This is a genomic window from Vibrio sp. S/42/10, assembly GCF_029890535.1.
Taxonomy (GTDB): Bacteria; Pseudomonadota; Gammaproteobacteria; order Enterobacterales; family Vibrionaceae; genus Vibrio; species Vibrio cyclitrophicus.
Window position 1 is genome coordinate 1 of sequence record NZ_JAKMZC010000024.1, and the last position, 57,671, is coordinate 57,671.

A 57,671-nucleotide genomic window follows, 5' to 3' on the forward strand; every position below is an offset into this window, starting at 1 on the left:
GAGTGGGCTTTTTATTACCTATTTATAATATTTATAGTTAAGACTCTAGTTATATATGAAATTTTATTTGATGTATGGTAAATAAATTATAATGATTAGGTGGTAATTATTTTCCATGATTATCACTCAAATACTGCTTGGTTTTCTCGTTCTTCCTTTTTCTTGAATTGTTTGATAATTGTTTTTTGTTTTTAATAAACAATAAGTTACTGCTTTTTTATATTTCTGATTATGAAAAATCTCTTTTAGATTAATGGGTTGGATAATTTCATGTAAGCGAGTTGTTTCATAATACTTGTGAGGTAGGTCATATTTTTAGCGATAAGATTAAAATAATTAAATTTTGTAATAATACGTTTTGACTTTGACCTGTAGTGTTTAATTAAAGAGAAAGAAATTTTAATTATCGAATAGAAAATTATCTTATTAACTTCATTGTTATTTAATTGCTTTTAAGGGATGGAACTATTAATGAAAAAGCTTGCTTTAATTACAGGGTCAAAGGGCGGCATCGGCTCAGAAATTTCCTCTAAATTAGTTGTAGACGGATATCGTGTGATCGCGACATATTTTACAGGAAATCATCAATGTGCATTGGATTGGTTTAATGAAAAGCAATTTACTGAAGAACAAGTGAGATTGTTTGAATTAGATGTGACCAACACTGCTGAATGTGCGTTGAGCTTAAGCAAGTTGTTAGAAGAAGAAGGCACAGTCGATGTATTGGTCAACAATGCGGGTATTACACGTGACAGTGTCTTTAAGAAGATGGATGCCGATGCTTGGAAAGACGTGATTGAGACTAATCTCAACAGCCTTTTTAATGTGACTCAACCTCTGTTTGCACCTATGTGCGAAAAGGGCAATTGTCGAGTGATTAATATTTCATCAGTGAATGGCCTGAAAGGGCAATTTGGACAAACCAATTACTCTGCAGCGAAAGCTGGAATGATTGGTTTCTCTAAAGCTTTGGCTGCGGAAGGTGCTCGTAGTGGAGTAACAGTAAACGTGATTGCCCCAGGTTATACAGCAACCCCGATGGTTGAACAAATGAAGCCAGAAGTGCTTGATTCAATTAAAAACCAAATCCCAATGAGACGCCTAGCGATGCCTACTGAAATCGCAGATGCAGTCGGTTTTTTAGCCAGTGAATCTGGTGCGTACATTACAGGTGAAACACTGTCTGTGAATGGCGGCTTGTACATGCACTAATGGATGAACTGAGGAGATGAAATGATGGAAAAAGTATTCATTGTTGCAGCAAAGCGTACACCCATAGGCTCGTTCACAGGGGCGCTAAAAAACGTATCTGCGGGTGAGTTGGCCGGGGTGGTGATTAAAGGTGCACTTGAGGCGACGGACCTTCCGTTAGATGCGATTGATGAAGTGATAGTTGGTAACGTGATTTCGGCAGGTCAAGGTATGGGGGTTGCGCGCCAGGCTTCCATCTATGCAGGGCTTCCCGAAGAAACACCAGCATATGGCGTCAACATGATCTGCGGCAGTGGTATGAAATCTGTAATGGATGCGGCGGCGCACATTAGGGCGCAAGACGCAGAGATTGTTGTTGCTGCAGGTGTTGAAGTGATGTCTCAAATTCCTTTTGTTGTGCCAGCTAGCATTCGTAACGGGCATAAAATGGGTGATATCTCGGTGAAAGATCTGTTGGTTGGCGATGGCCTAACCGACGCGTTTAATCACTACCATATGGGCATGACGGCTGAAAACATCGCCAATACTTTGAACATTTCACGCCTTGCTCAAGATAACTACGCATTAGAAAGCCAACAGAAAGCAGTATCAGCAATAGAAGCGGGAAAATTTGATCAGCAAATCGTGCCTGTAGGAGTCAAACAACGCAGACAAACCGTCACCTTTGATACTGACGAGTACCCCAAGTCAGATGCAACATTTGAAGGTTTGCAAAAGCTGCGCCCAGCTTTTGACCGTGAAGGAACGGTAACCGCAGGTAATGCATCAGGCATTAATGATGGTGCGAGTGCGATTATCTTAGCGTCTGAATCTGCAGTCGCGAAATATGGCCTGACACCACTAGTAGAACTAGGCAGCTACGCACAATCTGGATTAGACCCAAAAATCATGGGATTAGGTCCGGTTGAAGCTGTTTCAAAAGCGCTAGACAAAGCGGATTTGACGCTCGAAGAAGTCGACCTTTTTGAATTAAATGAAGCTTTTGCTGCACAAGCTCTTGGTGTGATGTATCAGCTTTCAGAGCAACACGATTTACCGCTAGAAGCCTTCAAACCTAAGGTGAATGTCAATGGTGGCGCAATCGCGCTTGGTCACCCTCTAGGGGCATCTGGGAATCGAATTATTGTTTCACTTATCCATGAGATGCTTGCTCGAAAGACAACTTATGGCATTGCTTCACTCTGTGTAGGTGGAGGAATGGGAACCGCTGTTTTGCTTAAAGGTATTGAAGGTTAGAACCTGATATATCAATGGCAAGCTTAGCAATTTAACGAGGTTATTTTTCAAACATCGTAGCATAGCCAACGATGAGCCTTTATTGAAATGAGATACGCAAAAATTCATTAAACTATGTATTCATCAGGAGTTACTTATGTACACGGATATTTTTAAAACAATTACAGACCAAACTGAAAAGCAGTTCGAACCGTACTTGAAATTCAATAAGTTGGTGGCAAAGAACGTTCAAACAATGACTGAACTTCAAATGAATGCGTTGCAGACTTATACCGATATGGGTCTTGCACAACTGAAAGCAGTTAGTGAAATCAAAGATGTAAATAGCCTCACCGCTTTTAACGGCCAGCAACTAACGGCACTTACTCAATTGTCTCAACAAATGATGAGCGATAGCTCAAAACTGCAAGCTGCAGCAAAAGAGTTCAAAGAAGATGTTGAAACACTAACAACAGATAACTTGAAAACAGTTACGCCAGCATAAAACCAGTCGCCATCGAGCTACTACAGATTGGTCTGTACAGCACGGTGGCGATTTTCCGATTATTGGAGTCATGTTATGTTTCAACACTTCTTTTCGGACTACCTTGTTAAGCTTCAACAAACGAACCAGCAATGGTGGGAAAATTTTGAACAAAACAAGGAAGTCGCGCAATCTCCTCTGAATAAAGCGATGCAAGAACTGAATTTTGAAGATGCATCGAAAATTTTTGAGCAAGCCGCTAACCAACCCGCCGCTCTACTTCAGCTTCAAGCTCAATGGTGGGAGCAGCAGTTAAAAATATGGCAAAATACTGCGTTGATGGGCAACACCGAAAGTGTCATCACCGAAGACCGTGGTGACAAACGTTTTATCGATGAGGCATGGAAAAACGATCCGTTTTACAGCTTTATCAAACAGTCGTATTTACTATTCAGCAAGAGCTATATTGACACCATCAATTCTATTGAAGGCATTGATGAGAAAACCAAAGAGCGTGTGGCTTTCTTTTCGCGTCAGGCAATCAATGCATTGTCGCCAAGCAACTTTATCGCGACTAACCCAGAGTTAATGAAACTGACGCTTGAGCGAAATGGTCAGAATCTTCTCGATGGATTAGAACAGTTGCAAGCCGATGTCGAAGCGAGTGCTGATATACTTAAGATTCGTATGACCAACAATAATGCCTTCCGAGTGGGGGTTGATGTTGCGAATACAGAGGGCGATGTCGTCTTCCAAAACGAACTTTTTGAGCTAATTCAGTATTATCCGAAGACACCACAGGTGAATGCGACACCTTTATTGATCGTTCCTCCTTTTATTAATAAGTACTATATTCTCGACCTTCGTGAAAAGAATTCGATGGTACGTTGGTTGCTTGAGCAAGGGCATAGCGTATTCATGATGTCTTGGCGCAACCCGGGTGAAGCACAAAAAGACCAGAAATTTGGCGATTATGTAACAGAAGGTGTTGTTAAAGCCGTTACTGCGATTGAAGACATCACGGGCAAAGAGCATATTAACGCAGCTGGCTACTGCATTGGTGGTACGGTGCTGGCTTCGACTGTTGCTTACTACGCTGCCAAGCGAATGAAGAAGCGCATCAAAACGGCAACTTTCTTTACGACTTTATTAGATTTCTCTCAACCGGGTGAGGTTGGGGCGTACATCAATGAAACGATAATCAACGCGGTTGAGAAGCAGAATGATGCAAAAGGGTACATGGATGGCCGCTCGTTGAGCGTGACATTCAGTCTGCTTCGAGAAAACAGCTTGTACTGGAATTACTACATCGATAATTACCTCAAAGGTAGCAGCCCGATGGAATTTGACTTGTTGTATTGGAACAGTGATAGCACTAACGTGGCTGCGAAATGTCATAACTTCTTGCTGCGAGATCTCTACCTTGAAAACAAACTGGTTCAGGATAAAGGCGTCAAAGTGGGTGGAGTTTGGATTGATCTGAATAAGATCAAAATACCAAGCTACTTCATCTCGGCCAAAGAAGACCATATTGCTTTGTGGCAGGGCACTTATCGCGGAGCATTGAACACTGGTGGCAACAAAACCTTTGTTCTGGGTGAGTCTGGTCATATCGCTGGCATTGTTAACCATCCAGACAAAAAGAAATACGGCTACTGGCTGAACGACAATCTTGATGATTCTGCGGATGAATGGCTGAACAATGCAAATCACAACGAAGGTTCGTGGTGGACACACTGGGATCTGTGGCTACAGGGCTTTGAAACTGACGAAAAAATCGAACCTTTCAAGCAAGGCTCAGAACTTCACCCGGTGATAGGCAAAGCACCAGGCAACTATGTAAAACAGGTTCTGCCGATTGTCGATAAAGAGAAGGTTGATAAAGAGACCGCAGAGAAAGAAGCGCCAGAAAAAGAAGCTTAGGGTGTTAAGTCACATTCAATAATAAAGACATTCAACGTCAGATAATAAAAAAGCCACTGAAATAATCAGTGGCTTTTCGTATCAACTCATATCAGAAATAACTGGAAGGAGTTGATGTAATCTCAATTTCTAATCGATTTCTTTGTCTTTACCCATAGATAAAATCCAAAGAGATACGGCTGCAACACCTGCAAAGCCACCAAGAATGATAACTGGCATAGCACTGTAACCTAGGATATGCCAAATTACGCTCTCTAAAGTACTCATTCAATCGCTCCTTATTGCCAGCCTTCAACGCCGTGCATGTCTGGTAGTTTATGTGCGATACCTTTGTGACAGTCTACACATGTTTTTTCGCCAGAAGCTAGCGCAGTCGAGTGTTGTTTGGCACTACGAGGGCTCTGTTCTGAGAAATCCATGTAATCAAACTGGTGACAATTACGACACTCAAGTGAATCGTTCTTTTTCAATCGAGCCCACTCGCGTTCAGCTAGATGAGCACGACGCTCTTTGAACTTCTCTTCAGTGTTGATGGTTTTCGCAATAAAGTGTGCATACAATTCTTTAGATGCTTGAACTTTACGAACAATTTTATCTGTCCACTCGTGAGGTACGTGACAATCTGAACAGATAGCACGAACACCCGAGCGGTTGGAGTAGTGGATCGTTTCTTGGATCTCAGCAACAATTGGTGCGTGACAACCAGAACAGAACTCTTCCGTGTTCGTTGCCTCCATACCGGTGTTGAATGCACCCCAGAATAAAAGACCACCCGAGAAACCCAAGAATAAAACAACGCCTACCGCTGCTTTACTTGGCGTCGCCAGTCTTTTCCAAAACGCTTTAAGTAATTTTATCATGTATAGCCTCTCTTACCGTCCGGCTACGATTAACGCAGTGAATCTACAGGTTTGAACTCGTTCTCTACCAATGGTTTAGCATTAGCTTGAGGTACGTGACACTGTAGACAGAAGTAACGACGAGGTGATACGTCTGCAAGTACCGCATCTTCACGGTTCATGTAGTGAGTTACACTTACTTTAGTCGCACCCATTTCTTTTGCGTTTTTCCAGCTGTGGCAAGAAAGACACTTGTTCGCGTTCAGAGAAACTTCATAGCTACGAATAGTATGAGGTACTAGAGGTGGTTGGTATACGTAGTCGCTCTCTAACACTTGGTCACGAGGGAACTTTTTGAAGTCATCCGCTGCGCGAGTTGCTTCAAGTTCACTTGCGCCACGTAGAGACTCTACGCCACCAATGCCGCCTGGATTATCAAGCTCAGCTTGAGCTGCACCAGCTAGCAAAAGACCAGCTGATAGTAGGGCAGTAATCAGTTTTTTCATGGTTAATTTCTCCGCCTAAAGGCTAATTCTTTGAGTGGACTACTTCCTTCAAAAAGTGATGAAAAAAGTAGTCGCAATATTAAATACGTTAGATCTTGTATCTAGGTTCCGAAAGCAATTGGCGCTTAAGAAACCTTAGTGATCTTAACTGGACACTTCTTGTAATCCGTCTGTTTAGACAGAGGATCCGTTGCATCCAAGATCAACTTGTTGATCAGAATTCTTGCATCAAAGAATGGTACGAAAACCAAGCCTTGTGGTGGACGGTTACGACCACGAGTTTCAACACGAACGCGTACTTCGCCACGTTTGTTTTCGATAAGAACTTCATCACCACGGCGCAGGCCACGAGCTTTTGCATCAGCAGGGTGGATGTAACAAAGCGCATCCGGTACTGCTTTGTAAAGTTCTGGTACACGACGAGTCATAGTACCTGTATGCCAGTGCTCTAGAACACGACCTGTACATAGCCACATGTCGTATTCATCGTTTGGTACTTCAGGTGGTGCTTCGTATGGTGCGTTGATGATCAGTGCTTTACCATCTGGCTTACCGTAGAAGTCCCAATCAGAACCTTTCTTCGCGTATGGATCTGAACCTTCTTTAAAGCGCCATAGTGTTTCTTTACCGTCAACAACAGGCCAACGTAGACCTCGAACTTGATGGTAGCGATCGTATGGTGCTAAATCGTGACCGTGACCTCGACCAAAGGCAGCATATTCTTCGAATAGACCTTTTTGAACATAGAAACCTTGAGCTTGTGCGTCGTCGTTAAGCTCTTGAGCTTCAGACAATGGGAACGCATCAACGTTGCCGTTTTTGTAAAGCACGTCATACATCGTTTTACCACGGTGCTCAGGTGCTTTAGCTAGAAGCTCTTCGCCCCAAACTTCTTCGACAGTGAAGCGTTTTGAGAATTCCATGATTTGCCATAGATCAGACTTAGCTTCACCTACGGTTTTAACTTGTTGGTACCATGCTTGTGTACGACGCTCTGCGTTACCGTAAGCACCTTCTTTTTCGATCCACATCGCTGTAGGAAGAATAAGGTCAGCCGCTTGAGCTGTTGCTGTCGGGTATGGGTCAGAACATACAATGAAGTTGTCTGGGTTGCGGTAACCTGGCAGACGCTCAGTGTTGATGTTTGGACCCGCTTGCATGTTGTTGTTACACATTACCCAGTACGCGTTGATCTTACCGTCTTTAAGCATACGGTCTTGAACAACAGCGTGAGCACCTGGTTTCGGTGGGATAGTACCTTCTGGAAGTTTCCAGATGTCTTCTGCAATCTTACGGTGTTTAGGGTTAGCAACCACCATATCTGCGGGCAGACGGTGAGAGAACGTACCAACTTCACGAGCTGTACCACACGCAGATGGTTGGCCAGTAAGTGAGAATGGGCTGTTACCTGGAGTAGAAATCTTACCTGTAAGAAGGTGGATGTTGTACACAAGGCTGTTCATCCAAACGCCGCGAGTATGTTGGTTCATACCCATAGTCCAAAGTGACATTACTTTGATGTTTGGATCGGCATATTGCTTAGCCAGCTTGATCAGATCTTCTTGAGAGACGCCTGACATTTCAGAGGCTTTTTCAACTGTGTATTCAGCAACAGAAGCTTTGTACTCTTCGAAAGTGATTGCAGTCATGGCGCCTGAGTTAGGGTTTGCTGCTGCTTTCTGTAGAGGATCGTCATCACGAAGGCCGTAACCGATGTCTGTTGTTGCTTGCTTGAAGTTCGTGTGCTTATTTACGAAATCCCAATTTACTGCATCGTTTTGAATGATGTAGTTTGCGATAAAGTTAGCAATCGCAAGATCTGATTGAGGTTCGAAGATGTAACCTGTGTCTGCAAGCTCGAAAGAACGGTGGTAGTAAGTAGACAGTACGTTTACTTTAACGTGTGGGTGGCTTAGACGGCGGTCTGTAATACGAGTCCATAGTACTGGGTGCATTTCTGCCATGTTTGAACCCCACAGTACAAATGCGTCTGCGTGTTCAAAGTCATCATAACAACCCATTGGCTCATCAATACCGAAAGTACGCATGAATGCACCAACCGCTGAAGCCATACAGTGACGAGCGTTTGGATCGATGTTGTTTGAACGGAAACCCGCTTTCATCATCTTAACGGCTGCGTAGCCTTCCATTACTGTCCATTGACCTGAACCGAACATACCAACACCCGTAGGGCCGTTCTTTTTCAGAGAAGCTTTCCATTTCTCAGCCATTACGTCGAACGCTTTGTCCCAAGATACTGGTGTGAAATCACCATCCTTATGGAATTCACCGTCTTTCATACGTAGAAGAGGAGTTTCAAGACGATCTTTACCGTACATAATTTTTGAAAGGAAGTAGCCTTTAATACAGTTAAGGCCTTTGTTTACAGGTGCTTCTGGGTCGCCTTGAGTTGCGACTACTTTGCCGTTTTGAGTACCTACTAGTACTGAACAGCCTGTACCACAAAAACGACAAGGCGCTTTATCCCACGTGATTTTTGTTTGATCAGAGCTAGCAATCAGATTGGTTGCTGTTGCTGGTAGTGTTACACCTGCAACGGCTGCCGCTGATGCAGCTGCGTTTGCTTTCACAAACGCGCGTCTTGTCATTTTCATACTTCACCCTCAAGTTGAGAATTATTGCTTCCAGTTTCTAAATCCGTTTCGTCGAGTTCAGTTTCGATTTGGTGGTAAACCAAAGCTGTCCCTAAAACGTTCTTAATGTTATTTATTGCTTCGATGGTATCCGTTACAAAACCTTGGTTTTCGGTTTCTAGGACCACGATGATCTTGCCTTCAGGGCTGTCTCCGAAAATCTCGGCGTTGTCAAATTGTTCGATTTCAGCTTTGATCTCGTTTAGGTGCTCTGGGCTCACATGCACGACTAAACTTGATATATGCACTTCATTTAGTGCCATAAATTGCTCTCGTTATTTTTGTTTTATGCATTACTCACAAGGATAGCTGAAGTAGGGCAAACTGCTACGCAAGCTCCACAACCGTTACACTCATTTAACTCGATTTTTGGTAGAGCAACACTGCCTGCTCTAAGTTGAAATTGAATGGCCATAGGTTCACACATGTCACCACAGCTTCGGCATTCAACATTTTGTTGGGCTAAGCATTTATCAGAGATATTTGCTTTAGCCAGCCAAGGCGTCTCTTCCTTGGGCTTGAAAATGGGTTCAGGACAAACGTCAGCACACTGATAACAAAACGTGCATTCGTCTTTAGAAAAGTCGACAGTAGGAAAACCACCGTCGCCAACAATGATGATGTGACTCTCGCAACTTTCGATGCATTTACCACAACGTGTACAATCATCTGCGAAGCTTTCTAGGCTTTTTATCCAAGGCAAACGAATCTGGCTTGAATCTACTTTTCGCCTAGAAAATAGGCGGCGTTTCGATAGGTCTACCACTGATTGCCTGCTAATGTTGCTAAGATGTTGTAATTGTAGATCATTGTTTTGTTAATATCTTGTCATTTATCCTCACAAGTAGTGTAGTTTTAGAAATATTTGTATAAATACCCCTTAAGGGCTAAATGGGATCCTATATTGTCTTAGATCAATAAATTACGAAGCGTTTGGTCACATATTGAATGGAGCTCTGTTTTTTGATGTGTGACAATAGGTTTCCGCTAGCCACTAATCTTTACCTAGGACATTGCTTTTGCTTATTAAACCGGTTTCATCTGTAACAAGTACAATAGCGAAATCTCTGCTATTTATATTGCTTCTTTCGGTTGCTACTACAGGTTTTGCAATCTTCACATTGGCGTCTAGTCTCAACGATGCAGAAGCAGTCAACGTGGCAGGCTCTATGCGTATGCAGAGCTACCGTTTAGCGCATGATATTCAAATAGAATCAGTTGATTACGATTCTCACATTCATGAATTTGAAAAATCTTTGTATTCGCCTTCAATGGCTGAATTGGTTAGCTGGGATGTACCAACAGACATAACGGAAGACTATTATTTAATTATTGGTCGTTGGCATGAGCTTAAGCGGGTATTGAATAGTGAAGACAGAAAACATTATTTAGTTTTAGTTGAAAATTTTGTTGCCGAAATTGATGGCTTTGTTTACAAGTTACAAGAGTACTCAGAATACAAATTGATAAAATTGGCGTGGGCTGGGGGAATCGGTCTAGGTGGCATTCTGGTCATATCTCTTTTTGTTGTTCATTTTGTTCGTAAACAAGTTGTTAAACCTTTACACGCGTTGGTTCGAGCAAGTCAGAGAATCAAAAACCGAGACTTTGAGGTTCAGTTAAACATTACGAGTAACAACGAACTGGGTATTTTGACCAAAACCTTTAACTCTATGGCCAAGGATTTAGGTGCTCTTTATCGAAATCTTGAGGATGTTGTTGACGCGAAAACAATAGAACTGCAAAACGCTAACCAATCGTTGCAGGCGCTTTATAATTCTTCACAAGAGTTGACCGTTACGCGTATCGCCCCAGAAAATTTTAGAGCGATTTTGCAGCACCTAGTTAGCCTTGAGGGCATTGAATCATTGAGGCTAGAGATTGTTGATAATTCAGGTCGCTCATTGGTCATGGACGAGGGATATGACTCGACTCAAGACTATGAAAAGTTCGAAATGAAGCTTGATGATAACGAACTTATTCTCGGTTATCTCTATTGCTCGTATCATCATGGGCATTCTACTAAGGCATTGATTGAGAGCTTTATTCAACTGTTATCGAGAGCTATCTATTATAATCGAGCTCAAAAGAAAGCTGAGCAACTGATTATTATGGAAGAACGGGCGACGATCGCTCGTGAGCTACACGATTCCTTGGCTCAATCATTATCGTATTTAAAGATCCAAGTGACGCTATTGAAGCGTGTTATTGGTAAACTACCCGAACAAAAGCACCGCGAGCAGTCTGAACAAATAGCGTCAGAGATCGGTAATGGTATTGCAGGTGCTTATACTCAATTAAGAGAGTTGCTCACTACGTTCAGGTTAACGATAAAAGAGGGTAACTTTGGAGATGCTTTGAGTACCATGCTTGAACAACTCAGTGAAAGAACGGATGCGAAGATTAACCTAAACAATAATCTTTCATCCATTGAACTTGATGCTCATAGTCAGGTTCATTTGCTTCAGTTGATTCGTGAAGCAACAATAAACGCCATAAAACACGCCAATGCTGACTTGATAGATGTATGCTGTATCGATGAGGACGGTGAAGTGTTAGTCGTGATTAAAGATAATGGAGACGGCTTTGACTCAAGTAGTTCCAAAATGAACCACTATGGGATGAGCATTATGCAGGAGCGTGCGGCAAGACTGAATGGCGACTTATCGATTGAAGCAGCTCAAGGTGAAGGCTGTACAGTCATATTGAAATATAAAAGTTTGAAGGAAGTTAAAGTTGACGATTTGTAAAGTAATGCTGGTTGATGATCATCCATTGATGCGCAGAGGTATAAGCCAATTACTGAGCTTTGAAGACGAATTCGAAGTGATTGCAGAAGCGAGCAACGGCACTGAAGCAGTTGCTCTTGCTCATGAAGAAGAACCTGATTTGATCCTTCTTGATCTTAATATGAAGGGCATGTCAGGGTTAGATACCTTGAAAGCACTTCGTACTGATGGCTCTAGCGCTAACATTGTCATTCTAACAGTATCAGATAGCCCCGCAGACATCGAAGCTATCGTAAAAGCGGGCGCTGATGGTTACTTATTGAAAGACACTGAACCAGATGAACTCATTGAATTGCTTAAGCAAGCGCATAGTGGTGATAAAGCCTACAGCAGTGTTGTATCTCGCTACTTAAATGATGCTGAGAGCCGTAACGACATCTTCGACCAACTAACTGAGCGTGAAATGCAGATCCTTCAAGAAGTTGCGAAAGGTTATCGTAACAAGCAGATCGCAGACCATCTGTTTATTTCTGAATCGACAGTTAAGGTACATATGAAGAGCCTTCTTAAAAAGCTGCAAGTGCCTTCTCGTACTGCCGCGACGGTTCTGTATCTAGAACGTTATGGTGAAATGAAGTAGGGCTTATTCTTTTGAAGTAAAACTATTTCAAGCCGTATTGTTTATTTCAAATGTAGGATCAAATAACATGAGCTTATTACGATAATCTCTCACGATACTTCGAATGATATTGAACTGTGACATTAAAAAAGGCGCTGAACTTACTAAGTTCAGCGCCTTTTTATTAGGGCATTTTATATCCAAATAATCATGTCTGTTTTACTGACAATTAAGCTGCCATTGGTACTAGAACAAGCGTACCGAAGATCACCGTGATAAGACCACAGATTACTGGTACTGAAGTACGTTTAACGACTTCAAACGGGCTGATTTTACCCATGCCAGAAGTCGCTACAATTACACCCGAAACAGGAGAAATTGTACGGCCTAAGTTAGACGCTTGAAGCATTGGGATGATTAGGAACGCAGGGTTCAAGCCCATTTTCGCAGCAAGTGACGGAGCCAGTTCTACGAATGCATAGAATGGCGCGTTACCAGAACCTGTCGCGATAGCAGCAGCAACTGTTAGACCAGTCAGGATAAGCATTAATGCGATACCGCCAGCGCCAGCTGATTCAGCAAGGCCGATTAGGTTATCAATTGCACCGATAGACATTAGGCCCTGAGCAAATACACCCGCCGCAACCAACAGCATTACTACGCCTTTAAATGCTTCGGCCATACCTTGGTAGCAAGAATCTAGGTCTTCTAGTGTTTTTTCGCCGTCAAACTTCTTCACAACGTAATCGATAACAGCGCCCACGAAAATTGAACCTACTACGATGGTGTAGATATCAAGTGAAAGGCCCGGAATGGTACGACCGTTGAATAGAAATACTCCAAAAATAGGTAAGAATGGAAGAGCAGCATAAAAAGCCGGCGCATTCGTTTCAATTTCTGAAACGTCTACTTTTTCCATTGGCGTGTTTTCTTTCTTATCTAGGTACTTGTTCCAGAAGAAAGCGGCACCAGCCATCACAATGATTGCACATATTGAAACAGGCAGTACCGTTTGAACAGCAAACACATCAAGAGACATACCTGATTTTTCTGCTGCGATAACCACATCACCCGACGTTGGTGAAAGAATGATTGCTGCAGGTGATGCACAAACCGCCACCGCTGCTGGACGAGAAATACCCATTGCCGTCATCATTGGGAATAGGGTCGCCATCAATAGCACGCCAAGGCCTGTTGCAGAACTTACTGCTAGAGACATTAGACACGCTACGATGTAAGCCGCAACAAGAAGTACGTATGGAGATTTGATAGCAGCAAGCGGTTTAGAGAATTGTTTTACTACCACATTGTTTGCGCCGATATGCGTCATGTAAGAAGCAAAGCCACAAAGAAGCATGATTTGCATGCCTAGGCCGCCTCCACGGTACTGAAGCATGTACTTAACGAATTCTAGTGAGTCGGTAACCATGTTACCTGTTGAAGCGACCTTAGCGGGTAAGACTGTGTGACCTATAAGGCCAGTAATAAGAAGTAGGGCAAGGCCAGCTGTCAGTAATACACCTGCCGCTTTATAGCCTTTCACAATAAAGTAACCAACAGCGATAGTAATCACTAATCCGATCAAGAGCTCTAACATAGAAATCTCCACAAAGTTTAAAAAAATATAAGAAAGTGTTTCAGAATATGACAATGAATGTACAGAAAACTGCACTGTGGCACGAGGCATAGTTGAGGTTGATATGATCTAAGACAAACATTTTCTTTGATGTTAATTGTGGTTGTAAATCGTGATTAACTACTGTTGTTTAGATGTTAATAAACAAATTTTGTAGCTCGTTAGAATATAACTTGGATCACCTTTGGTTATTCTAGTTGCATATGTAGGCGTTGTTTTATAAATCGCGAGTGGTTTTTGTACTTTGGAAGGAAATGTGTAACGAAGTGGGTATTTATCGGAGTAAAGAGGTGAGAATCTTCGCTTTTAAGCTTACTTAGCTTTGAAGCTTATTTACGTTTAAAGATTACTTATGTTTAACGCTTACTTATTTCCCTTAAGTAAGCGCTAAAACACAAGCTGGCACTAAAATATAATTAGAATAGCGAGCGAGTTTAGTTCATATCAACGTCAGGAGTGTCATTTGAATACGTTGGCAGCTCAGAACAGACGACCTTCTTACAAAAATGAATCATCCCATAACGCGTCACCAGTAAAAACTCTTCTCTATTTAATGGAATGTAAGGCATGGCGTCAGAAGAAAGGGTAGACCCTTCACTTATCATCACCTTTTCGTAAAACGACAACTCGCGATTCGGGATGATTTGCTGGTGTTGGTTCTCATCCAGTGAGATGTCGTGTTGAGTGACAGAGTAAGATCCTGATGACGTAAAGCCGACTTGCTTAGTTGATACGTACAATAAGTCATAACTGTCATTCTTCTTAAACTCGATATTAATAGCAGACTGGTTATGAATCATATTATTGGATGGGTTAATAATCGATGCTGTATTTGCTAAATAATGCCCTTCAAGGTGTGACTTGGGAATAAAGGTAGAAACCCAGCCGACTAATACGCCAAGCAGTACCACAAAAATTGCTGTATTCGTTTTATTATTCACAAGTCACTCCTTTAAATCCGGCAGGGAAGCTCAGAGATTTTCCTGAATTATCGATGATGATGTTTCGTCCCTTATATTCATAAAGCGTCACGTTGAATAACTCATTAAAAGTGAATTCGTCGGATTCGATTTTACAAGAGATAAAATGCTGACCAACGAGATCTTCGCCTAGGCTGTTTCTATCTAAATAAGAAAACAAATAATGGGATAAACCCGCAGTCACTACAAATAATGCCACCAGTGCTAATAGACGGTTTGTATTTTTCGTAGCGGCCGCTGTCTTGGTTGTTGAGCTTTCTGTCGCTGTACTGTCTTCAGGTTGTTTCGTTTCTTGTTTTGGTTGAGATTGAATTTTACGCAGCGCGCGTTCTTTGTCTTGTGTCACTTGTCCTGCAAACCGGTATCCTTTACCGCGCTCAGTGACGATGATCATCCCGCTCTTATCTTCTAACGCTTTTCGGCAAATCGAGATGGTTTGCATTAGGCTACCATCTTCAACGTAGATACCTTTAGACACCCACACCTGTTCAATAAGAACTTGGCGAGTGATCACCTCATTGGGTCTCGAGATAAAAAACTTAAGTAGCTCTGATTCATTAGAGCCTATTGGGTAGGTACGGCCCGTCTTAAAGTGATGGATTTCACTCTCTTCTAAATTGACCTGTATATCATCATTGATAATAAATTCAGCAGACATCTGGGTTCTCATTGTAATAAGCGTTCTAACCTAAATATAACAAATCTCACAACAAACATAAACTTGCTAACTTCATCGTCTTTGATGTTTAAGTGTCTGAATTTATGTCGATTATTAACGTAATTAGATTTCCTTATATACCTTTTTGAGGTTGTTTCATGCGGTTTCAGGTGCTTGCCGTTAGTAGCTATTGGATCATTAACGGGTGACGCTGATTTAGTGGGTGTGGGTTAATTGCTCAAATTTCTTACGTAGTTTTATCAACGTGTCATTCCAACTCTGTGTTGCCTTGCTCTCTACGAATGAAAAGTCGAACTTACCTTCGACTCAATCGGCAACTCAAATAACGATAAATCGCATGACCACACCAGTTAAATGCGAAAGCTACGAAGGAGCTGTTTTGAAAGAATTCAATAAGCCATATATATGTGGACTAATTACGCTTGCCTTACTCGGCTGTCAGTCTGAAGACTCGACTCAAGAGGCCGTTTCGGTATTGGTTCCCTACAACATTAATGAACTACCAAAACCAAACGATGGGTATGGGTATGACGACGATGGAACAATATCCGGTGTCGGTGAACACGCTGTGACGATGTCATCTAAGAATGACGCCTATTATCAGGACTACAACAATTCATACGCAGCCCTAGACGGCTGGGGACTTTGTGCGGAACCGATTTTAATTCCTCTACAAAGTGTTAATTCAGATAAGCGTTATCCACTCAATAACGAAACCTTAGCCGGGAATGTTGTATTAATTGATGACCTAACAGGCGAAGAAGTTGTCACTCAAATATCCGCTGATGGTTCCAATATTAAAATTCAATGTGAATCAGGCTTAGCTGAGAGTCGTACTTATTCGATTGTAGTAACGGATGGGGTAAAAACTGAATTTAATGAGCCTTTAAAAGCAGATGCTAGCTTTGATGATTTGATTTATTCAGAAGTTCCATTAAATAACGAAAAAGAAGAAGTGCTTCAAGAGCAAGTATTGAGCGCTATTGATTCATATTATGCGTTATATCCAGATAAGGGTATTCCTGTATATGCCGCGCAATTTAAAACTCAGAGTACTTATTCCCCTCTGGATGTAATGAGAAATAATCACGTTAATTTCCATACTAAATTTTTAGATGGCGTTGAAAAGGTTCGCGAGTTTAATAGTGACTACAGCCAATACTCTAAGAAGTTAAGAATACCGTCTTATCTGCCTTTTACTCAAGAAAGAGAATCTGAGTGCACCATCGATGAGTTTGATCCTAAAGAAAACTGCCCTCCATTATACGAATGGATTACCAATACTGAAGGTGGTTTCCCGACCGCTGCAATGCCAGAACCAAAGGTAATAGAATTTCTTGAAATAACGGCTGATATCTATGTTCCAAATGACTGGGACTGGAGTAAAGGTGAACAATTACCGACCGCGATCTTTATTCACGGCGTTACTGCGGAACGCGGTACTGCCTCTTTGATGGCTGCGGAATATACAAAAAAAAGTTACGCCGTTGTTGCTATCGATATGCCATATCACGGGGAACGAATACGCTATGACAACACTGATACTGACCCTAATGATGACGAAGAAACAGGAGTAGAAATTAGTGCTCGAGCAAACAAGGCGTTCTTTATTAATATTGATTCCCCTTTGGCACTTCGTTCTAACCTCCAGCAGTCTGTTTCTGACTTTCTGGGTCTTCGTTATGCGCTAAGCCAAGAAGATTGGGTGAAAAGAGATGATGTCCACTTAATTGGGCAATCGTTGGGAGGAATCATGTCGGTGATGGTAAGTGAATTCAGTCAAGCGTCTCGAGCACTTACGGCTAACTCAGACTTTACTTTCAACACTGTAAACTTTGTTGTTCCGGGACAGGGGCTAACTAACTTGGTTCTGTCCTCTCAAACCTTAGGCCCTGAAATGTCAGAAGGGGTTAAGAAATCCCCAGATGTTCAGCGCGGCATTGCTGAAACGGTGATACCAGATACATGTACAACAGAAGCAACGAATCAGCAGTGCATTGAAGCGCTTCGTGATTTTGTCGCACTTTCAACAGATAACGCGCTGCTTGTTAGTCAGCTAGAGGATGACATCTTCGATTTGGTTGTGACAGACCTTAAACAAGGGGTCCAAGCAACAATTGATAGTGCTGACCCTGCGAGCTTTATCTCTCGCCAAGTCGCTGCTGAGCAGCCAACTCTTTTGTTAGCTGCCGTTGGAGATTGCGGGGAGACTTGTGACGTTGGTGTTGACTATGTCCCAGATAGCGTAATTCCCAATACCGCGCCAGGTAACATTCGTACTGGTACTGAACCACTGATTACTGCGCTTGGCTTAGACCCAATAACAGGCACATCAGAAAATATTAATGAAAAGCGTGGAGCAGTACGAACCACAACCGGCGGGCATGGTACGTATCTGTTCCCCTATGGAGGTCCCGTTGATGAAAATGGCTTACCGGGCACACCAGGTGAAAACATGTCAGACGTTCGTGAAGCGGTGGACACTCAACAAATTGCCGTTGCTTCTATGGTAATGAGTGACGGTGCAGTAGTCGTCATTAATAACGAAGATCACATCGAAACCGAGGTGCCTCAAGATGAAGAATAAATTCTTACTGAGCACTGCCGCTGCTCTTGTCCCTTGCCTGACTAATGCGGCTGGCTTTCAACTTAACGCGCAGTCTGCAACCGGGTTAGGTCGTGCATTCGCCGGTGATGCAGTGATGGCAGATAGCGCGGCAATTGTTGCTAAAAACAGCGCTGCGATGGCTTACATCGAGCAACCAACACTCTCTGTCGGCGCTATCTATATCGATAGTGGTATTGATGTGTCTAGCGTTAGCTACACACCAATGATTGGTGATACTGAAATGTTAGATGACCAATCATTAGACGCAGGGACATTAGTTCCGAACATTCATTATGTACATCCAATCGAAGACTCTAAGTTCACTCTGGGGGCGACGGTGCACTCTAATTTTGGTACCGACGTAGAATTTGATAACTCGTTCGAAGCGGATGAGTTTGGAGGAAAAACGGCGCTTTCCAGTATCAATGTGGGTTTCGCTGTGGCTTACGAGTTGTCTAAAAAAATCAACTTAGGCGCGGGTATTGATGTTATCTACGGTGAAGGTGAAATTCACCGTAAGAACCTACTCGATGTTGATGCCGATGGCTTTGGTTTAGGTGCCAATGTGGGTGCAACGTACCAAGTTAATGAACGCAATAAATTTGGTATTACCTACCGTTATAGTCCAGATATCGAAGTGGAAGGTGACATCACGAAAGGAGGCGTAGCGGCTGACAAAATGAATGTTCCGTTACCAGACACATTAGAGTTTTCTGGCTGGCACCAACTCAACGAGCAATGGGCCCTCCACTACAGCCTGCAATGGGTGAATTGGTCTGAATTTGATGCATTAACGTCTGAATCTTATGACGGTTCCATTAAAGAGTATCAATGGAAAGATGCAGGGCATGTTTCGGTTGGTGGTACTTACACCATGACGAAAGACATCGTTCTACGAGCGGGTTATATGTACGACATTTCCCCAACTGATGAACTTACATCGTTATCAATTCCTGATGTTAACCGTCATTGGCTCACGGTCGGAGGGACATATAACTTCACGGCTGCCAGTTCTGTGGATATTGGTGTCGGATTTATCATCGGAGAATCACAAGATATTGACGAAAGCCTGACGACGATCCCAGGAACGAGTTCCAATATAACTGCTGATGTAACTGCCGATGCTCTCTTACTCGGTGTTCAGTATCAGCATCGTTTTTAACTTTTACTTTGGAGTTCAGAACGTAAAAATTTAGGAATCATATAAAAATTGCAGGGCTCGACAGTGAGTTGAGCCCTTTTCTCATTATTAGCTGTTTTAGCATTATTTAAATAGCTGGAAGCTCATTAAGTAAGAAATAGCTGCTTAGAAAAACGTTTTAATTCAGACGAATTCAACGGTTATGGTTATTAAAAATGAAATTTACAAAGCTTAGTAAAACAATCTGTTTGGCACTGTTTGCCTTACATATCTCTCCATCGTTTGCCCAAGACTCAAACTTAATTCCTGTGACTATCGAAAAAGTTCACAAACAAGCATTCACTTCTTCAATCAACGAGGTTGGCAAAATCAGGGCAACGGATTCTGCTGCATTGACATTTAGTGCCTCCGACAAAATTCTTAATATCCATTTCAAAGATGGAGATCCAGTTAAAAAAGGCGAACTGATCGCCCAGTTGGACAATACCAAAGCGAAAGCCGATTTAGACAAAGCAAGAAGCTCTCTAGCGTTAGCAAAGTCGAAATTAAAGCGTGTACAAGAATTACTAAAGAAACAGCCTGACTCGATGTCTCAACAAGATGTGGAAGAACTGGGCGAACAGGCGAACCTAGCCGCAGCTGATTTCCGTCAGAGAGAAGCGCTGATGAATGACTATTTATTGGTAGCGCCATTTGATGGGCAGCTAACTAACTTCACTCACTCAGTGGGCAGTAAGATTGATAGCGCAACCGCGTTGGTCAGTTTGATCAAACTCGATCCTGTTGAAGTTCAGTATTCCATTGGACAGTCGGATTTGGGCAACGCAAAGCTTGGGCAGAATGTTTCCATCCAAGTTGATGCATTTGTTGATGAAGCGTTTTCTGGCGGGGTGGATTACATTGCGCCAGCGGTGGACGAAAGCTCAGGTCGTGTAGAGGTGCACGCGCACGTGACTAACCCAGAGCATCGCTTAGTTCCGGGTATGTTTGCCAAAGTAAGTCAGATGACCAGCGAAGATTCAACGCAGATGGTGGTTTCTCAAAACTCCGTTCAAGCCAAAGATACAGAGCGCTTTGTTTGGGTCGTGAATGGTGAAAAGATCGATCAACGCATTGTCGAATTAGGTGTGAATACTAACGATGGTTACGTTGTAGTAGAGAAAGGCTTGAAGCTTGGCGATAACGTCGTTGTGACGGGACAACAGAACCTCAAGAAAGCGTCGTTAGTTAAGGTCATGAACCCAAATACTGAGCAGAAAACCGTTGAGCTAGTAACTGAACCGACAAGCAAAGAGAACGCTCAACAGATCGCTGAACCTAAAGTAGAAAAGACCGTAACGCAGGTGGATGAACCACATCCGATTGAACCCTCGGTTGATTGGACGGAAGCATCGAAAGGTGTAGACGAAGCGATCAAGGAAAACAGCGAGCAAGCAGAGACCCGTGCGACTGTTGAGGATTCATCGAGCGAAACTCACAGTAAGGACACACTAAGCAAGGAAGCTGTAACGAAGGAGAATCTGAATGAAGCTTCCTGAGATTTGTATTAAGCACCCTGTATTTGCATCAGTTCTGAGTATCGCAATTGTCTTATTTGGCCTACTGTCATTTCAAAAGCTCTCGATCCAATATTTCCCAGAACATAAAACACCGTCGGCGACTGTAACCGCGGCGATCAACGGCGCGAGCGCTGAGTTCATGTCACGCAGTGTGGCAGATAAGCTTATTACCGCAGCAACGGGCCTCGACAGCGTGAAAACCATGACGACGGACTGTCAGGAGGGCACGTGTAATCTAAAAATCATCTTTGAAGATGACATTAATGATGTCGAATACACCAGCTTGATGAACAACCTGCGCAGCAGCGTCGAAGCGATTGGTGATTTCCCGCCGAGCATGACGGATAAGCCAACGGTCACGGATGACTCTTCTGACACCAGTATGCCGAGTAACATCATCACGTTTGTGAATACTGGCAAGATGTCTAAGCAAGATATGTACGACTACATTAGCCAGCAAGTCGTGCCTCAATTTAAGCATATTCAAGGTGTGGGTGGCATTTGGGGACCGTATGGTGGCAGCGAAAAAGCGGTGCGTGTTTGGTTGCAACCGGATCGCATGATGGCGCTCAATATGAGTGCATCCGATGTTGTTGGAACATTGAGTTCATACAACGCAACGTTTACTGCGGGTACGATTAAGGGGCAGGTTCGAGATTTTTCCATCAATCCAGTAAACCAAGTAACCAGCGTTGATGATGTACGAGACTTGGTGGTCCGTGTTGATGACGGCAAGATCATTCGTGTCGGTGATATTGCAGAAGTTAAAATGGGAGAAGAAAGCTTAACCCCGAGTATTCTTCGAGTCGATGACAACTTAGCGATGTCGATTCAGGTGTTACCGCTAAAAAGTGAAAACCCAGTTACAGTTGCGAATAAAGTTAAGAAACAAATTGATGTGATTCAGCCTCAGTTGCCAGAAGGTATTGAGATGAAGATGGTCTACAATCAAGCTGATTTCATTAAAACCGCAATTGATGAAGGCTTCATGACTTTAGTTGAAGCGATTGTTCTGGTTTCAGCAGTTGTGGTTCTGTTCCTTGGATCCTTTCGAGTTGCTTCAATTCCGATCATCACCATTCCTGTTTGCGTAATAGGCGTATTTGCCGTCATGCATTTACTTGGATTTAGCATCAACGTACTGACGATTCTCGCTATCATTCTCGCCATTGGTTTGGTGGTTGATGATGCGATTGTTGTGGCTGAAAACTGCTACCGTCATATCGAAGAGGGTGAAACGCCGTTCAATGCTGCAATTAAAGGGTGTCGAGAGATCGTATTTCCAGTGATTGCGATGACGCTGACTTTGGCCGTTGTTTACTTACCAATTGGCTTGATGGCAGGCCTAACCGCCGATCTATTCAGGCAGTTCGCGTTCACGCTTGCAGCAGCGGTGATCATCTCTGGGTTTGTGGCGTTAACGCTCTCACCAATGATGAGTGCTTACTTAATGAAGCCAGTATCAACCCCGGCGAAGTGGTATCAAAAAGTTGATGCGAAACTGAATGTGTTATCGGATTTATACACCAAAGAGTTAGGCAAATGGTTTGATCGTAAGGCTCTGATGAGTGGTATTGCTTTAGTGCTGATCGCTTTATCGGCCTTAGCGGTTTGGAAAATGCCTCAAGTATTGCTTCCAACGGAAGATACCGGTTTTGTTGAGGTGACCTCTACACCACCAACAGGTGTTGGGCGTCAATACCATCTAGATAACAACGCGCAACTTAACAATGTGTTCAAAGGTGATAGTTCAGTAGAAGCGAACCTATCTTACATTGAAGGTATACCGACCAATCACGTTCTTTTGAAACCTTGGGGTGAGCGCGATCAGTCAGCGGATGAATTGGTAAACGAGTTTATCGCTAAGGCACAAAGTTCAGTCTCTGCTTACGGCATGTCCTTCAAGGTTCGCTCAGCAGATAACTTGAACATTGCAACCAACATGATCCTTCAACTGACGACGGTTAACCGTGATACCACTGTGTTGTCTGAAACCGCGAGCGAAGTCGTTAAGGCGCTTGAGGATTACGAGGGCGTGACCAACATTAAGAACTCAATGCTGCGTGACCAGTTACGTTATGACTTGTCGATTGATCGCAATGCGATTGTATTGTCTGGTGTTGATTACGGTAACGTAACCAATGCGTTATCGACGTTCCTTGGTTCTGTTAAAGCCGCAGATTTGCAAGCGGACGACGGTTATACATACCCAATTCAAGTTCAAGTGAACCGAAGTGATCTTGGTGATTTCAAGGTGCTCGATAAGCTGTATGTGGATTCACAGTCGGGTCAAAGGCTTCCTTTATCTCAGTTTGTATCGATTAAACAAGTGACGTCGGAATCTAATTTCAAGACGTTCATGGGTAAAGACAGCGCTGAAATCACCGCGGACTTGATGCCCGGATATACGGCGAGCGACGTGAAGGCATACATTGATGACACGGTACCAAGCCTGTTGAAACCTGCTCAGAGCTACGAGTTCAATGGTGTAGTTAAAGATCTGGTTGATTCAACCGCGGGCGCACAAGTGCTGTTCGTATTGGCGTTGATTTTCATCTTCTTGATCTTGGCGGCGCAGTTTGAAAGCTTTGTTGACCCAATGATAATCTTGCTGACGGTTCCATTGTGTATTGTGGGCGCGATTTTGACGCTTTCGGTATTTGGTCAAAGCCTGAATATTTACTCGAAGATAGGATTGCTGACACTGGTTGGTCTCGTGACCAAACACGGTATTTTGCTGGTGGAGTTTGCCAACGAGAAACGTAAATCTGGCGCGAGTGCGAAAGAAGCGGCGATCAGCAGTGCGCGCTCAAGGTTACGTCCAATTTTGATGACCTCACTGACGATGATCCTCGGTTCATTGCCATTGGCATTGGCGGATGGCCCGGGTTCCTTAGGTCGAATCAATATTGGTTTGGTATTAGTCGGCGGTTTGACAGCCGGAACCTTCTTCTCACTGTTCTTAGTGCCAGTGGCTTACGTTGGTATGGCGAATCTAAAACAGATGGACATACTGACTCGGTTGAGAACGAAACCCGCATAACTCGCCATATAGATTGACCAGTTAATTGAAGTGAAAACTAAAACGCGCCTACCATGGCCATGGTGGGCGCGTTTGTATTTATTCTCTCAATTGCAGTGAATGGTTAGGAGAGTTTGTATCATTTAACATGGTGCGAAGCTGTCTAGAACTGTTCAAAATCGCCTAGAACGGTGCAAAATTATCATGTACCGCGGTTGGTATCGTCCAGCGTTGATGCGCATTTATAGGCTCTAATGACGAATTGTGGTGTGGTATTTGTCCACGATCGCCATACAACCACAATACCAAGTTTGAACGTTCACCACTTGTTATCGGCAGTGCCGCATGGGCAACGTTTCCTCGATGAATCATAGCGACACCGGGTGTGAATGTCGTTTCGTTCATCTTACCCGTAGCAGGATCATAAAAGTTAAGTTCTGACCCTGAAAACTCTTCATCTGGCATATTTATATTAATGTTGAGCGTGACAGAAGACGCATCAGTATGCAGGCGTAAAGAGGTATCTTTGTTCGCTTGATACTGAATCGAGAACCCAAAAGTTTGCGTATCGTAACCCATGATTTCAGGGAACAATAAGCGAGCGATAGGGCGCATGTAACTGTCGAGTAAATCTCGGTAAAACGCTTGGAAACTTGGCGCGGCTAAATAACCTTCAGATCGGCTGTCTAACATTGCTCCACCACGGTTAAGCACTATGCCGTATGGTGGGCGCAGCGGGATTTGAGCGTTAGAGACCGCTTCCAAGTAATCACGCAACTCAGCGAGACGTTCAGCATCAAAGAACTGAAACTTAAACACCCCAGGAGAGATCTCTTCGAGTAAGTCTTTTACCGCGATTTCTTTCTCTGGATCTTGCCAAGCTTCTCTAACAGCTTCACGCAGGCGGGCATCTAACAGCGAATCGTCGAAACCCAATTGACTGCCTTCCGCGCTTGCTTCCCATTCTTTCCAAGCCTCGCTGAACAAGCCCTTATTGTTGTCCCAAAACTGTTGTACAGAAGGAGCTCGTTGAAGCATCGCTTCTCGTGTTGGTAAATCGATGGCACGTGCGCGCTCTAGTTGATTAGATAACATAATGTGTTCGCTCCTTTTGTTTGCTTGCAACCAATCTATTACACCAAGGTTTGTAGATAAACGGGCCGCTGGGCAAAACAGAATTAACGTTTTCTATATAATCAGCGTGAAGGAGGGGTTACTTTAAGAAGCTTTCAGTCCTTGCTTAGGCGAGGTCATTTGAACGCAAGTTTAACTTAGCGAGTTGCGATGTCGTGGGCGTATCAGTGATAAAACAGCGTATGGATGAGATACCCACACGCCGTTTTCAAGTATCAGTAGTGATTTTAGACACAACTGATGGGGTGACATTCTATCTATGATCAATATTGATCTTCGAAAAGCTAACCGAGAATACTTGACCAGCAAACTCTCTTGAAGGCTTTATTTGGGCGTAAAGACCGGCTTTAAAGTAGTACTCTTCCTTTAACCATGCTTTTGACAACGTAACCTTGTTACCATCACGATCTTCTGTTTCGATGCCCCAAGGTAAGAAGCGCTCTGATAATTCGTCATTAATGAGTGTTGAAAGGTAAATACCTTGCTCATCGAGGCGAATCGTGTAATCCCAATCTAGGTTTGCAGGTGCGACTCCTAGGTTGACACTGAATGGCTGACAGTCGCTACACATTTTGTTTCCTGGTAGAAATGAATCGTTCAGAACAACACGTACCGGCTTATTTTCACCATCCCACTGCAATTTCACTAGCGCCTGTTTAATGTCTTTACCATGAATTTGGCCGAGAACGACTTTTGGGTCACTGCCTGTCACGTCTTTATTCGGGAACTGATCAACGCTCACTGTCGCTTTAAGTTCATGTGTCCCTGTTACCGCCCAGTTTTGGTCTTTAGTGCTGCATCGATTTTCGGTATTGAACTTATACAATTCACGAAGTTCCGAACGAGCGTATTTTGTGTTTGCTGTAGTTGAAACTTGACCACCAAGATCAACGGTGAATTTAAGACGTTCTTCGCCATTAACAGACTCACGATAGAACCAAGGAAGATGAGTGTCGTTGGTTAAGTACTCTTTACCATTACATTCTTGGGGAATGAGCTCGGCTGCGCTGCTACGGCCATTGTTGTAGTAATCGTCACCACTGACTGGAAGGGTGATTTTCCATTGCTCGATGTTCCAATTGCAATCTGTGCATGTTTTAAGCTCTGCTTGTTCGCTTTTAGCATTAGCTTCACAGCCAGCGAGTAATAATCCACTAGAGATAAACGCAGCAACTTTGAGGTATTTTAAAGGTTGTTGATAGTTGAACATAAAAATAATTTGTAATACAAAAGGTGAGCAAACTTTATCGATAAATCATGAGGTTTTCATTGGCTAAAGAGCGGTTTTACATTTTGTTGACAGAGCTTTGAGCTACCGATCCCAAAAACACATCTCAATACAATTTTTCTAGTTATGGAGCTAGAGCTAGAGTCAATGAGGTTGGTTTTCGTATACGGCTTAGTAATGATTCTCTGAACGATCATGCAAATCCTTTTGCATGTTCGATGGGGAAGCGTAATTTAGAAATCGTAGTTGAGGTTCATTGAGCTGTAGATTTCGGCGTTACTTTGGTCTGATGCGACAGTGGTGTTGTAGATGTATTCGGTATCAAAAGTCAGAGCTAAATTGCCCATCAATATGTTCTTTAGATAGCCTTTGAGGTTGTAATTGGTGTTCTCTTCACCGTAAGCCATGTTAGCCGTTGCCCCCATAGAAAACGTTTCTGTGATCGTCAGAGAGCCATCAACACTGGCATTCACGATCAGTTCATAGTTCTCTTTGTTCGGGAACTCTTCATCGGAGGATTGCCGTTGACTGATTCGGTAACCCGGACCAGCAGAGCCTTGAAGTTTGATTCTTTCAGTATCATAAAAGTGGCGACCCAATCCTGTAGCCGTTATAAATTGCTTACGATAAGTACCAAAGTGGTCGTGTTCAAAACGTGTTGTCGCGACCAAATAGGTGACTTCGTTCAAGTCATAGCTGATGCCATAGTTGGTGGTATAGCGATTGGTGCCGTCTTCATCGTTTTCAGCATCGGTATAGTAGGTATCAAACTGAACTCGTTGGCCCCAGTTCTCTTTTTTGTATCCAACAGAGATTCCAGAGTTGATCGACAAAGATGAGCTGGTGTTTTGTGAGTAGATAAACCCGAGTTTGGTCAGGGTTGTAAAAGGGGATGCTTGAGCTTCTTCTTGTAAGTCAGAACCTTCGCTTAATACGATGTCGCCCTCGAGTTCTACTTCTTCAACTTCTTCGGCAAATACGGGCATAGAGATAGCGATTAGAACTAAAGGTAGCTTTATTAAGGATCGTGTGTATGAAACTGTGTTGGTTAATGGGCGCGTTGTTTGTGAGATAGCGTGTGTCGACATAATGGTTTGGTATATAAGGTGATTGAACACGATGAACGCAAGGTTAGTCGTGAAGAGTCGTCAATGATTGAATCGAAAATGCGAGTGAGTTACGACGCAATAGGCAAAGGCGAAAAGATCGTTTTTATCGCTGAGAACCCATTACCTCGATGAGGATTAAAATCTTCAATGTGGACAAAGAATTCAAGTGTCTCAGAGGGTTTATCGTCTTCGATTAATAAGAACTCGAGTAGTCCTTGTTCTACATGGCATGAAACGATGGTTTCGCTCGATTGATCTGCTGAAATCTGTTCAACGTTGACCAAGACGCTCGTCTCGGGTAAGACATTGAAAGCATCTTGCGCACATTTAAGAATACAGCTGCACACGTACTCACGATATAAGGTATTGCTTTCATAAAGAGACATCGTTTCAAGCTTTACTTCGCCTTGGCACAATACCTTTTTTTCTTTAGGGATCACGTTGTGCTTATTAACCTGAATGTTGATTTCTAACAGGTGACCATTCTTATAGGTATTGAAGTTATGGTTAATCAGTTTGGTGTCGACCACCGCTACGTTCATCAGGTTTTGCTGAGCTTTAGAAAGGGCAGACAACTTTGCTTGGCTATCGTTATTCAAAACGCCTTTCGATAACTGATTGCTTTTTACCCAGTAGCTGTAGTTCTGAACCCAATGTACAAATTCCGTTTTATATTGCTCTATGTCTTTTTCTGCTGCTCGCTCGACATTGCTTGTGAGGGTGTGAAACTTAGACTTGTTATCCAACAGAATATCTAGCCAGTATGGTTTGTATTCATCAAGCGCTTCTATGGCTTTGACTTTATGATCGAATCGAACTGTTGGCATTACTGGTGCAGGTTCTATCGCAATCGACTCCCAATTCATTTTTGGGGTCGGAATGGTATGCACGGATTGGATTAAGTGCAGGTGCTGGTTGAACAAGGTCACTTCACTTACAGCGTCCTCAAGTTGTTTGGTATTCATCTACATTCCTGTCGACTGTTGTTCTTGTCATTTAGCGCTTAGTTTATGTTCAAAGTGCGCGAACAGTATTTAAATGAACGTGAATGATCTTTCGTGAGGTTGCTTGATATTGGTTTAGGAATATTTTGGGGAGAAAGTTAGGTTTATGATTGAGATAACAGCACAGAAACACAGAGAACAAGGCGCTCTCTGTGTTGGTCATCTACTGTTATAGAAACTTGCTGATGAGTATTATCTCTGGCGTCTTGCGACCAAAGTAAATCTGTAATCGTTAGATGTGAAGTAGTTACGGCTGTACTCGAACACCGTGTTATTGGCGAGGTAACCTCGAGTACGTTTTTCAATGATAGGCTGAGTTGGGTCAATCCCTAACTGTTTAGCAACGTCTTCAGGCGGAAGAATCGGCACCAGTTCTTGCTCACTTCTATCAATCACCATGCCTTTGGTGTTCTCAATAAAGTCGTACTTTGATGTCTGCATCACTTGATAGGTGAGATCTGGGAATAGGGCAACAGGTAACCAAGTTTCTTCAACCGTGATTGGATTGTTGTCTATGAAGCGAACACGCTTTACGTAGAAAACTAATTCGCCTTCTTTAATATCTAGATGTTCAGACATCGCCAAAGAACAGGGCTTCATTTCAAAGGCTAGAACATCACTGTGTGTAACCACATCCAAATGCGCCCACTTTTCTTGAAAGCTCGACTGTTTGTAAATGTCGTAATTGATTTTGTTCTCTTTGACATAAGTGCCGCTGCCTTGAACGCTTTCGAGTTCATCATTTTCGATCAGGAGCTTGAGCGCTTGTCTAACCGTTACACGGCTTACAGAAAAAACTTCACGCAGTTGCGCTTCTGTTGGGAGTGCTTCTCCAACCTTATACTCACCAGAACTGATCTTTTCTCTTATTGCATCTGCGATTTGGCGATACATCGGGAGTCTTGCCATTTTTGCCTCGTTTGTGCGCTAGAACAACTAGACTTTGATTAACAACCTGTACCTTAAATACGTAAATTTGCTCTATATAAGCCTTGTTTTAAAGGTTAGTGTGAGCGTCGTATCGGCGTTTTGTAGTACATATAATACAAATTAAACGATACATAACAAGCTTTCTTAAAGGATTTACCAATACGATTTAAATACAAATTAAATACAAATATGTATTGGTGAGATCGTGATCACGGATTAAATGTCTTGAAGTTGTATTATCACTATCGTCGGCAGGGACGACTGTCGTACTAATCCGTGACTATGGGACAAAGGTTATGAAACTTACTACTCTAACGAATAAGTCGCTCGTAAATCTGCAAACTACGTTTAGCAGTCGAGAAGAAGCGATTTACGCACTTGCTGACCAACTGGATCAGCAAGGCAAACTGCATAACAAGCAAGAGTACCTTGATGCAGTATTTGCTCGTGAAGAGCAAGGCCCGACAGCGCTTGGCGAAGGCTTAGCAGTACCGCATGGTAAGGCTGACGCGGTTAAAGAAGCTGGCTTCGCTGTAGCAACGCTTAAAGAAGACATGAAATGGAAAGGCTTGGATGAAGACGAAGATGTAAATCTTATCTTCCTAATTGCGATTCCAAATGCAGAAGCGGGTTCTACCCACATGCATCTGCTTACTGCATTGACAACTACATTGGTTGATGACGATGTTCGCGAAGCTGTATTAAAAGCGACAACCGCTGAAGAAATCTTTGCGCTTCTTGATGGCGACAATCAACAAGAAGAAAAACAAGACAAATTAGATACAAATGCGCCAACAATTGTATGTGTTACTGCTTGCCCAGCAGGCATTGCTCACACCTATATGGCGGCTGAGTACCTAGAAAAAGCGGGAAAAAAGCTTGGCTACAAGGTTCATGTTGAAAAGCAGGGCGCAAACGGTATTGAAGATCGCTTAACTGCGGAACAACTTAACAATGCTGTGGCGTGTGTTTTTGCTGCTGAAGTTGCGATTAAAGAATCTGAGCGCTTTAACGGCATTCCTCGTGTTGAAACACCAGTTGCAGAACCGATTAAACACGGTGAGCGCATTCTTAATGAAGCGATTGAAGAGTCGAAAAAAGGTAATGGTGCAGAACGCACAGTGGCTACTGACAACAAGCCTAAAAAGTTGCCACTGAAAACTGAGCTTAAACAAGCACTGCTTTCTGGTATTTCTTACGCAGTTCCTCTGATCGTTGCTGGTGGTACTGTTCTTGCGGTTGCTGTTCTTATCGCACAAATTTTTGACCTGCAAGATCTTTACGCAACAAAAGATTCTTGGCTATGGATGTATCGCAAACTAGGTGGCGGCCTACTGGGTACATTGATGGTGCCAGTACTGGCGGCTTACACAGCTTATTCACTAGCAGACAAGCCCGCACTTGGCCCTGGTTTTGCCGCAGGTATTGCAGCAAACATCATTGGCTCTGGTTTCCTAGGCGGTGTTGTTGGTGGTTTGATTGCTGGTTATGTGATGCGTTGGGTAAAAGAGCATGTTCGCTTAGGTCCTGCGTTTAACGGATTCCTTACTTTCTACCTTTACCCTGTGATTGGTACTTTGGTAGCGGGTAGCTTGATGCTATTTGTTATCGGTAAACCGGTAGCGTTCCTAAACCAAGGTCTAACGGATTGGTTGAACGGTATGTCAGGCACCAATGCGCTGTTATTGGGTGCGATTCTTGGTCTGTTTGTGTCATTCGATTTAGGTGGTCCGGTAAACAAAGCCGCTTACGCATTCTGTTTAGGTGCGATGGCGAACGGTGTTTATGGCCCTTACGCAATCTTTGGTTCAGTAAAAATGGTATCGGCGTTCACTGTAACGGCTTCAACCATGATTGCTCCACGCCTATTCAAAGACTTTGAGATTGAAACCGGTAAATCGACATGGCTACTTGGCCTTGCGGGTATTACCGAAGGTGCAATCCCAATGGCGATTGAAGATCCAATCCGTGTAATCGGCTCATTCTTACTAGGATCAGTGGTTACAGGTGCGATGGTTGGCGCGGCAGGTATTGGTCTATCGACTCCGGGTGCAGGTATCTTCTCTATCTTCTTGTTACACGATTCAGGTTTGGGCGCATTCTCTGCTGCTGCAATCTGGTTTGGTGCTGCGATTGTCGGCACAGTGATTTCAACTGTTACTCTTCTGATGTGGCGTGGTCACGCTGTAAAAAAGGGTAAGTTTGAAGCAAGTACTGCAACACAGAACTAACTGAATTTTGAGCTAGCTTCTAGCTCGCAATTAAAACACCGTATAAAAAATAACGAACAACTTGGCTGTCCTAAATGCCTGTGCTCCTAACGGTTTTATTCACACAGATTCTGGGCGTGGTTTTCTGCACCCTAAATTTAGTGGCAGCCAATTTTAACCCCTTGAAAAACTTTAATTTAGTCGTATTTGGGTTCGAACTTTAGTTTTACTCGAAGCGACACATTTAGGTAAATGATTATGACTACATCACGCGTACACATTACTCCTCACATGCACTGGGATCGTGAATGGTATTTCACAACAGAAGAGTCTCGTATTCTTCTTGTGAACAACATGGAAGAAATCATGAACCGTCTGGAGAGCGATCCAGAATACAAATATTACGTTCTAGATGGTCAAACCGCCGTTCTAGAAGATTACTTTGCAATCAAACCAGAAAACACAGAGCGCGTAAAAGCATTGGTTGAAGCGGGCAAGTTAATTATTGGCCCTTGGTATTCTCAAACCGACACAATGCAAGTTTCTGGTGAGTCAATTGTACGTAACATGATGTATGGTATTCGTGACTGCATGAAGTTTGGCGATGCAATGAAGATTGGTTACCTACCAGATTCATTCAGCATGAGCTCACAGCTGCCAATGATCTACAACGGCTTCGACATCACGCGTGCAATGTTCTGGCGTGGTTGTTCAGAGCGTCATGGCACAAACAAAACAGAATTCTTATGGCAGTCTAATGACGGCAGTGAAGTGGTGGCACAAGTGCTTCCGCTAGGTTACGCGATTGGTAAATACCTTCCACAAGACGAAGAAGGCTTGCGTGCTCGTTTAGATAAGTACTTCCCAGTGCTAGAAAAGCCATCGGTGACTAAAGATATCTTGCTACCGAACGGTCACGATCAAATGCCGATTCAAAAAGATATCTTTGAAGTAATGGACAAGCTTCGCGAAATCTACCCAGATCGCGAGTTCTCAATGAGTCGCTTTGAAGAAGTATTCGAGAAAGTAGAAGCAGCGCGCGACCAACTCGACACAATCAAAGGCGAATTCAACGACGGTAAATACATGCGTGTTCACCGCACGATTTCGTCAACACGTATGGACATCAAACTGATCCATGCGGAAATCGAAAACAAGATTGTAAACATCCTAGAACCTCTAGCGTCTATCGCTTGGACATTAGGTTTCGAATATCACCACGGTTTGATTGAGAAAATGTGGAAAGAGAGCATGAAGAACCATGCTCATGACTCTATTGGTTGCTGTTGTTCAGACAAGGTACACGCTGAAATCCTAAACCGTTACATCCTTGCGGACGACATGGCGACAAACCTAATCCACTTCTACAAACGTAAAATCGTTGACCATATGCCGGATCGCGAAGGTTGCGACAAACTGGCGATGTTTAACCTTTCTCCGTATGAGCGTGAAGAAGTGGTGAACACAACCATCACTATCCGTGCTCAAGAATTTTCTATCTTTGATGAAAACGAAAACCCAGTTGAATACTTCATCCAAGACAAGCGCCAAATCGACCCAGGTAAAGTAGACCGTCAAATCGTTCACTACGGCAACTACGACCCTTTCATGGAGTTTGATATTCAAATCAAACGCACTGTGCCAGCGATGGGTTTCACCACGTTACACATCCAAGGTAATGAGAAGGGCGCAGTTAAAGTCGCAGAGCAGAAAGACTACTTGCTAGAGAACGAATACTACCGAATTAATGTAAACGACAACGGTACTCTGACTATTTTCGATAAAGAGACAGAGCAAGTATTCGACCAAGCACTTCGTTTAGAAGATGGTTCTGATGACGGCGATGAGTACGATTACTCTCCATCTCGTCAAGAGTGGCTGTTGTACTCTGATGAATTCCCGGTAGAAACATCAATTGACCACCAAGGTTTCCAATCGGTAGCAAACATCGCTTTCCGCATGAACGTGCCAGCAAACCTTACAGAGCGTGAAGAACGCACGGGTCAAAATGGATTCGTTGAAGCGCAATGCCAAGTGGTATTGAAGCAAGGTTCTCGCCGCATCGAAGTCCGTATGGAATTGGACAACCAAGCCGACGACCACCGTGTACGTGTATTAGTACCTACGCCATTTATTTCTGAAACTGTAGTAGCAGATAACCAGTTCGGTTGTATTACTCGACCAACCAATGACCCTGCAATGGCGGTTTGGGAAGAAGAGAAGTGGAAAGAAGCACCGGTTCCTGTGTATCAGTTAATGAACTTTGCTGCGCTAGAAAACGGCAAAGCGGGTATGGCTATTATGTCGAATGGTCTGCGTGAATTTGAAGTGATTGCATCTAAAGGTGACGAAAATAGAGATACCTTCGCACTGACACTATTCCGTGGTATTGGCGTGTTGGGTAAAGAAGAGCTATTGCTTCGTCCGGGGCGTCCTTCTGGTATCAAGATCCCGACCCCAGATTCACAAGTGCGCGGCAAGTTAGTGTGTGAATTCACACTGTGTGGCTTCTCGGGTAACCACATTGACGCGAACATCATGGCGCAAGCACGTGACAATGTCACTCAAATCGAATGCTACAACAAGATCCCTTACAACGCGATGAAGCTGAATGTGGGCGAACAAAACCTACCAATGAGCTTCAGCTTGCTATCGAAGCAACAAGCGGGTGCGGTATTAAGTGTGCTTAAGAAAGCTGAAGACGAAGATGCGTTGATCATGCGTGTCTACAACCCAGCAGAAAGTGGTTCAGTATCGGACTCAATCTCTTTCACTCAAGCGGTTTCAAGCTGGAAAGAGACAAGTATGGACGAGCGCGTTCGTGAAGGTGATGTAGCAATTGAAACCTTTGGTGACTTGTCTTTTGGCGAATTATCTTTTGGTGAATTGGCATCTTGCCAAGCGAAAACATTCCAAATCAAATTCTAATTTCAATGACCCGCTCACCTTAGTGGGCGGGAATGGTGAACGACAATGAAAATTGTAATTGCCCCCGATTCATTTAAAGAATCACTCGACGCCCATCAAGTAGCGTCTTGTATTGAGCGCGGATTTGCTGACGTTTTCCCTCACGCAGAGTTTGTGAAAATGCCACTCGCCGATGGTGGAGAAGGCACCGTAGATGTGTTGTTAGCGGCGCTCAATGGCAAGAAGCAGCAGTTGCTAACGACGGATCCAATCGGACGGGATTGCTCGGCTTACTGGGCATCTTTAGAACAGACAGTTGATGGCGACAACGTAAAAACTGCTTTGGTGGAATTTGCTCAAGCATCGGGTTTAGACCGATTAACAGTAGAAGAAAGAGCACCGCTAATCGCATCTTCGTTTGGTACCGGGTTATTGATCAAAGATGCATTAGATCAAGGTGTTGAACAAATCATCATTGGTCTGGGCGGCAGCGCAACTAATGACGCGGGTGCTGGCATCTTACAAGCGTTGGGAGGCAAGTTATTCGACAAAAAAGGCAACGAGCTATCTGGTGGCGGCGCCGAGTTAAGCCAGTTAGCAAGCATCGATCTTGATGGACTGCACCCTAGATGCAAAGAAGTGACGTTCGTGGTCGCATGTGATGTGAATAATCCACTGTGTGGCGAAAGCGGAGCAAGTGCCGTGTTTGGTCCACAAAAAGGGGCTTCACAAGCTCAAGTTGAACAACTTGATACTGCGATCGATCACTTTGCCGATATCGCTCAAACACATACAGGTACTAATCACCGCGACACCGCTGGTTTTGGTGCGGCTGGCGGTACACCTTTGGGGTTAAGTCTGGCATTCAATATCCAAATTAAAGCGGGTATTGAGATGGTACTAGATGCTTTGGATGCAGATAAGGTTCTTGAAGGTGCTTCACTGGTCTTGACCGGAGAGGGACAGATGGACAACCAAACCCTGCAAGGTAAAACACCTTTTGGTATAGCTCAGCGCGCTCAAAAACTGAATATTCCAACCATTGGTATTGCAGGCTCTTTGGGTAAAGAGGTTGAAAAGCTTTACGGCTCAATGTCTAGCTTGTTTGGAACCGTACGTTCTCCTCAGTCTTTGTCTCAAGTGCTTGGTGAATCGGAACAAAACCTGATTCGTACCTCTCGAAACGTCGCAGCGACTCTGCAATTAGGCCAACAAATTTTATCTACTCCAACGCCCATGCAAAGTAAAGGCGATCAGTTAGCAATAAAAGACAACAGTGAGAATTACTATGCAAACTAATCTATTCAAGCTTGATAACGTTATTCAAAACTATGTTTGGGGCAGCCAAGTGGCGATGAATGATCTGTTTGGTATCGAAAATCCAAACAACGAGCCACAAGCTGAAATTTGGATGGGTGCTCACCCAAATGGTTGCTCAAAAATTGCTGAGAATGGCGAATTGCTTTCTGATTTGATCAAGAAAGATCCTATCTCAGTGTTGGGTGATTACACCGTTCAGCGCTTTGGTAATCTTCCTTACTTGTTCAAAGTTTTGGCAGCAGATAAAGCACTGTCGGTACAGGTTCACCCTCGTAGAGATAAAGCACAGATTGGCTTCTCAAAAGAGAATGACTTAGGTATTGAATTAGGTGCTTCGAACCGAAACTACCGCGACGACAACCATAAGCCAGAGTTGGTTTACGCGCTGACTTTCTACAAAGCGATGAACGGATTCAGACCTGTTGCAGAAATTATTTCTTTATTTGAACAGGCGAACATTGTAACGCTTAACGAAGATCTAGACGCGCTTAAAGCTCTCCCAACATCCCAAGGTTTGAAACAGTTCTTTACTGTGGTGATGAGCCTTTCTGGAGAAAAGAAAACAACCGCGTTAAACGAGCTAAAAATCGCAATGGAACAACGTCCACGCACAGCAAAAGCACGTGAAGCCTTTGATCTGATTAAGAGCTTCGTTGACGAATATTCAGATGACATCGGCTTGTTCTCACCATTGATTCTTAACGTGATCGAGTTAGAGCCGGGTGAGGCGATGTTCTTGCATGCTGAGACGCCACACGCGTATGTACAAGGCACTGGCTTAGAGATCATGGCGAACTCAGATAACGTACTTCGCGCGGGTTTAACACCTAAGCACATGGATGTGGTTGAGCTGATTGATAACACCAAATTTGAGTCTATCAATCATGAAGACTTACGTTTGGCGCCGACTAAAATGGACGGTAAGTTAGGTTACGCAATCCCAGTCGACGACTTTGGTTTTGAAGTACTTGAGTGTGTTGAAGGAGAAAGCCGTTCGCAGTTTGTTCGAAGTGCAGAAATCTTATTCTGCATGACAGGTGAAGTATCAATTATGTGCGGAGAGAAAGCCGTGAAATTGAAAGCCGGTGAGTCTGCGTTCGTTTGCCACAGCGCAACCAGTTACCAATATCAAGGGAGCGGCACATTGGCTCGTGCGTTTAATTAGTCCCCCCGACATTAGCGCATTAATGTAACGCTTTATTGGTAAATCTCAGAGTTTATGTTCTCTGATTTGCCCATAGGTTCTCTGACCTATGGGCTTTTTTGTTGCTAGTTAAAATCGAGTAATGATTTTAGCTTAGGGGTGGTACGCAGCTACTTTGAAAAGCCTACTTTTACCCAGATCATACGGTGGTCAGATGAAACATCTTTACCGTTACCATAATCACCAATTCGTGAGTCATTGAATAACTGACGTCCTTCTTCATATGAAGCTGACCAATAAACACCAGATTCAATAATACTTAATGTGGCTGATGGAAGAGCGTAATCAACCGCAAGTCCAAATGTTGAAGTGATACGGTTTGGTTGTGGGTGAGATGACGATTTATCCACGGCATGTTCAGCTGCACCATAACTGGTCGGGTATAAATGACCATTGGTGACTTCTTGATTAACCAGTGCATCGTTGTGCAAGTCTTGCATTACAGAACTAATACCGTCTCCATCTACTGGGTCGAGGTTTTGATCACCCATCATGACAAAGTGCTTGCCTTGTTCTAGGCCACCCGTTTTTCCAGAATCATCATAGATGAACGATTTATTTTGAATGTATTGGTGCCAGAAGTCGACTTCTGCTGCGTTTTGCTCAATGTTCTTACCCACATCAAAAGCCGGAGGAGTAGGGTGAGACATCAGCAAGTGAACGGTTTCTGTCCCGTTTTTAGTTGGAATTAGGATCGGTGCATCAACGTGGTTTTTTGATGATAGACGAACTTCTTCCCACTCAGCAGTTGTGTACCACTCTTCGCCACAACCCATACCGACAGGGAACTTACTAGGATCATCACACACTGTGATTGTTGGGATGGTTGAACCTTCAAGATCTTTCCATTTAAATTCTTGAAATGTACGTGTGTTTGCCGTGTCGATTTCGTATTTAGACATCAAAGCAAACGCGTATTGACCATGGTAGAAACCGAAACCCCACGCATCTCCGGGTAGTGTCCCAGGAGTACCATCATTGTCTAAATCAAAGCCAAATTCGTTCAATAAGCCGGTGTTGGTTGAGTAGCTTTCAAAGTATGGGTATGAGATTGGCTCTAGGTTAGCATCGCCGCCTGCACCTTCAATACTTTGAGCGACAGAAAGGTAGTTTTTCTGGAAGCCTTCTAGCGCCGATTTGTCGGTGCCAGTACCGTCATTGTTAAACTCAGCCATCATAAGTACGTCAGGACGATTCTTTTGAATCACGGCTGCTACATTACGGATCTGAATCACTTTGGCCGCTGTCTCTTTGTCTGCAGCACCAATCGTGTTATCCAAATAATCGGATACTAGCGTTGCCTGAACACTTGGTTCGATTTGCATTTCTGTTACAAGAGCTTCAAAGGTTGTTCGGTCAAAAGACAGGTTGTAAGTTGCGATTTTGACTTCTTCAGGTTGAACATAATCAGTGTCGCTGCTGCAACCAATTAAAAGAGCTGAAGAAATGGCGAAAGCGATAGATGTTTTTAACAATTTCATAAAATGGATCCGCTAATTGCATGAAAGAATTGTGGGATGCAAATGTTATGGAATGAATATCGTTCTGTAAGTGATAGTCGTCACATTGAAAGTTGATGATCGACATGGTGTTACATTGAAAGTGTGATATTTGGAACTAACCTTTGTTATTTTAATAAAGACAAAAATTTCATATATTTAATTAGAAGCGTAAATTAAAAAGCCCTCATAGTAATATGAGGGCTCTTGAGTTAGAACTAAACAACGTTGTTATTGGGGTGTTAAGCGCATTGTTTTACTAAGCATATTGCTCCACTGTCATTGCCCAATTTCTCTTTTGTTGTTCAAAATTCATTTTGATCTGCTGGTATCGAACTTTAAGTACTGAATGCTCGTACTTTTTCACGACGTCTTCACGTTTGCTTTCAAGTAGCTGCTTTTTAACTTCATAGTACTCATTCATATTTGATACAAGTGCATCGAACTCTTCCTGAAGCTTGTCTGCTATTTGTTGCTTGTCGGCACGGTGCATGATCTTTTGCTGCGTGCGTTTCAATAGCATTGATGCTTCCGCTTTTTCAATACGAGCTTGAGGCGTTTTCTTAAGTTTACTTGCTAGACCCATCAATGAAGCGCTTTTAATCAACCATTTAGTGGGATCGTATTGCCACCAGTAAATGCCGTTACGGTAGTCGTTTTCAAAGATATGATGGAAGTTATGGTAGCCTTCGCCAAAAGTAAGAACCGCTAACACACCGTTATCACGTGCTGTATTTTTATCTGTGAAAGGTTGGCTACCCCAGATATGAGCAAGCGAGTTAATAAAGAAGGTTGTGTGATGGTTAAGCACTAAGCGTACCGCACCCACGATTAACAACATGCCAATCACATCGCCGTAAATCACACCTAATGCGATAGGGACTCCAAAGTTCATGAGAAGAGCAAGTAACACGTAGTGCTTATGTTGCCACATCACGATTTTATCTTTTTTAAGGTCACGACAGTTTTCGTAATCGGTGTACATCGCAGTGTTGTAGTTACGAATCATCCAACCGATGTGTGAGTACCAAAAACCGCGCTTGGCTGAATAAGGGTCTTTGTCGTTATTGTCGACATGTTTGTGGTGCACACGGTGATCAGAAGACCAATGCAGTGCGCTATTTTGGAGAGCAAATGCACCACCCAAGGCAAATAGAAACCTGAGGCTTGAATGCGCTTCAAACGCTTTATGTGACCAGAGGCGGTGGTAACCTGTAGTGATTGACAGATTGCAGAAAGTAAAACAGATCGCTAGCCATATCCAGTGCTCCATACCATAGCCAAAAAAGTAGCCATAAATGGGAGCTGCGACAACAGCAAGCAGCATACTAAAAGAGAATACAAAAATATTGAGCCAGATTAATGGCGGCTTTTTTGTTGATGATTTGTCGGCACTATTCATTAGCAAATTTCCATTGGGCTTACATCTGTACGCTAGAATATCAGCGTACACGTGTAAGTCAATATTGAAAGTGTAAACGTGTATTAGTATGTTTTGCTTAAATATTGTATAAAGGTAGTATGAAATGTAGTAGCAAGTCAGAAATGGAAGTACTAAGGGCTAATAAATGGAAATTAAGGTAGCTGAATATAAAGATTATGAGCGGATTGCCCAATTACATGCGGATAGCTGGAAGCTATATTACCGTGGGATTCTCGCTGATGATTACTTGGAAAATGATGTTTTGGAGGACAGATCTGTTATTTGGCAGACTCGTTTGATTAATCCTCCTTTTAACCAACATGTATTATTGCTTGAAGAGGGTGGTTTACTGGTTGGTTTTGTCTGTGCGTTTGGCAATCACAACTTTGAGCGTGGTACGTTCATTGATGCTTTACATGTGGATAATGCCTATCGTGGCCGTGGTGTAGGCAAGCGCTTGTTGTCTGAACTATCTAAGTGGTTGCAACAATATTATTCGGATTCGGGACTTTATCTAGAAGTGATGTCTGAAAATCACCAAGCTATTGCTTTTTATCAAGCGATTGGTGGAAAAGAAGAACTGGAACAGGTTTGGAATGCACCATGTGGAAGTCAAGTGACCGAGAAAGTAATCTCTTGGGAATCTCCCGTAGAACTTGAGCAGAAGACAGCGAGTGCTGTGTATTCTTAGTCGCTTCTCGTTGTGAAATTGTTCCTTACTAAATAATAAAGTTCAACCAAAGCTCCTTTAAAGCTTAAGAATAAAAATAAAAGCCCCGAGCATTAGATTGTTCGGGGCTTTTTTGATTAGGGTAGATGTTTCTAATGATTGTGCGTTTAGTCGCACCAAGTGATCTGGTTTCTACCGTTTTTCTTCGAAATGTATAGCGCTTGATCGGCGTCGTTGATGAGTTGCTCAACAGACCCAAGAGCTTGAGGCGAATGTTTCACACCAATTGAGATGGTAACTTCCAATCTAAGGTCAGAGGGCGACTCTAAAAGAGAACCAACTAATGATCTGATTGAGGCTTCGGTTTCGCCTTGCACCATGATCAAGAACTCTTCACCGCCATACCTAAAACAGTTACTGCTGCTCGGTAGTCTTTGTTTAATCTCGTTAGCCAATTCTTTGATAACCATATCACCCATTTGATGTCCGTAAGTGTCGTTAATCGACTTGAAATGGTCTATATCGATCATGATTGATGTAATGGATAACTGACGGTTAATACTGGGTTCTATGACTTGATGAAGATATAGACGGTTATAACAACCTGTTAGCGCATCTCTATATGAAAGCGCTTCGTATTGGCTAGATTGTTTACGCAGTTGGATGGCTTGTTTTCGCAGTTGTTCTGATTGAATAAAGCGTTTATGTACTTCAAAATCTCGTCTTAAGCACGCCGCCGCTATAAGGATGTAGGCGGATATGTAAACAGAAATCGTTTCAATTTCATGGTTAGGTTCAGCCGCGTACAGATAAGGGGATAAACCAATAATGTAGCTTAAAAATATGAAGGTGAGCGCGGTTATACTGTAACTCGCTGACAACCTTGAGAAGGTTCCGACATAGATCATCACAATGATGATGCCACCTTGGTAATCAAAATCCCCAAGCTCAATAGCGAAACGACCAACATAAACTAGAAATAGAGCACTGATTATTAAGAAAGCCGCTTCTAATTGTTGTAACGAGCTGGGCTTGTATTTAATGCAGTGAGATGCAGTAAACCACATGGCAATAACGATTATGGCTCTTAGTAGAGCTGGGATGATACATTCAGCACCGAAGTGTATGAAATCGGTGATCATAAACGCAAAAAATATTGTGATTGGAATGTAGATGGATTTTACGTACGGCAAATAAATTTCATTATCGAAATAGGTTTTAAATCTCTGATTTTTGAACCCAGAATAAGCGCGCATTAAGAAGTTAGCCGAAATTGATACACAATAATTTGCGTAGTATGTCACAGTGTTTCAGATTGTAAACGGCAGTTTCTATTGATTCGTCAGTATGTTAGCTAGATCAAAAAAACGTAGAGCGAAAACATTCACGTTCTACCGAAATAGAACGTGAATAGCTTAGAGGCAGGAGTAAAAGTGAAGAACAGCGATTAGCGTTTGTTTTTTAAGTAACGCTTACGACGTTCTTCTTTCTTCTTAATTTGTTGTTCTGCTTTTAGCGCAGCCGCAGCTTCAACTTCGATCAGCTCTTTTGTTATCATTTCTGGCAGCTCAAGCGTTACTTTACCTAAAGTGCCGCTACGAAGTTCGTGAAGTAAGATTTCAGAACATTTATGAATATCGATATGACCCCCAGCTCGAAGTGCTCCACGCTTGCGACCAATCGCTTCCATTAATTCAATGTCAGACTCTGGTAGCTCTTCAATTTGGTAGCGTTCTTTAAGTAGGTTAGGGTACTGTTTCGCTAAGTATTCAACTGTATAAAAAGCAACTTCGTCGTATTCCATTGCTGTGTCTTTAACTGCACCAGTTGCTGCTAGGCGAAAACCACTATGTGGGTTTTCCACTTTAGGCCAAAGGATTCCAGGAGTATCAGAAAGGATTACGCCATTTTGTAGGTTGATACGTTGTTGGCGACGAGTTACTGCCGGTTGGTTACCCGTTACCGCAATTGTACGCCCAGCTAAGCAGTTGATGATGGTCGACTTACCTACATTTGGGATACCCATAATCATAGTTCGGATGTTTTTGCCCATCTGTTCACGGTGAGGTGCTAGCTTACGCACTAGCTCCATTACGTGATTTACTTCTTCTTTTACGCTAGTGGTAATTGCAATCGCTTTAACGCCTTGTTCTTTCTCAAAGTGCTCAATCCAAAGTTGAGTGAGTTCCGGATCGGCAAGGTCGCGTTTGTTTAAGACTTTGACACAAGGCTTATCGCCGCGCAGTGAAGAGATCATTGGGTTTTCGCTACTGAACGGAATACGAGCGTCCAATACTTCGATGATCACATCAACCTGTGGGATAACTTCTTCGATTTCTTTGCGGGCTTTATGCATGTGACCCGGAAACCATTGAATAGACATAGAGATAAACCTTGATAAATATATTTGCTGCACATTGTAAGGGTTCGATAGGGCGTGTAAAGCCATATCTATATAGTGATGATAAAGATATGAACTTATCGCCACCTCACAATGATTTCAGTCGATGCTAGCTTCACTCGGGTTGATATGCATGGGTAAGTCTTCATTTTTCCAACAACTATTGATGACGCTTGAGAATTACGCCCATCTTCTCGCCGAATGCGAGGGTTAAATACATGAATATTTCATCGTCATCGACCGCCCATGACTCACCTGAAACTAAGCTGCCCGTCTGCGGTAACTCACGGTTTAAGTAAATTTCAAGCGCTTCCTTATTGGTGTAATTCAGTTCAGTTAATGAGAAGGTGACTTTTGAGTCGACTCGTCTTTGCACTTGTATGTTGCTGGTAACGCTGGTTTGAAAAGGCGTAGTAACATCGGATTTGGGTTCGAATGTGGTAATTAAGCGAGCACTTTCTGATTCAGGGCTATCGATGATCAGTTGTGTGTTGATAAGCAGAGAGCGTTCGCCATAATTAACGATCGAGTGTCCGCTCCAAAAGCCAGTAAATGGTTTCGTTGGCGTGTAGCTGAGTTGGAATAAGAGAAAACCAACGACCACACAAACGGTCCAGATTACGAGAACTTTATGATGTTTGGATTTTAATCGCATAAGGTAACTTGCTCTTGATAAGTGCAATGAACGGTTACTTCATCGTCTTTTAAATATATAGCCTCAACCTGGCGGTTTTCATCTATTACTATTGTAGGCGTTTGGGATAGGGTATCGATGTGCTGGTTTTCTGCTTCGATTATAGAAACTCGTTCTAGATATCGTATTGGTGGGGTAAGCAAAGAAGCTAACCGGTAGCCAATCGCAATCGCTAGTAAACAACCAATCACGACAAGGGCTCCAAAACGTTGTAAACGGATTTCGTCTTGCTGTACGATTTTATGCGACTCTAAAGGCTTGGATTCTTCTGCTTGAACTTCCAATGGTAAATGGTTGGCAACGGGAGCTATGAATGCTGCTTCCACTGAGCAAGTCTCAGTGTTGTTTTTGACTAATTTCGGTTCGATAGCCAACAAATAACCTGTCTTGGGGATCGTACGAATCAATGAACGTTTATCATCACCCAGAGCAGTTCTTAATCGTTTGACCAATTGGTTGATCGTTACGTCTGTGGCATACGTGTTTTCGTAAAGTTCCTTAACGATGTTTTCTCTAGATAGTACATCAGGAACTCGTTTGATCAACGCATTCAACAAAGCCGATTCTTTTGCTCTTAATTGAGTCAGAACTTGGTTTTTGGATAAAACTCCTGAGGTTGATGAGTACAAGTATTCACCAATAAGGTACACAGGTGGCTCTAAAGTGAGTTTGGTCATAAATTAATAATAAGTGGGCAAATTGCGGAATAGAAACTTATTTAATTATGGCACTTTAGTCGTCATATCGTCATCAAATTTATAGGTTTTAGTACCAGTCAGTATTTCGCTAAGGCGATCGTGATACTAACTGATAAGTGAACCAACTTGTGAAACCGATCAGAAGGCGTAGTTTAAAGAAGCTGACACTAACCATTCTCGATGTGTAAAGAAGTCTATGTTTGAGTGGTTCTTTCGAGTTCCGGTAAACGTCGCGATGCTCCAATTTTCCCAACTTCCAAGATCTTTGTACTCATAAGCGATGAATAATCTATAACTATTGTCGGTTCTGCTTTGATCGAATATTGGATTATCTGCACGGTAATCGCTGTGAGCGTAGTTACCTGTGATAGCTACAGCATACGATGAAGATACAAAGAAGTACGATGCTTCAATACCATATCTGTTGTGTTGATTTGCTTTGCCATAAGCATCATGGAACGTGTAGCTTAAACCGTAATTGATGCCCGATTGACGGCTTAACATCGAAAGGTACTGAGCTTTAATGAAGTACGCCTGGCTATCTCGCTCTAGAAGCTGACTAGGGACATTGTCTTCCTCTACGTCTGCGTAGGCGTATGCCATATCTAGCGAAATATTCGTTTGTGAAAGGTTACTTAATTTCATGCGTACAGCACCGCCATCAACATCGGTTTTCGTGCGGCTTTCGTCGATTTCATATGGGTTAGTCCATACTTCGCCTGGAATTACGGTTGGCAAGTAGGCCACATCAACGGTTGTGCCCGAGTCTAATTGTTTTTGGTAACCAAACTCGAATGCCAGCGTACCGACCGATAAATCATCACGAGATGTACCCACATATAAACGGTGAGTTCGATCTGCACCGAAATCAAAATTCAAATTTCCCAGAGGAGTAAAAATGGCCTTGTCACCATAGTCGCCGCGGTTTGATTTTTTACCTAAATTTGGGTTGCCCTCGGTGTAGAGATTTGAATCTGAGTGTGTGTAGAGAGTAGCGAAGAGTATTTCGCCGCTGAGTTGATCCCACTCTACCGCATGTACAGTCGCTGTTACCGAGGCTGTAAGTATAGCTGTCAGGGCAATTAAAGACATTTTTGTCGCGTTCATAACAATCTCAATATTAGGCTTACCTTCAACTTTCCTTGTCGTATGGTTAGAAATCCGTTCTATTAAATCAATTCAAAAACATGCGATTCGACCTGAGGTGATTGGATTGCTGGTATCGACATCACATTAGAGAGTTCGACGTATTGGCTTGAACTCATGAATGAGAGGTGAATTATTCATGGAACCGGCAAATAAGGCTAATGACAAAAAATGACTTTATGGTTTTTAATTAAGTTATTGATATTTAATAATTATTATTAAATGTCACTTTTGTAGGGTCGGTGGGATTACACATATTTAGAGAGGATTTAGTTGTTTTTAGATGTTTGGTTTCAAAAAATCGTTACAATCGACTCTAGAATTAATTCTTAGTAGGGAGGTGAGGTAAAGATGAATTCATGTCTGTTGTGACGCTTAAGTAACAGCAACATCTTTAAATTTTGTCCAACTTTGACTTAGTCGAACCTTCATTACGTCAACGTATGAATTTGTGAGTTAGCGGTTTTTATTCCTTTCTAGCAAACTTTCTGAGGAATGCTTGTTTAAGGTAAAATAGTGAAGCGTCTGATGAATTAGAAGATTAAGGCTTCAATTGATTTTTATATCTATAGTCATGCCTTGAATTTTACATCTGGTTGTATAATAGATTCTAAACTATTGATAAAATTTGCTTTTTTTATTGCTTCTTTTCGATTAGTAACATTGATTTTCTTATATATGTTGTATACATGTGTTTTTACCGTGCTTTCTGAAATAAACAGGTCGCTTGATATTTCTAAATTTGAATCACCTCTAATGACTCGTTTAAATATTTGAATTTCTCTTTTTGTTAGGCTGGACAGCATTACCTCCGACTTGACAGTATACGAGCGTGCATTGGACAAAATATGTGACATCAGCTTTCTCGGTAACCATAAATCATCGTCACATACTGTTTTCAAACAACGTGTAAGGTGATCGATAGGCGCATCTTGATAGATTACCCCTTTTAAATTAAATAAATTGAATAATTGCATTACGGTAATGCTTTGTCCTGTGATATCTTCAGGAACGTCATAGACCACCCACTTACTGGACTCTAGGTTTGATAGAGTGACGTTGATATCTTTTATATCGGTCAACAATAAATAGCTAATGATAACGACATCAAATTCTTTATGATTAAGTGAGCGTTCAATATCTAAAATACATTCCCTATTAAAGGAGAAATCACTGTATTTTTCTATTTCTCGTTGGATAAACTGGTTGTTAATACCGTTGTCACCAATTAGGAGTATGTGTTTTAAATTATTCTTATGGTCATACATAACTTACTCCGCAACTAACAATTGATTTTTAATTTTATGATGTTGGATTTTATATAATTGGGTGCAATGTCTCATTTTTTATATAATTACATATTTACGGTTGTTGTGAAAGGCGAGGTTCAATAGAAATTTGTAATGTGTCGTCATATTGCCCTCCTGGTTTATTCTCTGTTTCTCCAATGACAAAACTCAAAGGAATAGGCTGACCAATTGTCGAAGCAAGACGTTGGATTCGTGCATCCAACTGATCAAGGTTTACTCTGTCATTATCTAGGGAGAGTTGATATGGGATGTCCCATTTAGTGTCATTTGATTCATGGCGTAACTTTCCTTGATAAGCTGATTCCAAAACAATGGTATAGCCTGTATTACTTTGAACCCACAAGTTAGGCGCAGAACGAATCACTTTATTTGAATATAATGTACCGAGATCAAGGTCATAGTGTTGTTGGGTTAGCCCATAAAAGTGAATTTTTGCAGCGGGTGGGACGTTAACTGAAACAGGCAGTGAGCTTGGGCTGATTTCTATTTGTTTGTTGTCTGAAGTATAAGAAGGCGAGACCTCTAAAAGTCCTCGATAGGTTCCTGACTCTAACCATTGTTTGCTTGGAAAGCGCATTTGTATCGTTGCGGATTGTTGACTGTCGGTTAATGACAGATGCCACTGATTAGCCACAGGCATGCCAACGAGCCCACTCCATTCAAAGTTGAGCCTGTCTTGGTTTGACCCTTTTAACGACCGACTTGTATCGCTAAGTTGTAAAATCAGGCTCAACTCACAGGGTTCGCCGATTATGTTTGCATCTATACGGTAAGTATTTATTGTCGCAAAATTCCCTGCGCTGAAAACGTCATACTGTGATTGTGAGGAGACGGGTTGAATAGCCAATGCACTAGCTTCACACGCAAATGTAGAAGAAACATGGCTTATGGCGATGAGGCTTAATGCTCCACAAAGAAGTTGTTTATTCCACATACACATCTCCTAGTCTTATCAAGTTGTCACTGCGTTCACTGAGGGTGATGATGACTGATTCCTGTCCTTTGGTGTCGAGTACCAATTGATATTTACCTGGCTTTAATCCAGAGATTGCAAAAATTCCGTTACGATTAGTAAAGAAATCAATCGGTAATTGTTTTGCTTCACCAAGGTAATGTGCTACGCCTGCGACAAGTGAAATAGGGTTGTTACTTTGACGATCGAATAGCTTGCCAATAACGGTTAAGACAGCATCGGAGCCTATCTGTAGTTGGTAGCCCTGTTTATAACCAGGCTTAACCCAGAACGCACCATCACCTAAGTCATACCCAGGTGGTAAGTTATCGACTTCGTAACCGATCACTTGGCCATTATAAGCAACAAGATCAGGGACCATAGCATTGCCATCTCCTCTAAGATAGACACGTGCGTACTCAGCATCTTTTGTCGGGTCGATAGCCACATCATTCTCTTTAAGGCTTTTATGTTTGCTAACAATCGCAAATGCTTCACGAACTGGTCTGCCGATCGTCACAGATGAACCTGCAAAAGCAAGTGCGCTGCTGATCGTCACGTCTGTACTATGGTTTCGTGTTTCACCACTAATATCTTCAAGCCGTGAAGCGTGAGTCGCATTCAATTCATAACGGTTGGCCGTATAGTTAATACCGGCATCCATATCTGCATCTGTTTCTTCGTTAGTTACAATACTCGCAAAGCCTGATATACCGCCGGTGTTACCAATATTATTTTGATAACTGTAATCTAATGCTGCTTCGTTGAGCTCTGTTGTGTAACGACCGACTACGCGAGTTTGTCGGCTAAGAGGCCAACTTATTGTGACTGTGGTACTAATGTCATCGTCTTCGGTTGCGTTATGTTGATAGCTCAAGCGTGCACTCCATGTAGCGGGAGTATCAAATAGCCCTGCTGATAGGCTCGGACTGATCAACCAATAATCGTTCTCTTCATCGACTCCTGTTCGGTAGTTGAGGGTCATAGCCGCGCGTAAAGACTGGCCTAGATAAATGGAGCCGAATGCTGAGGCAAAATGGGTGGTTAAGTTTATATCGACATTGGAAGCATCAAATCCTGTCACACCCGTAAAGTTATTGGTTAGATATTCGTAACTTACACTTAGTTGTGGGGTCAGCGTATTTGCACTGGAAAACTCTGCATCGAAAGCAAATTTATAAGCATCGCCAGTTCCAAATGTAGGGTGTTCGCTACGTGAAGCATTGAATTCAGTGACACCCCATGTAGAAGCAACTAAGGCGGTGGCACCATATTGGTATAGATCTTCACGGGATTGGAAATTAGTGCCTAAAGTTAACCAAGGGTTAATACCCACATCGATATAACCATGCAAAATGCGTTCGTCGGTTAGATACTCTATTTGCCCATTCTGTAATTCAGATGGTGCTCCATACATAATGCTATATTCGAACTCGCCGCTATTGAGCAAGTCGTTACCTGTCGCAATCGAAAACTCGATGCGTTCTTCATTACCCGAACGATCGGTGATGACCAGCACAATATCATTACTACCTTGCGCAAGAGGGATATCACTAAGGTTATAGCTACCGGCCCCTAGGGTTAACCGTTGAACTGCGATCCCATCAATATAGACATCGACATTAGATGCTCTTTGTAGTGTGAATGATTGATTAGCTCTTGGACGCGCGTTTCTAGTTGGAATAAGGGTGAAATCTCGAGTTAAGCCAATACCAAGAATGTCGGTGCTATCTTGAAAAGATTGACCGCTGTTGTACATATCGCCTAGTACCAGTCGTGTACCTTGTTCGGCAAAATCAATGTTTAGGCGAGAGCCTTCTCTTATGTATCTCGATTCTTGCGATGAGCCGTTTTCTAAATAGGATTCATACTCAAAATTTAGAAAGCCAATGTTAAGAGCGGAGTCGAATTGGCTACGATAAAGATCCTGTCTTGAGGAGTTTTGATCGATATATTGACTCTCGTTCGCGGAGAGGGCCAAGTTAATGTACCCACTGAACATACTTGGCTCTGCATAATTATAAAAATCATTCGCGCCATTCATCGACAGTTGCTGTGTTAAGCTAAATTCAGGCGGTACCGTCACGATACATTCTAATGACGAAAAGTCGAAACTAAGACCTAACCCTACGAGTTCAAATTGATGTTGAGACAACATCTCGTTATCTGTCGTGTTACTCAGTTTATTGATACCTTCTTGAGTCACCACTGAAGAAAGGAGAGTGAGAGTGCTTTCTTTAGGCAGCAATATCTCATTGTTAGCGGTAATGATAATATCCGCTTCACCCAATATAGTGTCACTTATTCTTAGTAACGAGGTGAGTTGAATGTCTCGCCCTGTCGGATTCAATACCATTTTTTGACTCCAAACGTTAGGAATGAAGGCGGCAAAATAAAAAAGTATCAATACCAAGATATACAAAAAATGCCATGTCTTGTGATAGGTTCTAGTTTTCATACCCATGGTAAGTGCCCACTGGTAAGTGATTTAAAGAAGAAGGCAAAGTTATAGTTGAGCGCGGTGGGACAAATTGTTCACCTAAAGCTTCGTGTACTTTTTGGTTTTGAGATTCAAGCCCTGTAAAATTAAGTAACGATGTGTAGGTAAACCGCGTCCCTGTATTGGTCAATGTGAGTTGCCCTTTTTCACCTATGTGCAATTTCACGTCTGGCTCAAGCGAAGAAGAGTGAATATGCAATAGCGCATTGTAATGAACTTGTAAGTTGATACCCGTAGCTAAACCTGTCGGCATATCAAATTTGGCGTTGTTCTGGCTAATATTCGCGGTACTAAAGCGAATGAAGTAACTCTGAGACGTTTTGAGTAATCTATTGCCCAACCATTGTATACGGAATACTTGACGCTCCCCAGGTGCTAGCATTGCAGCCGGAGGAAACACAAACATTTCTTCATTTGACAGTTCCGATGTTTCAAATGTGCCATCGGATAAAAAATTCAAACGGCGAACGTTGGCTTCAAGAGGGAGAGTCTGTGTCGAATTATTAGTCACAACCAGCTGTGATGTTGCTCTATGATCAGTGTTGAGCTCAATGACGGTTGGAAATAGTGTTATGCCAAACGTCTGTGCACATAAAAAGCAATAAACGAGCCCTCCGAAAATACAACGTCTCATCACTACTGATCCTGTTCTATTTCAATCGATAGGGTCTTAAAGTCATAATTTTTAAGTGGCATCATTTCAAAAAAACGCGTGGAATACGGAAGCACTAAAGTTCCTGGAATGCGCTTGGCGATTTCTACGCCTTTCAAATACGTTGAGTGTGTACCGTCTGATACTTTCCATGTTGTATTCGTTAATCGACCATAACTATTACCACTGTTAAGCACTTCTAGAACCCATTTGTTGTTTTTGTCATTTTGCTCGATACTTTTTATCTCTAACTGAGAAGTCGTGTTTTGTGGTCGTACGTTGATCAGCGTATTAAACTGAAGCAAGAGACTTACTTGTCCCTGGTTGCTACTCGCTCTCTCTACCTTCACCTGTTTAACAGCGATACGATACGCTTTTGATTCTGTGATGGAAGGATCACCTAAATATCGCACCATAATTGATTGCGATCGTCCAGGCTCAATAATCGCGGTCACCGGAATTACTAATAGCTCGTCATCTGCAGGCGTCGTAGTTTCTTTCCCGTATTCGTTCATCGTCATAAATACTGGAGACAATTCCACTGTTAGTGGTTCGGTAGATGAATTATCCACTCTCATTGTCATTTGAGCCCTTTTACCAAGCGGTGTCATTTCCATAGACATCGGCTCTACCTTGAACGCATGGGCAGATAAACACGTAAATGACAATAAAAGAAGAACAATCCATTTCTGCATGATCCATTTATACATATCGAGGAGCTCCAAACTAAACTTATGTCGGTAAGGTTTAAGATTCAGATTAAGTCGGAGGCCAACTAGTGGCCTCCGACTTACTGACCTCTAATTTGAGGTAATATTTACGGTTAATGTATCTGAGTAGCCACCTGCCCATGGCGAGGTTTCTGTCGTAACAATATCAATGGTCGCGGCAACACCAGTAGCTAATGCACCAGAACCACCATAAGAGTTACTCACTGAAACATCATTTTGACCTGGGCCCCCAGGAGCATTAAGTGTGAAAGGAGCTAGGCCCGAAGGGCTAAATGTTGCATCGTAGGTAAGAGCGTAGTCTTCGCTATCGTCTGACTCTAGACCGCCTTCAGCACTTGTTAGTGTCACAGTTGCACCATCGACGTCATTACACTTCATGTTCAGACCGCCAACAGAAATGTTTTGAATTTGAGACACGTTACCAAAGTCCATGAGTTGTGTTGAAAGGCCGGTAACTTCACATACAGGTGAAACAAAACCAACTAACTGGACGTCACCAGGAGCGGCTTGAACTTGAGCACCAAAAATAGCAGTGGCTGTTGCTGCGTAGATTGTTAGCTTTTTCATTAGAAATTCCTTTATCTTAAATGATTGGCTCAAATACTGCTGAGCATTTGTTATTCTGCAGATACATTGCAGAGGTCTTACTTTGTCACGCTATGAATCGAGGGATAAACTTCGATTTCAATCACGTCTTTATAATAACCTGCGAAGTGCAAGCTATTTTCAAGTGCAACCCTAAGGCTCCCTTGTTGAGAGAAAGGAATTACACCAGAACTGTCTATCATTACAGGTGATAAGAGTTGACTGCTGTGTCGACTTTCGTTAAGACGAAGCTCATCTATTTGTAATGACAAATTATAAGTTTCAATGATATCAACGCCTTGTTGTTGATATTTTAGGCCACCGTATTTGGAGTTAATCGTTATACCCAATGGGCGGTTACAATACACATTAAAAGGTAACGATTGAACATCGAGATGTTCGGTAAATTTCATAACGTTGCCAGAGAAAAAATTTATTTCGCATCGATCTTTGATCTTGCCGTTAATTCCTAACGTTAAAGTATTGGCGCTGACATTAAATGAAAGTGACAACCCCAAAATTAACGTGGAGAGAGTGAGGCTATGAAGAAACCAACATACTTTGTACATAAGCTCACCTCTCCCTAATCGAATGTAACGTGTTGCTTGGTTAACAAAACTATAAGAGCTACAAAAAATGGCGAAGTAGTAAAAAAAGTTGATTATTATTCAGAAGTATGAGATTTCGTATGATTTTGAGTTGGAAGAGTGATACAAAAATTTAGATAACAATTTTATATTCAATTAGATACATAGAATTTACCTAAGTACCAGTTTGATTGAGAATTTTTATTGAATTGATAAAATTTAAACTATGGTCTACGCGTTTGTTTAAAGTCTTAGATTATGGTGACTTTACCTAAATAACTCTATTAACGTGATGGTCCTAAAAAATAAATACAACGTCTAAAATGTTTGTAGATAAATCCAATGGAGCGAAGTGAAATAGCAATGAAGGATGATGAATTATTAGAAATTGAAAATTATTTTCTATTTAAATTAACACCTTAAAATACATCTTATAAATGCAATATGTTAACCACCAATTACCGTACGAATGACATTAAATATAGCGAAGTTGTTCTGAGTGCATATTTTGGTTTTTTTCATCACCAGCCTAACTCTATTTAACGCACGGGATATCGCTTGAATTTGGGAGGAAAGGTCACCCTGCTATGTTTGGATGATTTATTGAAGATATTTATATAGGACAAAACGAGATTTAGTTTTGTTGGCGTTAATGTGGTGTTTTTTAAGACATTGAGGCTGGTGTAAAGGTGTTATTTTCCTTATATGAACGGTTGATGACTCTTTTTAAGACGAAAAAAGGCTCCCCTTTGAAGAGAAGCTTCATCATTAATAGTTTATCGATGACAAATTAACCTAAAGTTAAAGTACATTTTCCAATTTTTGTAAGAAAGTCACGATATCTTCTGCGCTAATATCTCTATGGGTGACAAAGCGAACAGGGTTGCCTGGCGACATTGTAATGCCTTGTTCACTCAGCTCACTTGCGATGCGGTTAATATCAACAGACTCATCTAATTTAGCAAACACGATGTTGGTTTGAATGAAGTCAGGATTGACAGAGAAGCCTTCTAGCTTGCTTAGACCAATCGCTAGATTTTTTGCGTTCTCGTGATCGACTTTTAGTTGAGCAACATTTTCTGTTAGTGCCATTTTGCCTGCAGCGGCAAGAATACCGGCTTGACGCATACCCCCACCAACCATCTTACGCAGACGACGTGCTTTAGCGATGTACTCTTTGTTGCCCAATAGCAGTGAGCCGATCGGAGCGCCTAAACCTTTTGATAAACAAATCGTCATCGAGTCGAAGTGCTGTGCGATTTCTTTCACGTGGACATTTAAAGCGGCTGCCGCGTTGTATACACGAGCGCCATCCAAGTGCATTTGTAAACCATATTGGTTTACGAACTCACGAGCGTTAGCTAAATATGACATTGGCAGCACTTTACCATTGATCGTATTTTCTAGGCTCAGAAGTTTAGTGCGCGCAAAATGACTGTCGTCTGGCTTAATCGCAGAAGCAAGCTTTTTAAAATCTAATGTGCCGTCCGGGTTGTTCTCTATTGGTTGAGGTTGAATAGAGCCTAATACTGCAGCGCCGCCAGCTTCGTATTTGTAGTTGTGAGCTTGTTGGCCACACAGATACTCGTCACCACGCTCACAGTGCGCCATTAAACCGAGAAGGTTGGCTTGAGTACCCGAAGAAGTGAACATTGCAGCTTCAAAGCCTGTTTCAGTTGCGGCCCATTGCTCTAGTTCATTTACGGTAGGGTCATCTCCGTAGACATCGTCACCTACATCTGCGTTTGCCATTGCATCACGCATAGCTTGTGAAGGTTTGGTTACGGTATCAGAACGAAAGTCCATGTTTCTCTCCTAGAGTTTTATAAATAGCCACATAGTTGTGCTTTGCTCAAACAAGCGATGGTTTTGGTATCGGTAATTTGATCGCAGCGAATTTTATCGTGCAGTTCTTTTAAGCTAAGTTCGATGACCTCTATTACTTCATCTTCATCACACTCAAAGCGAGTCGTATGATTGAGGTCTTTTGCGACGAATAGGTGTTGTATCTCATCACAGAACCCTGCAAGTGGGGTAACTTGCCCTAAGCTTTGGAATGATTTGGCACTGTAGCCTGTTTCTTCTTCGAGCTCTCGTTGTGCACATTCAAGTGGTGTCTCATTAACTTCCATCGTTCCAGCTGGTAGTTCTAATAGCCATTTTTTGAGTGAAGGACGAAACTGGTTAATGAGGATAATCTTTCCAGACGACGTAATAGGTAGAATAACAGCCGCGCCAGGGTGGTGTATTGTTGTATGCTTTACCACGACGTTCGTAGGGAGCGTCACGTTCTCTTCTACTAGAGAAATACTTTTCCATTGATGGATAACTTTACTCATGCAGTCTTGCCACATTCCTTGTCAATTTATCGCGTTACTGAAGACGTGCACCACCTTAACGTCTATGGTGTCGAAAATAAAAGAAAATTTAGGCTCAGTTACCGATTTAGTTTCACACCGTTCGTGAGGTTACTCTCATATTTGGAATCTATGATTGCGCCAAAATTACGACCGTAACCATCTGATATAAATGCAACTCAATAATAAAATACACTTGTAACAAAGTGCTAACAAATGTATAAAAACATATCTACACTCTCAATTGTTCAAAGATTTTCGGAGTAACGCATGAACCCTTCTATTTCTTCACATGCTGACAAGGCGCTACTCTCTGAAAGAATCAATAAATTAGCGCAAGCTCTGTCTGACGGTGTCTATGAAAGAGAAGACACGATTAAGCTTTGTTTACTGGCTGCTTTAGCGGGTGAAAGTGTGTTTTTACTCGGTCCTCCGGGTATCGCAAAAAGCCTTATCGCTAAGCGTCTCATACAGGCTTTTGACAACAGCAGCTACTTCGAATATCTGATGACGCGTTTCTCTACTCCAGAGGAAGTGTTTGGCCCGCTAAGTATCCAAGAATTAAAAGACAACGGACGTTACGTAAGACTAACTGAGGGTTACTTGCCAACCGCGCAAGTCGTATTTCTTGATGAGATCTGGAAAGCTGGTCCTGCCATCCTAAATACGTTACTTACAGTAGTTAATGAGAAAACATTCAAAAACGGCAGTGACATTGAACGTGTGCCGATGCGTTTATTAGTCTCGGCATCCAACGAACTTCCAGATGAAGATAGTGGCTTAGAAGCGCTGTATGACCGGATGCTAGTCCGTGTGTTTGTAAACCGTATTCAAAACAAGCAAAATTTCAAATCAATGCTGACGACTGGTACATCTCAAGAAGCCGTGATTCCAAAAGGTTTAGCGATTACCGACATTGAATACCACCAATGGCAGAAAGAACTCGATAAGTTGGAATTGACAGATAATTCCTTCAACAAGCTGTTTGAACTAAAAACCATGCTTGAGGAGACAGTTAAGAAACAAGGCTCCTCTTCAGAATCAGATCTGTATGTGTCAGACAGACGCTGGAAGAAAGCCGTCAAACTGTTGAAAGCGAGTGCGTTCTTCAGTGGCAGAGATAGCGTGAATCCATTAGATATCATGCTCCTGCAAGATTGCTTATGGCATAGCCCAGAGTCGCGTGATGTGGTTCGTAGTGTTGTAAAAGATTTCGCACTTAACCGAGCATTTGACCAACAAGAGTCGAAAGCTCAAATCGAAATGTCTCGTGAAGAGCTAGAAGAAATTCAAGATGATGTTGAATCGACGTTGTCGGTTTCGTTATCGATGGAATCAACCAGTGGCTTGTTACGTAAAGACGTGTATCAACATGATATTAAGAACGCGAAGATGTACAGCGTAGGTAGTGCTTACAATTTAGTGAAACTGGTCTTACTGCAAAGCAACATGTCGGTATCTGAATCAGAGAAAGGTGACAGCCGCTGGGTATACGTGGCGAAAGATGATTTTGACCGTGTTCTTAAAGAAGGGCACGGTGATATTTACGGCTACGTCAACGAAAACAAAAATCTATGTCGTCTAAAGTTGGATCTTGATGCCTCTAATCAGCTCGTTATCAAAGATATTGCGAACCGCTCTGTGTTGGTTAGCGTTGTAACGACTGATGGGTTAGATCAAGAATTGTATAACAAATGGTTAAGTGGCGCTGAGAGAGCACTAGAACAGTTGACTGAAGCTGAGTTCAAGTTAAAGAGAGTCCGCACCGAGTTCCACGACGCATTACCTCATAACTACATTGATCCAGAGCTACCAAAAGCGATGGAATCAAGCTTACAAGCAGTAACTCAAGACCTTGAAACGACAAAAGTGAAGAGCAGTAAGATCGCTCAACGCATCAAGTTCATGAGTCAGTACTTCGAGTAAGGGGAGACAAGTATGTTAGGAGCAGATGGCTTAAACCTTGCTTTGATGGTTGCTGATTCGGGCATCATTGATACGGCGATGAATGATCTCATCGCTCGTTCTCAAGTTATGATGGCTGCTGAGAACAAAGGCGTCAAAACATCGGTAAAAAACCATTTAGTTAAATGGCGCGGAAAAGTGAAAAAACGCGTGACCAAAGTGTGTGAGACCGACCGCTTCCAAGAGGAAATAGCACTTTATCAAGAAGTGATTTATTGGAATGAAGGCCAGTTTTTTGATGACATAGACGGAGTCATCAAAAAGTTGGAGTGGCACTCTGCGTTCTATCTACAAGCACGACGTTTAATGGAAAACAACAAAGGCGTTTATAACGCTATGTTTCCACATTACTTTTGTGATCAATGGTATCAGTCGTTATCTGAAGCCATTAAGCAAGCTCAAGTAACCGAACTTGAAACAAGCAAAGAAAAAGTCTTAGCGGATCTTTATCAGCGCATGGAAACCATAAAGAACATGGACAAAGTGACTGAGTCAGGTGATGAAGGCAGCGTAGGGCGCTTGTGGGATATGGCTTCAGCTAAGTTGAGTAAAACTGACCTAACCGTAATGAAGCGTCATGCAGAGTTCTTAAATAAACATAAAGGCCTGCAAGAAATAGCTGAAAAACTCGGCCGTATGGCGGGTGAGG

Annotated in this window: 47 protein-coding genes (1 of these 47 running past the window's edge); 17 read left to right on the plus strand and 30 right to left on the minus strand. The window is 42.5% G+C overall.

Features of this window, described 5'->3' with window-relative positions:
• Nucleotides 1–471: 471 nt before the first annotated feature.
• From L8S15_RS19790 to phaC, 4 genes are all read left to right on the plus strand, one after another.
• Nucleotides 472–1,212 (plus strand): SDR family oxidoreductase, encoded by a 741-nt coding sequence (locus L8S15_RS19790; protein ID WP_010430111.1) that lies wholly within the window; start codon nt 472–474, stop codon nt 1,210–1,212.
• Between the two features lie 24 nt (nt 1,213–1,236).
• Nucleotides 1,237–2,448, plus strand: a complete 1,212-nt coding sequence (locus L8S15_RS19795) for an acetyl-CoA C-acetyltransferase (protein WP_010430109.1) — start codon at nt 1,237–1,239, stop codon at nt 2,446–2,448.
• Nucleotides 2,449–2,584: 136 nt separating this feature from the next.
• A complete protein-coding gene (locus L8S15_RS19800) occupies nt 2,585–2,932 on the plus strand; it encodes a phasin family protein (RefSeq protein WP_280574810.1) in 348 nt (115 codons plus the stop codon).
• A gap of 75 nt (nt 2,933–3,007) precedes the next feature.
• Nucleotides 3,008–4,834, plus strand: a complete 1,827-nt coding sequence (gene phaC / locus L8S15_RS19805; RefSeq protein ID WP_010430106.1) for a class I poly(R)-hydroxyalkanoic acid synthase — start codon at nt 3,008–3,010, stop codon at nt 4,832–4,834.
• 129 nt (nt 4,835–4,963) lie between these two features.
• Here phaC and L8S15_RS19810 read toward each other — a convergent pair whose 3' ends face one another.
• The 6 genes from L8S15_RS19810 to napF all read right to left on the minus strand — a co-directional run bounded on the left by L8S15_RS19810 (nt 4,964) and on the right by napF (nt 9,599).
• Nucleotides 4,964–5,101, minus strand: coding sequence for a TIGR02808 family protein (locus tag L8S15_RS19810; RefSeq protein WP_010430103.1), 138 nt, complete (start codon nt 5,099–5,101; stop codon nt 4,964–4,966).
• 11 nt (nt 5,102–5,112) lie between these two features.
• Nucleotides 5,113–5,694, minus strand: a complete 582-nt coding sequence (locus L8S15_RS19815) for a NapC/NirT family cytochrome c (protein ID WP_010430100.1) — start codon at nt 5,692–5,694, stop codon at nt 5,113–5,115.
• Nucleotides 5,695–5,723: 29 nt separating this feature from the next.
• Nucleotides 5,724–6,179 carry a nitrate reductase cytochrome c-type subunit gene (locus tag L8S15_RS19820; protein ID WP_010430099.1) on the minus strand — a complete coding sequence of 152 codons (456 nt, stop codon included), beginning with the start codon at nt 6,177–6,179 and terminating at the stop codon, nt 5,724–5,726.
• A gap of 125 nt (nt 6,180–6,304) precedes the next feature.
• Nucleotides 6,305–8,794, minus strand: coding sequence for a periplasmic nitrate reductase subunit alpha (gene napA / locus L8S15_RS19825; protein WP_016785308.1), 2,490 nt, complete (start codon nt 8,792–8,794; stop codon nt 6,305–6,307).
• The gene (locus L8S15_RS19830) at nt 8,791–9,096 is read right to left on the minus strand and encodes a chaperone NapD (RefSeq protein WP_010430075.1); all 306 of its coding nucleotides are present in this window, start codon (nt 9,094–9,096) and stop codon (nt 8,791–8,793) included. The genes napA and L8S15_RS19830 overlap by 4 nt, the downstream gene beginning before the upstream one ends.
• 23 nt (nt 9,097–9,119) lie before the next feature.
• Nucleotides 9,120–9,599 carry a ferredoxin-type protein NapF gene (gene napF, locus L8S15_RS19835; RefSeq protein WP_010430072.1) on the minus strand — a complete coding sequence of 160 codons (480 nt, stop codon included), beginning with the start codon at nt 9,597–9,599 and terminating at the stop codon, nt 9,120–9,122.
• Between the two features lie 253 nt (nt 9,600–9,852).
• On the opposite strand from napF, the gene narQ reads away from it, so the two are divergent.
• Both narQ and L8S15_RS19845 read left to right on the plus strand, forming a co-directional pair.
• Nucleotides 9,853–11,583, plus strand: coding sequence for a nitrate/nitrite two-component system sensor histidine kinase NarQ (narQ, locus tag L8S15_RS19840; RefSeq protein ID WP_010430070.1), 1,731 nt, complete (start codon nt 9,853–9,855; stop codon nt 11,581–11,583).
• Nucleotides 11,570–12,202: a response regulator gene (locus tag L8S15_RS19845; protein ID WP_010430067.1), complete on the plus strand. Its 633-nt coding sequence runs from the start codon at nt 11,570–11,572 to the stop codon at nt 12,200–12,202. The genes narQ and L8S15_RS19845 overlap by 14 nt, the downstream gene beginning before the upstream one ends.
• A gap of 208 nt (nt 12,203–12,410) precedes the next feature.
• Here the strand turns inward: L8S15_RS19845 and dcuC are convergent, their stop codons facing one another.
• The 3 genes from dcuC to L8S15_RS19860 all read right to left on the minus strand — a co-directional run bounded on the left by dcuC (nt 12,411) and on the right by L8S15_RS19860 (nt 15,455).
• Nucleotides 12,411–13,778 (minus strand): anaerobic C4-dicarboxylate transporter DcuC, encoded by a 1,368-nt coding sequence (gene dcuC / locus L8S15_RS19850; RefSeq protein ID WP_016788598.1) that lies wholly within the window; start codon nt 13,776–13,778, stop codon nt 12,411–12,413.
• 473 nt (nt 13,779–14,251) lie between these two features.
• A complete protein-coding gene (locus tag L8S15_RS19855) occupies nt 14,252–14,758 on the minus strand; it encodes a hypothetical protein (RefSeq protein ID WP_016785305.1) in 507 nt (168 codons plus the stop codon).
• On the minus strand, nt 14,751–15,455 hold the full coding sequence (locus L8S15_RS19860; protein WP_016788597.1) for a winged helix-turn-helix domain-containing protein: 705 nt from the start codon (nt 15,453–15,455) through the stop codon (nt 14,751–14,753). Before L8S15_RS19860 ends, L8S15_RS19855 begins: the two co-directional genes overlap by 8 nt.
• Nucleotides 15,456–15,813: 358 nt before the next feature.
• On the opposite strand from L8S15_RS19860, the gene L8S15_RS19865 reads away from it, so the two are divergent.
• From L8S15_RS19865 to L8S15_RS19880, 4 genes are all read left to right on the plus strand, one after another.
• Nucleotides 15,814–18,063 (plus strand): lipase, encoded by a 2,250-nt coding sequence (locus L8S15_RS19865; protein ID WP_280574815.1) that lies wholly within the window; start codon nt 15,814–15,816, stop codon nt 18,061–18,063.
• Nucleotides 18,053–19,246: an outer membrane protein transport protein gene (locus L8S15_RS19870; RefSeq protein ID WP_280574817.1), complete on the plus strand. Its 1,194-nt coding sequence runs from the start codon at nt 18,053–18,055 to the stop codon at nt 19,244–19,246. The genes L8S15_RS19865 and L8S15_RS19870 overlap by 11 nt, the downstream gene beginning before the upstream one ends.
• Nucleotides 19,247–19,440: 194 nt before the next feature.
• Nucleotides 19,441–20,763, plus strand: a complete 1,323-nt coding sequence (locus tag L8S15_RS19875; RefSeq protein ID WP_280574818.1) for an efflux RND transporter periplasmic adaptor subunit — start codon at nt 19,441–19,443, stop codon at nt 20,761–20,763.
• Nucleotides 20,750–23,827, plus strand: a complete 3,078-nt coding sequence (locus L8S15_RS19880; RefSeq protein ID WP_280574820.1) for an efflux RND transporter permease subunit — start codon at nt 20,750–20,752, stop codon at nt 23,825–23,827. The genes L8S15_RS19875 and L8S15_RS19880 overlap by 14 nt, the downstream gene beginning before the upstream one ends.
• Before the next feature lie 162 nt (nt 23,828–23,989).
• Here the strand turns inward: L8S15_RS19880 and L8S15_RS19885 are convergent, their stop codons facing one another.
• The 5 genes from L8S15_RS19885 to L8S15_RS19905 form a co-directional block, all read right to left on the minus strand.
• A complete protein-coding gene (locus L8S15_RS19885) occupies nt 23,990–24,901 on the minus strand; it encodes a 2OG-Fe(II) oxygenase (RefSeq protein WP_010430038.1) in 912 nt (303 codons plus the stop codon).
• 292 nt (nt 24,902–25,193) lie between these two features.
• Nucleotides 25,194–26,150 carry a polysaccharide lyase family 7 protein gene (locus L8S15_RS19890; RefSeq protein WP_280574822.1) on the minus strand — a complete coding sequence of 319 codons (957 nt, stop codon included), beginning with the start codon at nt 26,148–26,150 and terminating at the stop codon, nt 25,194–25,196.
• A 251-nt stretch (nt 26,151–26,401) separates the two neighbouring features.
• Entirely contained in the window at nt 26,402–27,154 is a 753-nt protein-coding gene (locus L8S15_RS19895; protein WP_010430032.1) for a DUF481 domain-containing protein, read from the minus strand.
• Nucleotides 27,155–27,345: 191 nt separating this feature from the next.
• Nucleotides 27,346–28,242, minus strand: a complete 897-nt coding sequence (locus L8S15_RS19900) for a hypothetical protein (RefSeq protein WP_280574824.1) — start codon at nt 28,240–28,242, stop codon at nt 27,346–27,348.
• A 231-nt stretch (nt 28,243–28,473) separates the two neighbouring features.
• A complete protein-coding gene (locus L8S15_RS19905) occupies nt 28,474–29,190 on the minus strand; it encodes a GntR family transcriptional regulator (protein WP_010430026.1) in 717 nt (238 codons plus the stop codon).
• Nucleotides 29,191–29,507: 317 nt separating this feature from the next.
• On the opposite strand from L8S15_RS19905, the gene mngA reads away from it, so the two are divergent.
• From mngA to manA, 4 genes are all read left to right on the plus strand, one after another.
• The gene (gene mngA, locus L8S15_RS19910) at nt 29,508–31,442 is read left to right on the plus strand and encodes a PTS 2-O-a-mannosyl-D-glycerate transporter subunit IIABC (protein ID WP_010430022.1); all 1,935 of its coding nucleotides are present in this window, start codon (nt 29,508–29,510) and stop codon (nt 31,440–31,442) included.
• 237 nt (nt 31,443–31,679) lie between these two features.
• The gene (gene mngB, locus L8S15_RS19915) at nt 31,680–34,349 is read left to right on the plus strand and encodes a mannosylglycerate hydrolase (protein WP_010430019.1); all 2,670 of its coding nucleotides are present in this window, start codon (nt 31,680–31,682) and stop codon (nt 34,347–34,349) included.
• 45 nt (nt 34,350–34,394) lie between these two features.
• A complete protein-coding gene (locus L8S15_RS19920) occupies nt 34,395–35,627 on the plus strand; it encodes a glycerate kinase (RefSeq protein WP_010430017.1) in 1,233 nt (410 codons plus the stop codon).
• Nucleotides 35,617–36,813 carry a mannose-6-phosphate isomerase, class I gene (gene manA / locus L8S15_RS19925; RefSeq protein ID WP_010430016.1) on the plus strand — a complete coding sequence of 399 codons (1,197 nt, stop codon included), beginning with the start codon at nt 35,617–35,619 and terminating at the stop codon, nt 36,811–36,813. Before L8S15_RS19920 ends, manA begins: the two co-directional genes overlap by 11 nt.
• 149 nt (nt 36,814–36,962) lie before the next feature.
• Here the strand turns inward: manA and L8S15_RS19930 are convergent, their stop codons facing one another.
• On the minus strand, nt 36,963–38,333 hold the full coding sequence (locus L8S15_RS19930) for an endonuclease/exonuclease/phosphatase family protein (protein ID WP_016793379.1): 1,371 nt from the start codon (nt 38,331–38,333) through the stop codon (nt 36,963–36,965).
• A gap of 277 nt (nt 38,334–38,610) precedes the next feature.
• Entirely contained in the window at nt 38,611–39,753 is a 1,143-nt protein-coding gene (locus L8S15_RS19935; protein ID WP_010430014.1) for a fatty acid desaturase, read from the minus strand.
• Nucleotides 39,754–39,919: 166 nt separating this feature from the next.
• Between L8S15_RS19935 and L8S15_RS19940 the strand changes: the two genes are divergently transcribed.
• Entirely contained in the window at nt 39,920–40,465 is a 546-nt protein-coding gene (locus L8S15_RS19940; protein ID WP_010430012.1) for a GNAT family N-acetyltransferase, read from the plus strand.
• Nucleotides 40,466–40,611: 146 nt separating this feature from the next.
• Here the strand turns inward: L8S15_RS19940 and L8S15_RS19945 are convergent, their stop codons facing one another.
• The 14 genes from L8S15_RS19945 to L8S15_RS20010 all read right to left on the minus strand — a co-directional run bounded on the left by L8S15_RS19945 (nt 40,612) and on the right by L8S15_RS20010 (nt 55,039).
• On the minus strand, nt 40,612–41,637 hold the full coding sequence (locus L8S15_RS19945; RefSeq protein ID WP_280574834.1) for a GGDEF domain-containing protein: 1,026 nt from the start codon (nt 41,635–41,637) through the stop codon (nt 40,612–40,614).
• A 254-nt stretch (nt 41,638–41,891) separates the two neighbouring features.
• Complete coding sequence (gene ylqF / locus L8S15_RS19950; RefSeq protein WP_010430008.1) at nt 41,892–42,827, minus strand: ribosome biogenesis GTPase YlqF; 936 nt, start codon at nt 42,825–42,827, stop codon at nt 41,892–41,894.
• Between the two features lie 178 nt (nt 42,828–43,005).
• Nucleotides 43,006–43,500, minus strand: a complete 495-nt coding sequence (locus tag L8S15_RS19955) for a hypothetical protein (RefSeq protein ID WP_280574836.1) — start codon at nt 43,498–43,500, stop codon at nt 43,006–43,008.
• A complete protein-coding gene (locus L8S15_RS19960; protein ID WP_016768095.1) occupies nt 43,491–44,216 on the minus strand; it encodes a winged helix-turn-helix domain-containing protein in 726 nt (241 codons plus the stop codon). Before L8S15_RS19960 ends, L8S15_RS19955 begins: the two co-directional genes overlap by 10 nt.
• Nucleotides 44,217–44,375: 159 nt before the next feature.
• Entirely contained in the window at nt 44,376–45,344 is a 969-nt protein-coding gene (locus L8S15_RS19965; RefSeq protein ID WP_010430002.1) for a DUF2860 family protein, read from the minus strand.
• 611 nt (nt 45,345–45,955) lie between these two features.
• Complete coding sequence (locus tag L8S15_RS19970) at nt 45,956–46,651, minus strand: response regulator transcription factor (RefSeq protein WP_280574839.1); 696 nt, start codon at nt 46,649–46,651, stop codon at nt 45,956–45,958.
• Between the two features lie 94 nt (nt 46,652–46,745).
• Entirely contained in the window at nt 46,746–47,627 is an 882-nt protein-coding gene (locus tag L8S15_RS19975) for a hypothetical protein (RefSeq protein WP_161750840.1), read from the minus strand.
• A complete protein-coding gene (locus L8S15_RS19980; RefSeq protein ID WP_016794636.1) occupies nt 47,617–50,001 on the minus strand; it encodes a fimbria/pilus outer membrane usher protein in 2,385 nt (794 codons plus the stop codon). Before L8S15_RS19980 ends, L8S15_RS19975 begins: the two co-directional genes overlap by 11 nt.
• Before the next feature lie 91 nt (nt 50,002–50,092).
• A complete protein-coding gene (locus L8S15_RS19985) occupies nt 50,093–50,779 on the minus strand; it encodes a fimbria/pilus periplasmic chaperone (RefSeq protein WP_010429992.1) in 687 nt (228 codons plus the stop codon).
• 2 nt (nt 50,780–50,781) lie between these two features.
• Nucleotides 50,782–51,507 carry a molecular chaperone gene (locus L8S15_RS19990; RefSeq protein ID WP_010429989.1) on the minus strand — a complete coding sequence of 242 codons (726 nt, stop codon included), beginning with the start codon at nt 51,505–51,507 and terminating at the stop codon, nt 50,782–50,784.
• A gap of 90 nt (nt 51,508–51,597) precedes the next feature.
• The gene (locus L8S15_RS19995; protein ID WP_010429987.1) at nt 51,598–52,095 is read right to left on the minus strand and encodes a hypothetical protein; all 498 of its coding nucleotides are present in this window, start codon (nt 52,093–52,095) and stop codon (nt 51,598–51,600) included.
• Nucleotides 52,096–52,172: 77 nt separating this feature from the next.
• Complete coding sequence (locus tag L8S15_RS20000; RefSeq protein WP_010429985.1) at nt 52,173–52,682, minus strand: hypothetical protein; 510 nt, start codon at nt 52,680–52,682, stop codon at nt 52,173–52,175.
• Between the two features lie 819 nt (nt 52,683–53,501).
• Nucleotides 53,502–54,506, minus strand: coding sequence for a low-specificity L-threonine aldolase (gene ltaE, locus L8S15_RS20005; RefSeq protein WP_016768093.1), 1,005 nt, complete (start codon nt 54,504–54,506; stop codon nt 53,502–53,504).
• Between the two features lie 17 nt (nt 54,507–54,523).
• A complete protein-coding gene (locus L8S15_RS20010; protein WP_016768092.1) occupies nt 54,524–55,039 on the minus strand; it encodes an NUDIX hydrolase in 516 nt (171 codons plus the stop codon).
• A 288-nt stretch (nt 55,040–55,327) separates the two neighbouring features.
• Between L8S15_RS20010 and L8S15_RS20015 the strand changes: the two genes are divergently transcribed.
• Nucleotides 55,328–56,983 carry an ATPase RavA domain-containing protein gene (locus tag L8S15_RS20015; RefSeq protein WP_010429979.1) on the plus strand — a complete coding sequence of 552 codons (1,656 nt, stop codon included), beginning with the start codon at nt 55,328–55,330 and terminating at the stop codon, nt 56,981–56,983.
• Between the two features lie 12 nt (nt 56,984–56,995).
• Nucleotides 56,996–57,671: the start of an ATPase RavA stimulator ViaA gene (gene viaA / locus L8S15_RS20020; protein WP_280574847.1), read on the plus strand. 770 nt of this gene lie beyond the right edge of the window; 676 of the gene's 1,446 nt are visible here — the first part of the coding sequence; it begins with the start codon at nt 56,996–56,998; its stop codon lies off the right edge, out of view.

Bases quoted from the DNA above. Each gene is read 5' to 3' on its own strand.
- L8S15_RS19790 (WP_010430111.1), top strand. From the start codon at position 472: ATGAAAAAGCTTGCTTTAATTACAGGGTCAAAGGGCGGCATCGGCTCA.
- L8S15_RS19795 (WP_010430109.1), top strand. From the start codon at position 1,237: ATGGAAAAAGTATTCATTGTTGCAGCAAAGCGTACACCCATAGGCTCG.
- L8S15_RS19800 (WP_280574810.1), top strand. From the start codon at position 2,585: ATGTACACGGATATTTTTAAAACAATTACAGACCAAACTGAAAAGCAG.
- phaC (WP_010430106.1), top strand. From the start codon at position 3,008: ATGTTTCAACACTTCTTTTCGGACTACCTTGTTAAGCTTCAACAAACG.
- L8S15_RS19810 (WP_010430103.1), bottom strand. From the start codon at position 5,101: ATGAGTACTTTAGAGAGCGTAATTTGGCATATCCTAGGTTACAGTGCT.
- L8S15_RS19815 (WP_010430100.1), bottom strand. From the start codon at position 5,694: ATGATAAAATTACTTAAAGCGTTTTGGAAAAGACTGGCGACGCCAAGT.
- L8S15_RS19820 (WP_010430099.1), bottom strand. From the start codon at position 6,179: ATGAAAAAACTGATTACTGCCCTACTATCAGCTGGTCTTTTGCTAGCT.
- napA (WP_016785308.1), bottom strand. From the start codon at position 8,794: ATGAAAATGACAAGACGCGCGTTTGTGAAAGCAAACGCAGCTGCATCA.
- L8S15_RS19830 (WP_010430075.1), bottom strand. From the start codon at position 9,096: ATGGCACTAAATGAAGTGCATATATCAAGTTTAGTCGTGCATGTGAGC.
- dcuC (WP_016788598.1), bottom strand. From the start codon at position 13,778: ATGTTAGAGCTCTTGATCGGATTAGTGATTACTATCGCTGTTGGTTAC.
- L8S15_RS19860 (WP_016788597.1), bottom strand. From the start codon at position 15,455: ATGTCTGCTGAATTTATTATCAATGATGATATACAGGTCAATTTAGAA.
- L8S15_RS19865 (WP_280574815.1), top strand. From the start codon at position 15,814: ATGACCACACCAGTTAAATGCGAAAGCTACGAAGGAGCTGTTTTGAAA.
- L8S15_RS19870 (WP_280574817.1), top strand. From the start codon at position 18,053: ATGAAGAATAAATTCTTACTGAGCACTGCCGCTGCTCTTGTCCCTTGC.
- L8S15_RS19875 (WP_280574818.1), top strand. From the start codon at position 19,441: ATGAAATTTACAAAGCTTAGTAAAACAATCTGTTTGGCACTGTTTGCC.
- L8S15_RS19880 (WP_280574820.1), top strand. From the start codon at position 20,750: ATGAAGCTTCCTGAGATTTGTATTAAGCACCCTGTATTTGCATCAGTT.
- L8S15_RS19885 (WP_010430038.1), bottom strand. From the start codon at position 24,901: ATGTTATCTAATCAACTAGAGCGCGCACGTGCCATCGATTTACCAACA.
- L8S15_RS19890 (WP_280574822.1), bottom strand. From the start codon at position 26,150: ATGTTCAACTATCAACAACCTTTAAAATACCTCAAAGTTGCTGCGTTT.
- L8S15_RS19895 (WP_010430032.1), bottom strand. From the start codon at position 27,154: ATGCCCGTATTTGCCGAAGAAGTTGAAGAAGTAGAACTCGAGGGCGAC.
- L8S15_RS19900 (WP_280574824.1), bottom strand. From the start codon at position 28,242: ATGAATACCAAACAACTTGAGGACGCTGTAAGTGAAGTGACCTTGTTC.
- L8S15_RS19905 (WP_010430026.1), bottom strand. From the start codon at position 29,190: ATGGCAAGACTCCCGATGTATCGCCAAATCGCAGATGCAATAAGAGAA.
- mngA (WP_010430022.1), top strand. From the start codon at position 29,508: ATGAAACTTACTACTCTAACGAATAAGTCGCTCGTAAATCTGCAAACT.
- mngB (WP_010430019.1), top strand. From the start codon at position 31,680: ATGACTACATCACGCGTACACATTACTCCTCACATGCACTGGGATCGT.
- L8S15_RS19920 (WP_010430017.1), top strand. From the start codon at position 34,395: ATGAAAATTGTAATTGCCCCCGATTCATTTAAAGAATCACTCGACGCC.
- manA (WP_010430016.1), top strand. From the start codon at position 35,617: ATGCAAACTAATCTATTCAAGCTTGATAACGTTATTCAAAACTATGTT.
- L8S15_RS19930 (WP_016793379.1), bottom strand. From the start codon at position 38,333: ATGAAATTGTTAAAAACATCTATCGCTTTCGCCATTTCTTCAGCTCTT.
- L8S15_RS19935 (WP_010430014.1), bottom strand. From the start codon at position 39,753: ATGAATAGTGCCGACAAATCATCAACAAAAAAGCCGCCATTAATCTGG.
- L8S15_RS19940 (WP_010430012.1), top strand. From the start codon at position 39,920: ATGGAAATTAAGGTAGCTGAATATAAAGATTATGAGCGGATTGCCCAA.
- ylqF (WP_010430008.1), bottom strand. From the start codon at position 42,827: ATGTCTATTCAATGGTTTCCGGGTCACATGCATAAAGCCCGCAAAGAA.
- L8S15_RS19955 (WP_280574836.1), bottom strand. From the start codon at position 43,500: ATGCGATTAAAATCCAAACATCATAAAGTTCTCGTAATCTGGACCGTT.
- L8S15_RS19960 (WP_016768095.1), bottom strand. From the start codon at position 44,216: ATGACCAAACTCACTTTAGAGCCACCTGTGTACCTTATTGGTGAATAC.
- L8S15_RS19965 (WP_010430002.1), bottom strand. From the start codon at position 45,344: ATGAACGCGACAAAAATGTCTTTAATTGCCCTGACAGCTATACTTACA.
- L8S15_RS19970 (WP_280574839.1), bottom strand. From the start codon at position 46,651: ATGTATGACCATAAGAATAATTTAAAACACATACTCCTAATTGGTGAC.
- L8S15_RS19975 (WP_161750840.1), bottom strand. From the start codon at position 47,627: ATGTGGAATAAACAACTTCTTTGTGGAGCATTAAGCCTCATCGCCATA.
- L8S15_RS19980 (WP_016794636.1), bottom strand. From the start codon at position 50,001: ATGGTATTGAATCCGACAGGGCGAGACATTCAACTCACCTCGTTACTA.
- L8S15_RS19985 (WP_010429992.1), bottom strand. From the start codon at position 50,779: ATGAGACGTTGTATTTTCGGAGGGCTCGTTTATTGCTTTTTATGTGCA.
- L8S15_RS19990 (WP_010429989.1), bottom strand. From the start codon at position 51,507: ATGTATAAATGGATCATGCAGAAATGGATTGTTCTTCTTTTATTGTCA.
- L8S15_RS19995 (WP_010429987.1), bottom strand. From the start codon at position 52,095: ATGAAAAAGCTAACAATCTACGCAGCAACAGCCACTGCTATTTTTGGT.
- L8S15_RS20000 (WP_010429985.1), bottom strand. From the start codon at position 52,682: ATGTACAAAGTATGTTGGTTTCTTCATAGCCTCACTCTCTCCACGTTA.
- ltaE (WP_016768093.1), bottom strand. From the start codon at position 54,506: ATGGACTTTCGTTCTGATACCGTAACCAAACCTTCACAAGCTATGCGT.
- L8S15_RS20010 (WP_016768092.1), bottom strand. From the start codon at position 55,039: ATGAGTAAAGTTATCCATCAATGGAAAAGTATTTCTCTAGTAGAAGAG.
- L8S15_RS20015 (WP_010429979.1), top strand. From the start codon at position 55,328: ATGAACCCTTCTATTTCTTCACATGCTGACAAGGCGCTACTCTCTGAA.